Source organism: Salibaculum griseiflavum (genome assembly GCF_003129565.1).
In the GTDB taxonomy this organism is placed as follows: domain Bacteria; phylum Pseudomonadota; class Alphaproteobacteria; order Rhodobacterales; family Rhodobacteraceae; genus Salibaculum; species Salibaculum griseiflavum.
Map to the genome: position 1 here is coordinate 1 of NZ_QETF01000021.1, position 53,966 is coordinate 53,966.

Here is a 53,966-nt window from a genome sequence, read left to right on the forward strand (position 1 = left end):
ACTGGAGGATGTGGTAGTCGTCTTCATGGTGTTGCTTCCTTTTTGGTTTGATCACCCCGAGCCTACGGCTCAGGGGAAGCAACGCCACCCTTTTTCAAAGTTTCAACATCCGTCGGGACATCCCCCCCGGCGAAGAAATCTAAGACGGTGTCCCCGGGTTCCGAAAGATACCCAACGAGACGTTCGAGATCGGTATAGCTCTTTGGATTGTCAAAGGTCTTCTTGCCGCCAAAAATATCAGCGAATTGTGTCGCAGCGGTTTGGGCATAGCTAAAGGTAACGCTATGCATCACCTGCACGTCGGCATCGAACATGTTGCTGCGAACGCCCGGAACAGTCGTTTCATCCTTTCCGAATACGATCCTTCCTTCTCGGCAAACTTCGAGGAATCGACGGCGAGTTGGATATCGCCAACCACTTGTTGGCAACTTGACCGGCTTGCGTGTGACAGGGTGGGATATTCTGTAACGTGGCCCTCCGCCGCCCGGCCAATTTATGTTGCCGTCGTCCCTGTACGGGCCTCGTTCATCAACCTTTCGATACCGCGCTAAAGGTTTTCTAGGATCATCTTCTTCATAGGTTTCATAGAATGCCAGAATGTCTTCCCGTACCTTCGCCCAATCATCACCGTGCTTCTTGCGCGACTTCTCAAATAGGTCTCGGATTTCTTCTATTCCTTCCTTGGGCGCTCGAAGTATTATGTCGTTCTCTTTTAGCCATGCTCGATTTCGAGCATAGACGACCATGTATTCGTGACCGACTGAGAAGAGCTTTGCGTCATTCTTGCGATTTCTGTCGTAGACAAGAACGGCGGCGCGGTTCTCTTCGCCAAAGAGCTCGTCCATGAGCCGTATCAGGTTTGGCAATTCATCATCATCAATGCTGACGACGACGAAACCGTCTTCCCTGAGCAACTGACGCGCCAGCGACAACCTCGGATACATCATCGACAGCCAGCCGGAATGCAGCCGCCCCGCCGTTTCCGTCTTGCTGGTCGTGTCGTCCCCCTCCTCAGTGCGCTGGCCAGTCAGTTTCAGGTAGTGGTCCAAAGGGTCTGCGAAGTTGTCGGGATAGATGAAATCGTTGCCCGTGTTATAGGGCGGGTCGATGTAGATGAGCTTCACGCGGCCAAAGTAGGACCTGTAGAGCACCTTGAGCACTTCAAGGTTCTCGCCCTCGATGAAAACATGCTGCGCGTCATCGAAGTTGATGCTGTTGTCCGGGTCAGGGGCCAGCGTGGCAGAAGACGGCGCTTGCAGCATCGCCATCGCATCCCGCTTGCCCGCCCAAGTGAAGGTGAACCGCTCCGGCCCGTCCTCCACCTTGTCGCCCAACAGGGCTTGCAGGGCCTCGACATCCAGCTTCCCGTCCGAAAACGCCTCGGGCACGGAAGCCTTGAGGCGGTTCAACAGCTCATCGCGTTGACCCGGCGTTTCGTTGTCTACCTTTTCGATCTGGGTTCGGTCCGTCATTTTGTGCTCGTTTCGCTTGTCGTCCGTGGCGACATGGTTCCGCGCCATCATTTCATTTCTGCGCAAGTGTCACCAGTCGAAACCTGTGCTTCTTCAGTTCTCTAGTTCAGAAGTTTGCGGGATGGACTTCGAGAGGATGTCGCACGTGGACCTCGGTAGCCAGACTTCCGATACGAGCCGAGACACATCTTGCAAATTCCATTGTCATGCGGCTGAAGGTGCTGGGCCAGCGTGACCGCCTCTTCAAGCGTCTCACAGCCGTGCCACTTGCCGTACTTCGCACCGCCTCCACGACGACCGGTTCCATGATTGCAATTTACGCATTCCGCTGTGTGGACCTTCGCGGAGTTGTGCTGTTCGCTAGAATAGACCCAAAACGCCTCTGGTCCTTTTTCGACTTCTGGGCCGACCACCAGATCGGTCGACGTACAGCGGGCGCTGGCTCGAACGTCCGCTAGATAGGCATCCGTGAGTTCCAGCAAATCCGAGATTTCCCAAACACGATCTGTGAGGCCCATCTCCATCGCCGGTGTCGCACGCTTCTCCTGCAGCACCTCCCCCGTCTCTCTGCAAATCCTTGTTGTGGGGTAGGGAAGCCAGCAGTAATTGTAATACATGATGGTCAAGGCCAAAGCACGCTCGTGGTTTCGAAGCTTTTTCGAGAACGCGTTACTCTTCCTCGTATACCTCTTGTTGAACATCCTAAGAGTCAGGTTGAAGCGTTCGACGGCGTACGTAGTGATCGCCTTTTCTTCGATGTCGCCCGCCAGCACCCTACGCTCGGCACCTTGATAGCGACTTGCTGGTGTTGGTTCGCCTGCATCGTTGGTTTGGCTGTATTGCTTTATGAGCATCGCTCGGTCGGCCTCGTCCCCGAAAACGATCTCGCCTGCTTCGTCATACGCCATCAATCCATCAGTCAAAATCTCGAGCCTTTGCGTGAGTTCTCCGTCCTCATCGACTTCCAGCTTGTCTCTGATTGATTGATAGAATCCGCGGGCGTCTGCCAGCTTACGGTCGCCCAGCCGATAACCCACAATGAATTTGGTGTCTGAGCAGATGGCGAGGTAGGTCCATACCGTACCTGCGCCTACCTCCTGCACCTTCTGACGCATGACGTTCTTCTGCTTCACTTTCACGAACGCCCAAAGTTCATCCGCCTGTATCTGGCGTACGCGAAGGCCTTTGGTCTGCGCGATATGGCGGATGGCCATCTCTCCAACGTCGTTGGCGAGCTTTGCCACAGTCTTGTTGCTCACCTTGTAACGGCGCTCGCATGATCTCTGTGAAGCACACTCGACCAACGAATGAACGATACCCTCTCTAGTTTCTTGACTCAGCCGGTTCACCTTCCCTCCTCAAGCAGTCGCGCCCCCAAATCCATTTAATGCGAAAATAGTATCACTGCAACTATTTTCGTATCGACGATACGTTTTTAACCTGCTAAGCTGCTCTAGGATAAGCGTCGAAAAGCGGGAAGAGCCATGGGCCTGAGAGACAGTTGGAATGTCGAGTACCAAACGTTCGGCGCTAAAGAGGTCTTGGAGATCACGCGGCTTCCGCAGCCACTTCTGCGCCTGTGGCGGCAAAGAGGATACCTACCCGAGAAGGAGAAGGGACGTTGGGCCAAGCACGATGCCTACGAGATCGCAAGAGTCTACCTACTATCAGCCTTTTCAAAGCTGGGTATTGCTCCATCTGAGGCATCGGGCATCGTAGGCGATCTAGCCACCGACCTGCTCTTCTTCTCAATACTTTCTGGAGACGGGGCCTGCGAGTTTCTGGGTCCGCCCTCACAGGTCGAAGCCTTGCGCCGTCAGTTCGATGAATCCTTTGAGGTGGCGCGATCTGTTGTTCAGCCAAAGGATGAAAGGCGCTATGTGGTTTCTGTGCATGGCGGTGCTTACAAAAGGGTCTCTGACATCAACGACATGATCGATGCCGGAGCCAGCGAATACTTCTCATGTATCGATCTCGTGGCAGCGGGCGGCGGAATTGCGGTCCGTGCACAAAAGCCTCTGGTCGCTTTCAGATTTCGCGCGGCCCATTCTGACGAACCAAAGGTAAGAAGATTGTCGCATGGCCAAAGGTAAACCAACAGACTTCAGACTGGTGACCGTCGGCTCTTTGTCAGAATCCGTGACAAGCAAGTTTCCATAGCATTGAGGAGTGAAACTACCTCACGACCCAAACGGGGTGGCTTGCGCCACGCAGGATCGCCTCGCCGTCGCCTTCGGCGCCGCCTGCGGGCCAGGGGCGCTGCCCCTCTTGGCCTGCGGCCAATTCACCCCGGGATATTTCGGGGTCCGAAGAAAGGGCAGCGTGCTGCGACCTCTCGTCGGGACGTCACCAAGCAAGCGAGCTGGCAGAGCTACTCTTCGTTCGGCTGAATCCTTACGGCGGTTCCAGACGCGACCAATAACACCATGTTGCCAGCGCCGGACAACTCTACATAGTCAAGATCAATGGCCACGACGGCATTTGCACCAATGCGGTTCGCTTCCTTCTTCAATTCGAACAAGGCGGTGCGCCGCGACTCTCTCAAGGTTTCTTGCACAGCTTCGGAACGACCGCCGACGATATCACGAATGCCCGCGAAGAGGTCCTTGAAGACATTCATGCCGAAAGCGCATTCGGCCGTCACAACTTCGAGGCGTTCGATGATGTCCAGGCCCCTGGGGCAGGTTTCTGTCGTCAGTAGAATCCGTTCGATCTCAGCAAGCCTTTCCGCGGCAGCGTCTTCGCGTTCCGCAGTAGTGCCACCTTTCTTGCGCGCTATGAAGCAATCCTTGCAGACCCCGCCTTCGCGCACCTGGCTCCAGCTAAGGCGTTTGCCGCAATCAGCGCAAACAGTCATTTCGGAACTCCTCCTGGTGATGGTCCTTAAGATGGTCCGAAGAAAGTCAGGGTTCGATCACGCCCTGTTCCGTCACGATCAGGTCGAGCGGCTGGTCGGTGGGTTCCAGGGGCAAGTCGGGCAGTTCCTGGGCGGCATAGGCGAAACCGATGGCGAGCGTGGACCGTTTCGCGCGCAAGCCTTCGAGGGTGCGATCGTAGAAGCCGCCGCCGTAGCCGAGCCGCCCGCCCTGGCGCGAGAAGGCGACGAGAGGCACGATCAGGATTTCCGGGTCGATCCAGGCGCCGGTTTCGGGGATCTGCGCCCCGAATTCACCGGGAATCATTTTGCAACCTGGCGCCCATTCGCGGAATTTCAGCGGCTGGCCCTTGCCGATGATGACCGGCACGCAGACCGGCCCGTGGGCGGCGGCTTCCTCCATGGCGGGGGTCGGGTCGATCTCGGTGCGCATGGCCATGTAACCCGCCAGCGGCACGCCGCGATAGCCCGCCAGCACCTGGCTGAGGTGGCCGGCATGGCCCACGCCGCTGTCATGGGCCCGTTTGCGGGCAGCGAAGGCGGCCTTGCGCGCCGCGGCCTTGCGGTCGTCGGGGGTCATAGGAGCATCACCGCGGCCAGTCCCAGGAAGGCGAAGAAGCCGACCACATCGGTGACGGTCGTCACGAAGGCGCCCGAGGCCAGGGCCGGGTCGATCCCGAGCTTCTCGAGCGCGACGGGAATCACCGTGCCCGCGAGCCCCGCCACCACGAGGTTGATCACCATGGCGATGGCGATCACCACGCCCAGCATGGGCTCGCTGAACCAGGCCCAGCCGATCAGCCCCATGACCACCGCGAAGATCAGGCCATTCACAAGGCCGACCAGCACCTCGCGCCGGATGACCCGCCAGACATTGGCGCCGGTGAGGTCCTTGGTGGCAATGGCGCGCACCGCCACGGTCAGCGACTGGGTGCCCGCATTGCCGCCCATGGAGGCGACGATCGGCATCAGCACCGCCAGCGCCACAAGTCCGGCGATCACGTCCTCGAAGAGAGCGATCACCAGCGAGGCGAGGATCGACGTGACGAGGTTGACGGCCAGCCAGGGAAAGCGGCGCTTGGTCGTGCCGATCACCCGGTCGGCCAGGCTGCCTTCACCGACACCGGCCAGGCGCAGGATGTCCTCCTCGTGTTCCTCGTCCAGCACGGCCATGGCGTCGTCGATGGTGATCACGCCGACCAGGCGGTCATCCTCGTCCACGACCGGGGCCGAAATCAGGTGATACTGGTTGAAGGCATAGGCCACGTCGCCCTCGTCCTGGTCAACGCGGAAGGTGCGGAAACTGTCTTCGGTCAGGTCCGCCATCTTCGTGGCGCGCGGTGATCCCAGCAAGCGGCCCAGCGTGACGTAGCCCTCGGGCTTCATGCGCGGATCGACCAGGACCACGTGATAGAACTGTTCGGGCAGGTCGTCATGGCTGCGCAGGTAGTCGATGGTCTCGCCCACGGTCCAATGGACCGGCGCACGCACCACCTCGACCTGCATGAGGCGGCCAGCGGATTCCTCGGGGTAACTGAGCGCGGTTTCGACGGCGACCCGGTCGGGAGCTTCCAGCGCATCGAGCACCGCCTCCTGCTGGTCGCTGTCCATGTCCTCGACCAGATCGACGACGTCGTCCGATTCCAGGTCACGCACGGCAACGGCCAGCGCCTCGGCGGGAAGGGCGGCAATGACATCGTCGCGCAGGGCCTCGTCCAGTTCCGACAGCACGTCGCCGTCGATCCCGTGGGGCCACAGGCGGATCAGGTCCTTGCGGTCGCGGTCGTCGATCTGCTCCAGAAGGTCGGCGATATCGGCGGGGTGCAGCGGCGCCAGAATCTCTTCCAGTGCGACGGTGTCGCGCCCCTCCACCGCGTCGAGGATCATGGCCACGATGCGGTCGGTCAGCTGGTCGCGTTCACCCTCTACGATATCGGTGAGTTCTGGCATCGCACCCCCTTGCACTGCACCGCAGCATAGAGAAAGCCAAGCCGCTCTCAAGGCCGGAAGCGCCCCAGTTTCGCGCAAAACCGAAAGCTGTCTCTGGCCGGAAGGCGATGGACCTCGAAAGCGGCCGGTTCTAGTCTGCCCGGATGACGGATATTCTACTGCTCGGACAGGTTCTTTGGTTTGACGGCGATCCCCTTGCCGAAGCGTGGCAAAGGGTGTGTCGGCATAGCTCACGCGGCGGGGTTCTGCTGCGCGAGGGCCGGATCTTGGCCACGGGCGAGGCCGATGCGTTGCGCCGGGACCATCCGCAAGCCGAGGTGACGGATTACGGCGACGCGCTGATCCTGCCGGGCTTCGTCGATGCCCATATGCACTATCCCCAGACCGGCATGATCGCCAGCTGGGGCAAGAGGCTGATCGACTGGCTCAACAGCTATACCTTTCCGGAAGAAATGCGTTTTGGCGATCCGGCCTATGCGCGGGCGCAGGCGGATGTGACGCTCGAGCTGGCGCTGGCGAATGGCACCACGACGCTTGCCAGTTTCTGCACCATCCACCCCGAAAGCGTGACCGCCTTTTTCGAGGCCGCCGAAGCGCGGGGCATGGGCGTGGTCGCGGGCAAGACCTGCATGGACCGGAACGCGCCCGAGGGGCTGCGCGACACGCCGCAATCGGCCCACGACGCCAGCAAGGCCCTGCTGGAGGCCTGGCATCGCAGGGGCCGCGCGACCTATGCGATCACGCCGCGCTTCTCGCCCACCTCGACGCCCGAGCAGCTGGAGGCGATGGGCGCGCTCTGGGCGGCGCATCCCGACTGCCTTATGCAGACTCATCTGAGCGAGCAGACCGATGAAATCGCCTGGGTGCGCGACCTGTTCCCTTCAGCACGCGATTACCTGGATACGTATGAGCAACACGGGCTGCTGGGGGAACGCGGCCTATACGGCCACGCCATCCACCTTGAACCGCGCGAGATTGACCGACTGGCCGAAACCGGCGCGGCGGTCGTCCACTGCCCGACCTCGAACACCTTCATCGGCTCGGGGCTGTTCGACATGGAAGGGCTGAAGGCGCGGGGGATACCTGTGGGGCTGGCAACCGATACCGGGGGCGGGTCCAGTTTCTCGATGCTGCGGACCATGGCGGCGGCCTACGAGATCGGCCAGCTGCGCGGCACCCCGTTGCACCCGTCGCAGCTGCTGTGGCTGGCGACCGAGGGCTCGGCCCGCGCGCTGCACATGGGCGGACAGATCGGCACGCTGACCCCCGGCGCCCATGCAGACCTGTGCATCCTCGACCTGGCCTCGACCCCCGCTATCGCCCAGCGCAGCACCCGGGCCGAGGACATCTGGGAAGCGGTTTTCCCGACCATCATGATGGGCGACGATCGCGCGGTGCGGGAGGTCTGGCTGTCGGGACAGCGGGTTTCCCGCGCCTAGCAGCCCGTCCCCAGCATCAGGACCATCTTGTCGCCGGCGCGGCCATAGCCGAACTCGCGCGCGTCGCTCAAAAGGATGTTGCGGCGATGGCCGGGCGACGTCATCCAGTTTGCGACCACCTGGGCATCGGTCATCGGGCCGTAGGCGATGTTTTCGGCCCGCGCGCAGCCATAGCCCGCCGCGCGGGCGCGGTCGGCAAAGCTGCTGCCGTCGGGGCCGTCATGCGAGAAATGACCCGTGCGTGCCATGAGATCGGCATAGGACCGGGCCGCCGCGGACAAACGGGGGCTTTCGACCATGGCGGGGCGGCCATTTTCGGTGCGCGCCCGGTTCAGGACGCCCGCGACATCCACTTGCGCGACGGTTCCGGCACCTTGTTCGACGCGGGCCGCGGCCGGAGGTGGCGCTTCGGCCATGGTCACGGTGGTGTTCGGCGCCGGAGCGCTTTGCATGCAAGCCGCCAGAAGGGCAGCGGCAGGAGCGGCAAAAATGGGTCTCATCGGGGACCTGTCGGGGTTACGGATCACAGGGCCAAGTCTTGCACCAACCGCGCTTGACGGGCAATGGCCGCGTCGAGATCGAAACTGGTCACGCGGCCATCGGCCACGATCCGGCGGCCTTCGACGATCAGATCCCGCACCCGCGTCGGGCCGGCCAGCAAAACCGCGGCCTTGTCCCAGCTGCCCGCCGCCTCGATCCCCGACACATCCCATATGGCGATATCCGCGCGTTTCCCGGGTGCGATACGGCCACACTCGGGCCGGCCCAGGACATCGGCGCCGCCGCGCGTGGCGATTTCCAGCGCCTCGCGCGCGCTCATGGCGTCGGCGCCATTGACCACCCGCTGCAGCAACATGGCCTGACGCGCCTCCGCCACAAGGTTGCCCGCATCGTTGCTGGCCGACCCGTCGACCCCCAGCCCCACGGGCACACCTGCATCGCGCATCGCCCGCACCGGCGCGATACCCGACCCAAGCCGGCAATTCGAGCAGGGGCAATGGGCCACGCCGGTCCGCGATCGGGCAAAAAGGTCGATTTCCCGACCGTCCAGCTTCACGCAATGGGCATGCCACACATCCGGCCCGGTCCAGCCCAGATCCTCGGCATATTGGCCGGGGCGGCAACCGAAATTGGCCTCGCTATAAGCGATATCCTCGTCATTCTCGGCCAGGTGGGTGTGCAGCATCACACCCTTGTCGCGGGCCAGGAGGGCGGCCTCGCGCATAAGGTCGCGGCTGACGGAAAACGGCGAACAGGGCGCGACGCCGACGCGGCACATGGACCCTTCGGCGGCATCGTGATGGGCGTCGATGACGCGGATGCAATCCTTCAGGATCGCGGCTTCGTCCTCGACAAGCGCATCGGGCGGCAGGCCGCCATTGCTTTCGCCGATGCTCATGGCGCCGCGCGTGGGGTGAAAGCGCATTCCGACCTCGCGGGCGGCGGCAATGGTGTCATCCAGCCGGGACCCGTTGGGGTAAAGATACAAGTGGTCCGAGGTCAGCGTGCAGCCCGACAAGGCCAGTTCCGCCAGCCCGATCTGGGCCGAGACGAACATCTCTTCGGGGCCGAACCGCGCCCAGATCGGATAAAGCGTCTTGAGCCAGCCGAAAAGCAGCGCATCCTGCCCGCCCGGCACCGCGCGGGTCAGGGTCTGGTAGAGGTGGTGATGGGTGTTCACCAGGCCAGGCGTGACAACGCAGCCGCGCGCCTCGATCACCTGCGCACCGGGGGCGGCGATCCCCTGCCCCACAGCGGCGATCACCCCGCCCCGCACGAGGATATCCGCCCCGGTCAGTTCGCGGCGATCATCATCCATTGTCAGGATGGTCTGGGCCTCGCGGATCAGAATATCGACCATGGCGCGTCCTTTCGTCATCATTCAGCCACCCCCTTCGGTGGATGAGATGAGCGCCGCCAGAAGGGGGAAGGACGCGGGCGCATTCCGCTTATAACGGGCCCATGGCGAAGCGCCAAGCCCGCCTTTGTCGGGGAGAGGCGTATGGCGATCCTGCCCGGAGATCCCCTCGATTGATCCCTGCCATGCCCGAGGACGCCCAACGCGGAGCGCTGAGCCGGACGCCTGTGCCAAAGCCTTGACCGTCAGGCGTCCGACAGGATCTCCATTGCCGCCGCGTGCAGCTCTGGCGTGGCCGCGGCCAGCGCGTTGCCGCCCTCATGCACCTTGCCGCCCTGCCAATCGGTGACGATGCCGCCAGCGGCTTCAATCACAGCGATGGGGGCCGAGATGTCGTAGGACGACAAGCCGGCTTCGATCACCAGGTCCACCTGCCCCGCCGCCAAAAGCGCATAGGCGTAGCAATCCATGCCATATCGGGTCAGCTTGCAGCGGCTCGCAACCGCGTGAAAGGCGGCCCCTTCGGCGGTGCTGCCGACCTCGGGAAAGGTGGTGAAGATCGTGGCGTCGGCAAGGTCACGCGTTGCCTTGACCTTGAGCGGCGCGGTCCCCAGCGGCCCGGTCATCGCCGCCAGCCCGGCGCCGCCCTCGAATCGTTCGCCGATATAGGGCTGGTCGATCAGCCCCATGATCGGACCCTCCTCCGAATTGACCGAGATCAGCACCCCCCAGGTTGGCGTGCCCGAGATATAGGCCCGCGTGCCGTCGATCGGGTCCAGCACCCATGTCAGGCCGGTGATGCCGGGCTGCGCGCCGTATTCCTCGCCAAGGATCGCATCCTCGGGGCGACGCTCGGCCAGCACCGCACGCATCGCGCGCTCGGCGGCCCGGTCGCCCTCGGTCACCGGGTCGAACCCCTCGGCCAGCTTGTTGTCGCTGGCGACGCCGACGCGGAAGTGGCGCAAGGTCTCGACCCGCGCGGCATCGGCCATCGCGCGCGCACAGGCCCAAAGGTCATTGATATCGGCTGTATCGAGTTGCATGCGATCCCCGCCAGGCTGACTTGAATGCGGCCTAGCGGGGTCACACCGGCCCGGTCAAGTCAAACCCGCCGGGCCCTTCCCCAGACGCGACCGGTCAGGCCGCGTCGCTGAGCACCCGCGCCAGGTCGAACAGTCGGCGGCGCTGGTTTTCCGGAATGGCGTAGTAGGAGCGCAGCAGGTCGAGCGCCTCCTTGTCGGCAAGGATGTCGCCGGGCAGGCCCACGGCATCCGCCATGTCGTTCATGTCCCCGTCATAGCCTTCAAAGAAGAAGGCGATATCGACGCCCAGCGCATGGGCAATATCCCAAAGGCGCGATGCGCTGACCCGGTTCATGCCGGTTTCGTATTTCTGGATCTGCTGGAACTTGATCCCGACCTTCTCGGCCAGTTGTTGCTGGGTCGTGCCCGTCATCCAGCGGCGATGCCGGATGCGCTTGCCCACATGCACGTCGACAGGGTGCTTCATTTCTTTATCCTTGTTACCTTTTTCGCGGTCCGAATACGACGATACCACCCGTCGAGACCCACGGGGTGTCGTCTGTCTCACCCGGTTTCCGCAAGTAATGTGAAACAAGAAGCGCGGAGCGCCTCGAACACGCAAGGGTTGCATGCACCAACCTGCCCTTTAAGACAGGGTCACCGGCCGCCTAACCTATACTAAAGTACAGTCCCTTGTTTTGCTGATGGCATTTCGGACCGCAGCATTGGCCCCCACGACCCGACAGGCTAGGCTTCAATCATTGCGATTCTATCCTGAGAGCCCCACCATGCACGCATTCCGAGTGACCGGATTCGACACGCCGCCCGGCCTTGAACGGCTTGATGTGCCAAAGCCGGGGCCGGGCCAGGTGCTTCTGGACATTGCCGCCTGCGGATTGAACTTCGCCGACATGCTGATGGCAGAGGGCAAATATCAAGAGACGCCCCAACCGCCCTTTACCCTGGGCATGGAGGTGTGCGGCACGGTGCGCGCCCACGGACCGGGCGTCAGCGCGCCGGCCATCGGAACGCGTGTCGCCGTTTTCGGCGGCCAGGGCGGCTTGGCCGAACAGGGTGTATTCTCTGCCGCGCTATGCCAGCCCGTGCCCGACGGCATGCCGTCGGAACAGGCGGCAGGCTTCCAGGTGGCCTATGGAACGTCGCACCTGGTCCTGACGCGCCGGGCACGATTGCAGCCCGGTGAAACGCTTCTGGTTCTGGGTGCCGCCGGTGGCGTCGGCCTGACCGCTGTAGAGATTGGCAAGGCCATGGGGGCAACGGTGATCGCCGTGGCCCGTGGCCCCGAGAAGCTGCAGGTCGCCCGCGCCGCCGGGGCCGACCACCTTATAGATGCCGGTGCCGACCTGACGGCCGAGGTCAAGGCCCTTGGCGGGGCGGACGTGGTCTACGACGCTGTCGGCGGGGATGCCTTCACCGCCGCCCTGAAGGCGACAAATCGCGAGGGGCGGATCGTCACCATCGGGTTCGCCAGCGGCAACGTGCCACAAATCCCCGCCAATCACCTTCTGGTCAAGAATATCGACGTGATCGGGTTCTACTGGGGCGGCTACCTGAAATTCGCCCCCGAGGCGCTGACCGACAGCCTGGCCGAGCTCTTGGACTGGTATGCGGCTGGGCGCCTGCACCCCCATGTAAGCCACGTCCTGTCGCTGGAGCGCGCGGGCGAGGCGCTGGAGCTTATCCGATCGCGGCAATCGACCGGGAAGGTCGTTGTTGTGCCGGGGCCTGCATGAGCGCGCCATAGGCCTCGCGCAGGTAGCCGGCCAATGCCTCTTCCACCTCGCCCAGCCCGGTCGGACCGCGATAGAGATTGATGCAATAGGTCTTGAGGTCGGGCAGCGCGCCGCCATGATCGACCGGCTCGGTGCCCTGCACCCAGAACCCCGACAGCATGGCGTGAATGGCCAGGTCGGCGCTGACCGTGGCCTCGACGGTGCGGGTCGATCCGGTTTCCACCCGCATGGTCCAGGGGATGCCCGCCGCGTCCAGCCGACGCTGCACGCTGGGCCGAAAGATGCACTGGGTCTCGAAGGCGATAGGCAGCGGGCGGTCCTTCCAGGCGCGGCCCCCAGGCGCCCCGACCCAGACCAGCGGCACCTCGGCGAGGGTCTCGCCGCCGGGGCTGACACCTTCTTCGGTGGTGACGATCATGTCCACCTCGCCCCGGTCGAACTGGCCCAGAAGCGCCCGCGTGTTGGAGGACAGGAAATTCACTCGCATGCGCGGAAAATCCGCCGCGAACCGCTTGAGGACCTTGGGGATGTAGAACGGCACGATGTCATGGGGGACACCGAGCGTGATCTCGCCCTCGTAATCCGAGGCCGTTAGCCGCCCCACCGCCTCGTCATTCAGCGCCAGCATACGCCGGGCGTAGCTGAGCAGCTGTTCTCCCTCGCCGGTCAGGGCGATCTGGCGGGCGGAGCGGTCCAGCAGGCTGAGACCGAGCCCCTCTTCCAGCCGCTTGAGCTGCATTGAAACGGCCGATTGCGTGAGGTGCAGCAGCCCGGCGGCACGGGTGACGCCACCGGCATCGGCAACGGTCACGAAGGAGCGCAGGGCCGTCAGGTCCAGGTTTCGAGGCATATCACATTCCGTTATGCATTAACCATCAATCATTCATTTTCATAATGAAGCGACTCGCTCCATATATCAAGCATCCTGATTCATTATCCACAATCCATCACGAAAGGACGCGTCATGGCGACCCTAACTGCCACCTCTTCCCGCCCCCTCACCGCCCCGCGCGGTCCGGGCCAGTCCCTTGCCAAAATCTTCGCCGTCTGGAGGCAACGCCGTGATCTGGCCGCGCTTGATCGCAGCCGGCTGTCAGATCTCGGGCTGACCGAGGCGCAGGCGCTGCGCGAATCCGCACGTCCCGCCTGGGATCTGCCCCGCTAAGACGGCCCGCGCACGAAACCGGACCGCAGCACCAAGAAACAGCGTGTTGGGGGACCGGTTTCACTTGAAAAGCAGCCTGCCAGCGACAATATTTCTTTCGAAGGCCCGCGCCATCATGGTGACCGGGCTCTCGGCTTGAACCGTTGGAGGAAACGAATGGCTGACTATCAGACTGTCCGCGCCGGTGTCTCGGGTGTCCGGACGGCAGAGATCGATGCGGGCCTGCGCGCCCATATGAACAAGGTCTACGGCACGATGTCCGTGGGCATGCTCATTACCTTTGCCGCAGCCTGGGCCCTGTCGGGTCTGGCGGTGACAACTGAACCGACGCAATACCAGATCGGACAGGGCGAATACCTGACCGGGCTGGGCTACGCGCTCTATGCGTCCCCCCTGAAATGGGTGGTCATGTTCGCGCCGCTGGTCTTCGTGTTCGGCTTCTCTGCGATGATCAACCGGATGTCGGCGGCCACGGCACAGGTCGTGTTCTACGCCTTCGCCCTGACCATGGGCGTGTCGATCAGCTCGATCTTCCTGGTCTTCACCGGCTACTCGATCGCTCAGGTTTTCCTGATCACCTCGATCGCCTTCGCCGGCCTCAGCCTCTGGGGCTACACCACCAAGAAGGACATCTCTGGCTGGGGCTCGTTCCTGATCATGGGTGTGATCGGCCTGATCGTGGCGATGATCGTCAACATCTTCCTGCAATCGCCGATGGTGATGTATGCCATCTCGATGATCGGGGTGCTGATCTTCGCCGGGCTGACAGCGTATGACACGCAGAACATCAAGAACACCTATATCGCCCATGCCGCGCATGGCGATCAGGAATGGCTGGGCAAGGCCGCCATCATGGGCGCGCTGAACCTTTACCTGGACTTCATCAACATGTTCATGTTCCTGCTGCAGCTTCTCGGCAGCCGCGAATAATCCTGACGCTGACGCAACGTATCGGGGCCGTCCTTCGGGGCGGCCCTTTTCTTTTCGGCCTGATCCGCCCTAGCCTGCCCGGATGACCGACCTGCCCATCACCTCTGTCGCGGCGCTTGTGAATGGCGCGCTCATGCTGGCGCTGACCGCGCGGGTCATCTTCTACCGCCGCCGGGACAAGGTTGTGCTGGGCGACAATGGCGACAAGGAGCTGGCCAAGGCGATCCGGGGCCAGGCCAACGCGGCCGAGCAGATTCCCATCGCCCTGATCCTCTGCGCCCTGGCCGAATTGCAGGGCGCGCCCGCCACGGCCCTTTGGCTCACGGTGGGGCTGTTCACGCTGGGCCGCTACATGCACGGCGCCTATTTCGCGGTGCACGGGTTGCATTGGCGGCTGCGCTTCTGGGGCATGCTGGCCACGCTGATCGCGCAGGCGCTGTTCCTGTTCTGGCTTCTGGTTGCTGCCCTCTAGCCGGCAAGCGTCACGCGAAACGCGCCGCGCCGTTCCTGCGCCCGCCCCGACCAGAGCCCTTCGGGCGGCCGGTCGCCATCATCGCGGGGCCCTCGGCCCGCAACGACGCCCCGCGCCGGGTCGCGCGCAATCCAGCCGTGGTCCGCATCCCAGAAAATCGCCACCTCCCGCGCATCGGTGAACCGATAGATCGGGCGCCCGTTGCAGGTGCCTGCCGGGCGGAAATGATATTGCCGCCCGTCGTCGAGCCGCTCAAGCGTCAGATGGGTCATCTTACCCTCCCTGGGAAACGGATTGCAGAAACGAAAAAGGCCGCGCTCTTGCGGCGCGGCCCCTGTCGGTTCGGATATGGAAGATCGCTTACTTGATCTTGCCTTCCTTGTATTCGACATGCTTGCGCGCAACCGGGTCATACTTACGCACGACCATCTTTTCGGTCATGGTGCGGGCGTTCTTCTTGGTCACGTAGAAATGCCCGGTCCCCGCGGTGGAGTTCAGGCGGATCTTGATGGTGGTCGGCTTCGCCATTGTCACATCTCCTGGTCCGCGGGCGCAAAGGGCCGCGCGTGAATTCGTATGAAGCCCGCCTTCTACCCGCTTTGGCCCCCGAGTCAACAGGCAAAGGCGGCGGAAATTCCTCCTGAGGATCCCATGACCTGAATCAAGGCGCGGGCCGAGATTGCCCGCCAAGGTCACAGCCATAACGCGACAGGAGGGCGACATGGCCGACAACGTGATCTGGTTCGAACATCTGCGCCGCGGCGACGTGGCCAAGGTGGGCGGCAAGAATTCCTCGCTTGGGGAAATGGTGCAGGAACTGGGCGGGCGCGGCATCGCCGTGCCGGGCGGGTTCGCCACCACCTCGGACGCCTATCGCGCCTATATCGACCACAACGACCTGCATGACCGCATCGCCGCCGAGATGCAGGCGCTTACCGATCACAAGATCACCCTGGCCGAGGCCGGCACCCGCATCCGCGCCATGATCGTGGGCGGCGATTGGCCCTCGGACGTGCTGGAGGACATCCGCACCGCCTATGTGGAGATGGCAAAGCGCACCGGACAGGACGACCCCTCGGTGGCCGTGCGATCCTCGGCCACCGCCGAGGACCTGCCGGATGCCTCTTTCGCCGGGCAGCAGGAGACCTTTCTGAATGTCGAGGGCGAGGCCGCGCTTCTGGCCGCCTGCAAGCGTTGCTACGCATCGCTTTTCACCGACCGGGCCATCACCTACCGGACCGTGCAGGGCTTCGACCATATGCAGGTGGCACTGTCGATCGGGGTTCAGCAGATGGTGCGCTCGGATATCGGCGGCTCGGGCGTGATGTTCTCGCTCGATACCGAGTCGGGCTTCGACAAGGTGGTGCTGATCAACGCGGCCTGGGGCCTGGGCGAAAACGTCGTGCAGGGCGCGGTGACGCCGGACGAATACATGGTCTACAAGCCGCACCTGTCGAACCCCGACCTGGTGCCCATCGTCGAACGCAGCCTCGGCGCGAAAGAGATCAAGATGATCTATGCCGAGGGCGGCCAGGCGGTGAAGAACGTCAAGACCTCCAAGGCCGAGCGCGGCCAGTTCGTGCTGTCCGAGGCCGAGACCGTCGAACTGGCCCGCATGGCCGCGACGATCGAGGATCACTACGAATGCCCGATGGACATGGAATGGGCCCGCGACGGCAACACGGGCGAACTGTATATCGTGCAGGCCCGTCCGGAAACGGTGCAAAGCCGCGCCGGCGCGGGGGCGCTCAAATCCTACGAGATCGACGAGAAGGGCCCGGTCCTGACAACCGGCCTTTCCGTGGGGGGCGCCATCGCCAGCGGCCCGGTCTGCCTGATCGAAAGCGCCGCCGATATCGACAATTTCATCGACGGGGCGATCCTTGTCACCGGGACCACGGACCCGGACTGGGTGCCGATCATGAAACGGGCCAGCGCCATCATCACCGACCACGGCGGGCGGACATCACACGCCGCCATCGTCAGCCGGGAGCTGGGCCTGCCGGCCATCGTCGGCACCGGCGATGCGACCCATGTGCTGCATGACGAACAGCTTGTCACCGTATCCTGCGCGGAAGGCGAAGAGGGCTATGTCTACGAGGGGCGCGCTGAATTCCATGTCGAGGAAATCGACCTGGGCGAGTTGCCCGACACGAAAACCAAGGTCATGTTCAACATGGCCAACCCTTCGGCCGCGTCGCGCTGGTGGCGGCTGCCTGCGGACGGGGTCGGCCTCGCCCGCATGGAATTCGTGGTGAACAACGCGATCAAGGTCCACCCGCTGGCCCTGACCCGCTTCGAGCAGGTCACGGACGAGGCAGCCCGCGAAGAGATCGAGGCGCTAACCGCCGCCTACCCCGACAAGCCGTCCTATTTCGTGGACCAGCTTGCAACGGGCCTCAGCCGCATTGCCGCCGTCCATTACCCCAACCCGGTCATCGTTCGGATGTCGGATTTCAAGACCAACGAATACGCCGCGCTGCTGGGCGGGGCGGGCTTCGAGCCGGACGAGGAAAACCCGATGATCGGCTGGCGCGGGGCCTCGCGCTACTATTCCGAGGGCTACAAGGACGGCTTCGCGCTGGAATGCCAGGCCATCGCCAAGGCGCGGGGCGTCAAGGGATTCGACAACATCATCATGATGATCCCCTTCTGCCGATCCCCCGAAGAGGCCGACCGCGTGCTGGAGGTCATGGCCGAGAACGGGCTGGAACGCGGCAAGGACGGGCTTCAGGTCTATGTCATGTGCGAGATCCCCGCCAACGTGATCCTGGCCGAGGAGTTTGCGAAACGCTTCGACGGGTTCTCCATCGGGTCCAACGACCTGACCCAGCTGACACTTGGCGTGGACCGCGACAACGAGAACCTCGCCCATGTGTTCCGCGAACGCGACCCGGCAGTGCAATGGATGATCGAACAGGTGATCACCCGCGCCCATGCGGTCGGGGCCAAGGTGGGGTTCTGCGGGCAGGCCCCGTCGAACGACCCGGAGTTTGCGGAATTGCTGGTGGGCTACGGGATCGACTCGATTTCCGTGACGCCGGATGCATTCCGGGCGGTGAAGGCGAACGTGGCCAAGGCCGAGGGCTAGGCGCGGAACAGGATGGCCGCTGCGCAGGACGACGCGGTCATTCTGTAGCGCGGACCGAATAGCACCGAAGGTGCCGGCCTGTCGCCAGACCGCCAACGGGGCTGGCGATAAGCCTTCCGACAAACGTCGGAGATGGGCTCGAACAGGCCCTTCACGACCCCGGCCAATACCCGAACCGGCTGAATCGCGCCTCTGTCGCCAGACCCGACGTATCCATCGCGAACATCCCCACGAAGGCCCCGGTGAAGCTGGCATGTTCGCCGCGCCCGCCCTCGTCCGAGATGATCGAGGCATCCAGCGCCCCGCCGATGGGCTGCCAATCGCCGCCCTGCCGCCATAGGAACCGTTGCGCGGCATGGTCGACCTCGACCCGCAACTCCACCGGCCCCTCGGCCAGCGGCACGGGGTCGCCGCACCATGTCAGCGCACTGTCCGGGTAGTCCCCAAGGCAGGAAACCACCCGCAGGCACCGGCCGATCCCGGGTTCATCGGTGGCGATGACCATGTGGAACTTGTGCCGGTTGTAATAGGTCGCCAGCCCCGCCGCCTGCTGATAGGTTTCGGGCGCAAAATCGGCCAGCGTGGTTTCGGCGGCGTAGACGTGATGCTCCTGCCGGCGGGCGACAAGCGCCTGTTCGAACCAGCTGCCCATGCTTTCACGCCCGATCAGGGTCAGCCCGCCGCCGACCCGGAAGATCCGGTCTCGATCGGGCGTGCGCAGCCACTGGAACTCTAGCGGCAGATCCGGTCCGGCGAAGTCATGCACCGCAGGCGCGGCCGGGCGCGGGCCGACCTCGGCGAGCCCCGGCAATTCCTCCCGCGGGACAAGCCCGCCCGGTTCGAGGAACAGCCAGTCGTCGCGCCAGACCACGCGCTCGATCCCGGTTTCACGGCCCAGCGGGCAGAACCGCTCCCGCCCATCCGGGCCGGGAATGGGCCGCCCCATCAGGAACGTGTGGTAGTGCTGCCCGTCATGGGTTGCCACGTATTGCCCGTGCCCCGTGCGCTGGATCGGGCTGTCTGTGCCGGCAGTGCAGATCAGGTGCTTGTCGGGATGCCCCTCGTAGGGGCCGGCGATGTCCCGCGCCCGCGCCATGGACACCGCGTGGTCATAGCCGGTGCCGCCCTCGGCCACGGTCAGGTAGTAATACCCGTTCCTCTTGAACAGATGCGGTGCCTCGGTCAGGCCCTTGTCGGTGCCATGCCAGAGTTCCATAATCGGCCCGGTCAGCCCGCCCGCCTCGGACCATTCCTGTGCCACGATCCCGTCGAAACTGTCATGGGCCGGGTTGCCGCCCGTGCCGGGGCCGCGATGGTTCCAGACCAGATTGATGAAGTACTTCCGGCCGTCATCGTCATGGAAAAGCGAGGCGTCGAACCCCTTGGAATTGACACGGATCGGGTCCGACCAGTCGCCGTCCACCCTCTCGCAGGTGGTGACGTAGTTATGCGCGTCCTTGAAGGCACCATCGAGCCGTTTCACATCCGTGTAGACCAGCCAGAACCGCCCGTCCGCATGGCTCAGGCAGGGCGCCCAGATGCCACCTGAGTCCGGGTTGCCGCGCATGTCCAGAAGCGCAGCCCGGTTCAGCGGCCGCGCCACCAGGTCCCAGTTCACCAGGTCGTGCGAATGAAAGATCTGCACGCCCGGATACCATTCGAAGGTCGAGGTCGCGATATAGTAATCCTCGCCCACGCGCACGAAACTCGGGTCGGGGTTGAAGCCCGGCAGGATCGGGTTGCGGATCATGGCCTGGTCTCCTTCATGCCCTGGCTTCTTTGGGTCGAAAATACCGCGGGGGAGTCGGCCGGCGGCCGGCGGGGGCAGCGCCCCCTAGTCCAGTTCGGCCGATTGCGCCCAGAGGTTGATCTGTTCCTCGTCGGCATATTTGTCGATCTCGGCCAGCTCCGCATCGGTGAAGTCGAGGTTCTCGACCGCGCCCACGCATTCGACCACCTGTTCGGGTTTCGACGCCCCGATCAGCGCCGTGGTGATCCCCCCGCCGCGCAACACCCAGGCAATGGCCATCTGCGCCAGGGTCTGGCCACGACCTTCCGCGATTTCATTGAGCTTTCGCAGGTTGCCGATGGCTCGCTCGGACAGCATCGCGGGATCGAGGCTCTTGTCCTGCGTCGCGCGGCTGCCCTCGGGGATGCCGCCAAGGTATTTCTTCGTCAACATGCCCTGGGCCAGCGGCGTAAAGGCAATGGACCCGACGCCCAGCTCGTTCAGGGTCTCTTTCAGCCCGTCCTGCTCGACCCAGCGGTTGAGCATGTTGTAGGCGGGCTGGTGGATCACGCAGGGCGTGCCGAGATCGTTCAGGATCGCCACCGCCTCGCGCGTGCGTTCGCTGTTATAGCTGGAAATCCCGGCATAGAGCGCCCGGCCCGACCGCACGATATGATCCAGCGCACCCATGGTTTCCTCCAGCGGCGTGTCCGGATCGAAGCGGTGGGAATAGAAGATGTCGACGTAATCCAGCCCCATGCGTTTCAGCGACTGGTCACAGGACGCGATCAGGTATTTGCGGCTGCCCCATTCGCCGTAGGGGCCATCCCACATCAGGTAGCCGGCCTTGGAGGAAATGATCAGCTCATCACGATAGGGACCCAGATCCTCGGCCAGTATCGACCCGAACGCATGTTCGGCGCTGCCCGGCGGAGGCCCGTAATTGTTGGCCAGGTCGAAATGGGTGATGCCCAAATCGAAGGCCGTATGGACGATATCGCGCTTGGTCTGGTGCGGCGTGTCATGGCCGAAATTGTGCCACAGTCCGAGCGAGATGGCGGGGAGTTTCAGACCGGACCGCCCACAGCGGCGATAGGGCATGCGATCATAGCGGGTGTCTGCTGCGGTGTAGGTCATTGGGGCCTCCTTTAGCGGTAACAGAAATCGCCACCACGAGAGTGTCAACGAAAATAGCCGAAACTTTTTCGGCCGGTATGCACCCAGCACGGCCACCGGGTGCCGCGGGCAATTGGCTGCGCCAACCACCCCAGCGCCACCTTTCATCTCTCCAGCGGAGAGATGAACATACGCGAAGGACCTGTAAGCCGGATTCTGTTCCCCGGGTTGCCCCGGTTCGATGACCATTCCTCTGGGGGCACCGTTGCCGATACCCTCTAGCTGCCAACCCGGATCCCCGGGGCCAAGGCGGCCCCTGCGGCGGTATGCCTTGCGGCACCGGTCCCGCGGCGGGATCCCTATTCGGCATTGCTCCCGGTGGGGCTTGCCATACCGGCGATGTTGCCATCCCCGTGGTGGGCTCTTACCCCACCTTTTCACCCTTGCCGCGCATGCGCGGCGGTCTGTTCTCTGTGGCGCTTTCCGTCGGGACCGGCGGCATGCCGACCCCGCCCGGGCGTTACCCGGCACCGTGCCTTGATGGAGTCCGGACTTTCCTGGAACGGGCCGAAACCCGCCCCCGGCCATCCGGCCCCTCGCGCGGGACGGACTTAGGGACTGGGCGCGCCCGGGTCAACGCCAAAGCGTTGGGCAAGGTCGGCCGCGAGGGCGCAATCGGCGGACCGAAGCGGCCCCGTGGCCCCCGGACGGTGCCGCAGGCGAAAGGCGGCGAGCAAGGTTTCACCGGGCACCCCGGCGCTGTAGCCGATGCGATGCAGATCGCGCAGGAAGGCCGCCGCATCGTTGCGCGCGCCCGGAACCGGGCTGGCCTGCACGGCCAGCCCCGATCGGGCCAGCCGCGCCCAGTCAAAGCGCGGGCCGGGGTCGATCTTGCGGCCGGGTGCACAATCCGAATGGCCGATCACGCCCTGCGGCGGAATATCCCAACGACCGAGGATAGCGGGCAAAAGCTGTTCCAGGGCATCCATCTGGGCAGCGGCAAAGGGCGTGGCGCCTGTATTCGACAACTCGATCCCGATGGAATGGGAATTCACGTCGGTGATCGCGCCCCAGGCCCCGGCCCCCGCGTGCCAAGCCCGCTTGTCCTCGGGGACGAGCCCATGCACATCGCCCGTCTCGGAGATCAGGTAATGCGCCGACACCTCGGCGTCCGGATTGCACAACCAGTCGCGGGCAGCGTCGCAATCCTCCATCGCCGTGTAGTGGATCACCACAAGCGACGGCAGCACGCCGCCGCGTCGTTCACCGAAATTGGGAGAGGCGGCCAAGGCCCCGCTCAGTTGCCGCCCGCCAGCTGACGGAAGGGGGTCGGATCCCAGCCACAGGCGAAGCCGTCTCCGTCCGGGTCGATGCCCAGCCGGTCGCGTTGCGGCCCGCCACGCGACAGGAAATCGCGCTGCGCATCGTCAGGCGTGTTGTACTTGGCGCAATTGCGCTGGAATCGCGCCTCGCCGGACAGGCCGCCTCGGCTGTAGATCGCCTGGCCCCGGTCATTGGGGGCGTTGATGGCGTATTGCACGATATTGGGCCCGGTCGCGCCCGGACGCTGCGGCAGCGCAGTCGGTTCAATTACCGTGTAGGCCGCAGCCTGGCGTTCCAGCCGCTCGGCATCGCTCTCGATCGTTTCGCGGGCGGCGACGGCCTCGAAATCCTGTTCGTCGGAAATGCCGGGATTGGCCGCGAGCGGCCCCCCATCCGCCGGGGCGGGCTGTTGTGGCGCGGACGCATCCGCCTGTGTGCCGATCCCCACGGCGGCAAGGTCGGTTTCGGTGATCGCCGCATCGGTGCTGCTGGGCATGGCCGCCTCGGCCCGTGCCTCGCCGCGCAGGGCGGCCTCACGACGGGCGCGGTCCAGCTCATACTGGGTGTAATCGGAGAACCCGACGCCCGCGCCGCTATCGGGCACCTCGGTCGTGCAGCCTGCCAAAGCGATCAGCGCCGCAGCCACCGGTAGATTTCTGCTCAGACTCATGTCACGCCCCGCCTTTCCCTACGGACCGGCCTTTTACCACCACTTTTTCGGCTTGGCCACGAATCCCGCCGCCTGTTCAAGCGCATAGGCGGTATTCAGCAGATCGCCTTCTTCCCACGGACGCCCGATCAGTTGCAGCCCCAGCGGCAGCCCTTGCTTGTCCAGCCCCGCCGGAACACTGATCCCGGGAAGCCCGGCCAGGTTCACCGTGACCGTGAACACGTCGTTGAGATACATCGCCACCGGGTCGGCATCCGTCATCTCGCCGAGGCCGAAAGCGGCAGAGGGCGTCGCGGGTGTCAGGATCGCATCGACCCCTTGCGCGAAGACGTCCTCGAAATCCTTCTTGATCAGGGCGCGCACCTTGCGGGCGCGGTTGTAATAGGCGTCGTAGAACCCGGCCGACAGCACGTAGGTGCCGACCATCACGCGGCGCTTGACCTCCTGGCCAAACCCTTCGGCCCGGGTCTTTTCGTACATCTCGGTGATGCCATCGCCCTGCCCCAGCTTGGCGCGGTGGCCGAAGCGCACCCCGTCGTAGCGCGCCAGGTTGGAGGACGCCTCGGCCGGCGCGATCACGTAATAGGTGGGCAGCGCATACTTGGTGTGCGGCAGACTAATATCGACCAGCTTGGCCCCGGCATCGGTCAGCATCTTGCGGCCCTCGGCCCAAAGCGCCTCGATCTCATCGGGCATGCCGTCCATGTGGTATTCGCGGGGGATACCGATGGTCTTGCCCTTGATGTCGCCGGTCAGCATGGCCTCGAAGTCGGGGACCGGAAGGTCGGCGCTGGTGCTGTCCTTTGGGTCATGCCCGCACATGGCCTGCAACATGATGGCCGCGTCGCGCACGTCCTTGGTCATCGGTCCGGCCTGGTCCAGCGACGAGGCAAACGCGACGATCCCCCAGCGAGAGCAACGCCCATAGGTGGGCTTTATACCCGTAATGCCGGTAAAGGCGGCGGGCTGACGGATGGACCCGCCCGTATCGGTGCCGGTCGCGCCAAGGCACAGATCGGCGGCGACGGCGGCGGCGGACCCGCCCGAAGACCCGCCCGGGGTCAGCTTGCGGTCGTCCACCTTCCAGGGGTTTACGGCATCGCCATAAACGCTGGTCTCATTGGACGAGCCCATGGCGAATTCGTCCATGTTCAGCTTGCCCAGCATCACCGCCCCGGCATCCAGAAGGTTCTGGCTGACGGTGCTTTCATACTCGGGCTTGAACCCGTCGAGGATTTTCGAGGCCGCCTGGCTGGCAACCCCCTTGGTACAAAACAGGTCCTTGATACCCAGCGGAATGCCGTTGAGGCTGCCGGCATCCTTGCGGGCATCCGCCGCTTTGGCCTGTTCCAGCGCCAGGTCAGGGGTGTTGTGCACAAAGGCGTTCAACGCGCCGGCGGCGTCGATTTCCGCCAAACAGGCTTCGGTCAGCTCGACGCTGGTCACGTCGCCCTTCTTCAGGGCGTCGCGGGCCTCGGCGATTTTCAGTTTGCTCAGTTCGCTCATCACTCGACCACCTTCGGCACGGCAAAGAAGCCCTCTCGGGCATCGGGGGCATTGGCCAGAACCTTGTCCTGCTGGTCGCCATCGGTCACGACATCGTCGCGTCGCTTCAGCCGTTGCGGGGTGACGGAGGTCATCGGTTCGACGCCCTCGACATCGACCTCTTGCAGCTGTTCGATGAAGCCAAGGATGGCGTTGAATTCCCCCGCCAGCGCGGGCAGCTCGTCTTCCTCGACCTTGATGCGGGCCAGGTGGGCCACCTTGCGGGCGGTATCCGTGTCGATCGACATGGGGCGCGCTCTCCCTTTTGCGTGTTCCGGGCCGCTTTAGCGCCCCGCCGCGCCGCCTTCAAGCATGTGTCGGCGGTATATCTCGATCATCCAGCCCAGCATCACGGCATTGAGAAGATGCCAGAACAGGTGGGTGCCAACGGGGAAGGTGGCGCAAAGGGGTTCGTCAAGGCTGCGCGCCGTGATCGACAGGGACAGAATCCCGGCACCGATCAGGAAGCCGCGCATCAAAACGGGAAAGCGCCGCCACAGCATCGCGCCATAGATCACCAGCAGGATCGGCACGGTCCAGTAGAAGGACGACACGCCGAAAAACGGCACATCTTGCAAAAGAACCGTGACCCCGGCGGCATAGGGCAGGAACCCGGCCGTCGCCAAGACTGCCGCCCAAGCGGGCCAGCCCAGCACATCGCGGTGCACGGCGAAGAGATACAGCAGGATGAAGGCCAGGATCGGAAGCGTATCGGCCATTGCCGCCCAGACCGTGGCCAAAGTGTGGAACAGGAAACTGCCGATGCCGATGGCAAACAGAATGGCCGCCAGCGCGCGGGCCAGGGGCACCCCGGCGCTGCGCCGCCACATGATCAACGCCGCCACGATGAAGGCAAGGTTCGTCACCGCATTCACCGGCTCGGCCCAGAAGGTGAAATCCACCCGTTCGCAATAGCCGTCGATCCGTTCGGTCAGGTTCATCCGCCACGCCCTGTCTGGTCAGCCCTCCGATCCGTGTTACCCTCGTCCAAAGGACAAACCAAGGGAGAGCGTCATGAAGATCATCTGGCTAGGCCATAGCGGCTTTCGCATCGAGATCGGCGGCAAGGTGCTGTTGGTCGATCCCTGGCTGGCAGGCAACCCCGTCTTTCCCGAGGGGCGCGAGGCCGAGGCGACCGAAGGGGCGACACATATCTGCCTGACCCACGGCCATGGCGACCATGCCTCGAACACGCTGTCCATTGCTCGCGAGCGGGGCATTCCTGTCCTGTGCATCCACGAGATCGCCGAGATCTGGAGCGGCGAGGACGGGGTCGAAGTCATGGGCTTCGGCAAGGGCGGCACGATCGACCTCGACGGGGTCAGCGTGACCATGACCCATGCGATCCACTCCTCATCGCTCGATTTCACCGGCGAGGGGTTGCAATACGCGGGCGACCCGGCCGGGTTCGTCATCCGTGGCGAGGGCCATTCGATCTATGTCAGCGGCGACACCGACGTGATGGCCGACATGGAAGTCATCGCCGATCGCTACAAGCCCGATATCGGTATCCTCTGCGCGGGCGGACATTTCACGATGGACATGGAAGGCGCGGCCTACGCGGCCAATCGCTATTTCGACTTCAAGATCGTGATCCCCTGCCACTACAAGACCTTCCCGCTTCTGGCCCAGGATGCCGAGCCGCTGCGCGCCCGCCTGCCCGTGGGCACCCGCCTGATCGAACCCGAGGTGCTGGAGCCGATCACCATCTGACGACAGGATCGGCCCGGTGCTATCCGTCGCGCCGGTCCGCGAAGAAATCCTTCAGCAGACGTTCCGCGGCCTCCCCGCCAATCCCGTCATAGACCTCGGGGGCGTGGTGACATTGGGGGTGCTCGAAGACCCGCGCGCCATGCGCCACGCCGCCGGATTTGGGGTCCGTGGCACCGTAATAGAGCCGACCGATCCGCGCGAAGGAGATCGCCGCCGCGCACATCGGGCACGGTTCCAGCGTCACGTAGAGATCGCAGCCCGGCAGCCGTTCCTGCCCCTGCGCTGCACAGGCGGCCCGGATCGCCAGAACCTCGGCATGGGCGGTGGGGTCATTGAGTTCCCGCGTCCGGTTGCCGGCGCGGGCCAGCACCTCTCCGTCCCGCACGACCACCGCCCCCACCGGCACTTCGCCGCGCGTCGCGGCGGCGCGGGCCTCGGCAAGGGCGGTTTCCATGTAGCTGCGAAAGGTCATGCCCCTAGAAACCCGGTCGGGCACGGCTTGGCAAGGGGGCGGGCAACGGCTAAGGCTCGGCCCCATGAGCCAGACACCAAGAGAGGGCGACCGTATCGCCAAGGTCCTGTCCCGCGCCGGCATCGCCTCGCGCCGGGAGGCCGAACGCATGATCGAGGCGGGACGCGTCGCGGTGAACGGCAAGCGCATCGACAGCCCTGCGCTGAATGTCACCGGGGCCGACAGGATCACGGTGGACGGCAAACCGGTATCCGAGCCGGAGCCGCCGCGCGTCTGGCTCTACCACAAGCCGGCGGGGCTGGTGACGACCGCACGGGATGAAAAGGGCCGCGAAACGGTGTTCGACGCCCTGCCCGAGGACATGCCCCGGGTGATGAGCGTGGGCCGGCTGGACCTGAATTCCGAAGGCCTGTTGCTGCTCACCAATGATGGCGAGATCAAGCGCCGGATGGAACTGCCCAGCACCGGCTGGCAGCGCCGCTACCGGGTGCGCGTCAATGGCAGCCCCGACGAAGCGGCACTGGACAAGTTGCGCGCCGGTATCACCGTGGACGGCGTCCATTACCAACCCATGACCATCACGCTGGACCGCAGCCAGGGCGCCAATGCCTGGCTGACCGTGTCCATCCGCGAGGGCAAGAACCGCGAGATCCGCCGCGCGATGGAAGCCATCGGTCTGACCGTGAACCGCCTGATCCGGCTGAGCTATGGCCCGTTCCAGCTGGGCAATCTGAAACCCGGCGAGGTGGACGAACTGCGCCCAAGGGTTGTGCGCGACCAGTTGGGGCTGGATGCGGAAAAGAAGCCGCAACGGCGCCGAAAGCCCCAGGCGAAACGGCCAGGCACGGGGAAATCCCGCCGCGATTGACCCTTGCCGACCCGGCGCGGGTGTGCATCCTTTCCCGCGGAAACGGAAATTGGGGGCATCCGACAGGGCCATTGCGATCCGGGCGCGCGGCGCCCCCTCGTAACTTGGCTGTCATTTGCCTATCTTAACAAGGGTTCGACACGTGGAGCACGATGGCACGACTGATCCTCATCCTGGCCCTTGTGGCGGCGGTATTGCTGGCCGCGGGGATCGTGGCGCGGCTTCTGGCCCCGCTGGAAGAGGTGGCGCCACGACCGATCGCGCGCAGAGGGGGAAATCGCTTGCCTGACTCCATCAAGAACGTGGCATACGGGTTGCTGATCGTCCTGATGTTCGGCGTGGTGACCGGCTGGCTGGGAGGTCTGTGACGATGGCCCGGCGCTATGGCGGAAAACACAGTCCGGGCGGGGCCTCGGACCAACCCCGCGAAGAAATCCTGCACGAAGACCGCAAGGTCGATGCCGCCGGTGCGCGGGCCAATATCCTGTTCGTCCCGGGCGTCGTGCTGGCCTTCACGTCGCTCAACGAGGGGGCGACCGGGCTTATCCTGGGGCTGGCCGGTGCCGCAGTTCTGACCCTGGCCGCGTGGCTGACCCGTGACGGCTTGCGCGCCCATGCGGCTTACGACGCACGCAAGGTGGCGCGCCGCCCCGCCCTGCCCCGCAAGATCTTCGGCGCTGTCCTGACCGGCGTAGGGATCGGGATCGCGGCCTATGCCAATGGCGACGGGCTGCTGGCCAGCGGGCTGTTCGCCCTTGCCGCGGGCGGATTGCATATCGCCGCCTTCGGCCCCGACCCGCTGCGCGACAAGCGCATGGAAGGGATCGACAGCTTTCAGCAGGATCGCGTGGCCCGCGTGGTCGATGAGGCCGAAGCCTATCTGACCGCCATGCGCGACCATATCGCCACGCTGAAGGACCGGCGCCTCGAGGGCCGCGTGATGCAGTTCCAGGCCACGGCCCGCCAGATGATCCGCACGGTCGAGGAAGACCCCCGCGACCTGACCGGCGCGCGCAAGTTCCTTGGCGTCTACCTGATGGGCGCCCGCGATGCCTCTGCGAAATTCGCCGAGCATTACAGGCGGACCGGCGATGCCGATGCCCGCGCCCATTACGAGGCCCTGCTAAGCGACCTGGAGCAGAATTTCGCCGCCAGGACCGAAAAGATGTTGCTCGATGACCGCAGCGACATGGATGTTGAAATCAAGGTGCTGCGCGACCGATTGCAGCGCGAAGGGCTATAGGGCCCGTTTCCAAGGGGGACAGTTTACATGTCAGAAAGAACAGCCGAGAACATGCAGAAAGCACAAGCCGCCCTGGCCGAGATCGAGAAGGTCTCTGCCGTGGTCCTGCCCGAGCCCAGCACCGAGATCGTCCCGGTCGAAAAGGCCGACAAGCCCACCGCCGCCGAGATCAACAAGCGCATGGCCGAACTGGACATGAGCGATACCAACTCGATCATCTCCTTCGGGTCGGCCAGCCAGGCGGAATTGCAGGAAATCAGCCAGTCCATGCTGCAGGGCGTTCGCAACAAGGATGTCGGCCCCGCCGGCGACAGCCTGCGCGACATCGTGACCACCATTCGCGGCTTCAATGTCAGCGAACTGGACGTGCGCCGCAAAAGGTCCTGGTGGGAAAAACTTCTGGGCCGGGCCGCACCCGCCGCGAAATTCGCCGCCCGGTTCGAAAGCGTTCAGGGCCAGATCGACAAGATCACCGATGACCTTCTCAAGCATGAACATGTCCTGCTCAAGGATATCGAAAGCCTCGATGTGCTCTATGAAAAGACACTGGCCTTCTATGACGAGCTGGCGCTCTACATCGCCGCCGGCGAGGCCAAGCTGAAAGAGCTGGACGAGACCACCATTCCCGCCAAGGAAAAAGAGGTCGAGGCCGCGCCCGAGGAAGACGGCGTGATGAAGGCGCAGGAACTGCGTGACCTGCGCGCGGCGCGTGACGACCTCGAACGCCGTGTCCACGACCTGAAGCTGACGCGCCAGGTGACGATGCAGTCGCTGCCCTCGATCCGGCTGGTGCAGGAGAACGACAAGTCGCTTGTCACCAAGATCAACTCCACCCTGATCAACACCGTGCCGCTCTGGGAAACCCAACTGGCCCAGGCCGTCACCATCCAGCGCTCCTCCGAGGCGGCCGCCGCCGTGCGCGATGCCAATGACCTGACGAACGAGCTGCTGACCGCCAATGCAGAGAACCTGCGCAGCGCCAACAAGACGATCCGCGAGGAAATGGAGCGCGGCGTCTTCGACATCGAGGCCGTGAAAAAGGCCAATGCGGACCTGATCGGCACCATCGAGGAAAGCCTGCAGATCGCCGACGAAGGCAAGCGCCGCCGCGCCGAGGCCGAGAAGGAGCTGCAGCAAATGGAAGCCGAGCTGAAATCGACGCTGGCCGCGGCCAAGGCCCAAAAGACCGGACTGGGTGACACGGTCGCCACATCTGCCGGCGCCGAGTGACCCGGGTGGCCGGGCGCGGTGGTTTTCCGGTTTTGGCGGCAGGCCTGGTGGGCCTGCTGCTGACCGGGTGCGAGGCTGTGATGGCTCCGCCCAGCACCCCCGCACCGCCACCGGACGCCCCGCCACAACGCCCCGAAACGCCCGCACTCTCGCCGGAAAGCGAGGCCTTGCGCACCCATTACCAGAGGGTTCAGAACGACCTGTTGGTGCAAGGCCTTTTGCGAACGGACGGCGGCGGGCCGGATGCACAATTCACCGACACGATGCTGGCGCGCAATTTCGTCCGCATCGCGCTGTTCAGTGAATATGTCGACACCGGGCGTGAATTGCGCGCCCGCGAAAACCCCAGCCGCCTGCGCCGCTGGGACGACCCGGTGCGCATGGAAGTCGAGTTCGGCGACACGATTCCGCCCGCCCAGCGCCGCGAGGACCGGGCCGCGATCCGCGACTACGTCGCGCGGCTCTCGCGGGTCACGGGGCTGGACATGTCACTGACCACCGCAAACCCGAATTTCCACGTGCTTGTCCTGAACGAGGATGACCGGGCGGGCTACGAGCCGCGCCTGCGGCAGCTTCTGCCCGGCATTTCCGACAGCGCGCTGCGGGCCGTGATGGACCTGCCGCGCGATACCTTTTGCCTGGTGCTGGCCAATTCCGCGCCGGGCCGGCCGAGCTATGGCCGCGCCGTTGCCCTGATCCGGGGCGAGCACCCGGACCTGATGCGCATGGCCTGCATCCACGAGGAGATTGCGCAGGGGCTGGGCCTGGCCAATGACAGCCCCCAGGCCCGACCCTCGATCTTCAACGATGACGAGGAATTCGGCCTGCTGACCTATCACGACGAACTATTGCTGAAAATCCTCTACGATGACCGGCTTGAAACCGGCATGACCGCCGCCGAGGCCGCCCCCATCGCCCGCCAGATCGCGCGCGAATTGATGGGCGGACCCGCCTGATACGAAAGGACCTGCAGTTATGGGCATTCTCGATTTTCTCACCGGTGAATTCATCGATGTCATCCACTGGACGGATGACACGCGCGACACCATGGTCTGGCGGTTCCAGCGCGAGGGCCACGAAATCAAGTACGGCGCCAAGCTGACCGTCCGCGAGGGGCAGGCCGCGGTCTTTGTCCATGAAGGGCAATTGGCCGATGTCTTCACCCCCGGTCTCTACATGCTGGAGACCAACAACATGCCGATCATGACGACGCTGCAGCACTGGGATCACGGTTTCAAGTCGCCCTTCAAATCCGAGATATACTTCGTCAACACGACCCGTTTCACCGACCTGAAATGGGGCACGAAGAACCCGATCATGCTGCGCGATCCGGAATTCGGCCCGACCCGGATCCGGGCCTATGGCACCTACACGGTGAAAGTAAGCGATCCGGCCAGGTTCATGTCCGAGATCGTCGGCACCGATGGCGAATTCACCATGGACGAGATCGGGTTCCAGCTGCGCAACATCATCGTGCAGGAGTTTTCCCGCGTGATCGCCGCCAGCGGAATCCCGGTTCTGGACATGGCCGCCAACACCGCCGACCTGGGCAAGCTGGTGGCCGGGGCGATTGCCGAGACGGTGGCGCAATACGGCATTGTCATCCCCGAATTCTACATCGAGAACATCTCGCTTCCGCCGGCGGTGGAAAAGGCGCTCGACACCCGCACCAGCCGCGGCCTGACCGGCGACCTGGACGCACATATGAAATATGCCGCCGCCGAGGCCCTGCGCCAGGGCGGAGAGGCCTCGGGCGCCATGGGGGCCGGTATGGGCGCCGGCATGGGCATGGCGATGGCACAGCAAATGGCCAACCCGTGGGCACGGCAGACCGCCCCGGCCGCTGCCGCGCCACCCCCGCCGCCGCCGGTCGAACATGTCTGGCATATCGCCGAGGGCGGTCAAACCAAGGGGCCGTTTTCCAAGGCCGATATGGGCAAGATGGCCCAGTCGGGGGAATTGACCCGCGAGACCCATGTCTGGACACCGGGCCAGGATGGCTGGTTGCGGGCCGAGGACGTGGCCGAGCTGGCCCAGCTTTTCACCATCCTGCCGCCGCCCCCGCCGGGGGCCTGAGACCCGCGCGGCGAGGGGCCCGCAGCAGGGCCCCTTTGAAACTTTTTGCAGGCGGCTATCGTATATAGGGTATGGCCGCCCTGCCCCACATATCCCTGCCGCGCCTGCGCTGGCCCGCAAGACGGGTGTATCTCAAGGCGCTGCATGGCGTGATGATCCCGCTGACCTTCTGGTTCATGATCGCCACGCCGGATTTCGTCCGCTCGGTCTTCGGCGCAAAGGGCGCTGCCATCAACTCGGACATCGCGCTGGTCTTCGTCACGCTCGCCCTGATCTGGTCGGTGGATTATTTCTGGCGCGGGCTGGCCGGGCGTCCGGGGCCGAAACTGTCGCCACGGCTGCGCCTGTTTCACCGGATCCTGCACCGCACGCTGATCATCGGCCTGTTCCTGGTGCCCGTTGGCGGGTTCCTGTTGGGGCTGACGTCACATCGGCTGCTCAAGGCCGGGGGCTGGCTGCCGATTGCGCCACCGCTGGACATGAGACACGCCAATGAGATCGTCGGCACCCTCCATATCATCGAATTCTATACGCTGGGCGGACTGATCGTGATCCATGCCAGCTTTCATATCTGGCGACATCTCCGCTTGCGCGACAACGCGCTGCGGATCATGGCGCCGAAAATCCTGCATCGCTTCCTGTAAAGGGCCATTCCATGTGGCCAGACGGCGCGGCGATTGCTAATCAATTGCCATGAACACTGCAGATCCTGACACCACGAGCGCGCCTGTAGAAAAACATCACTTCCCCTGCGACCAGTGCGGGGCGGATATGCGGTTCGACCCCGGCAACGACCGACTGATCTGCGACCATTGCGGCGCCACCGAAGCACTCGCCGACGATTTCGAGGGCGGAACCATCCGCGAGCTGGACTTTCGCGCCGCCGTCTCGGGCGATCTGAGCGCGGAAGAGATCGAGGAAACCCGGGTCATCGCCTGCCCCAATTGCGGGGCACAGACTGAATTCGACAGCGACATTCACGCCGCGGAATGCCCGTTCTGCGCCACGCCCGTCGTCACCGGCACCGGGACGCACCGCCATATCAAACCGAAGGGCCTGCTGCCTTTCGCCTTGGAAGAGCGCGAGGCGCACAGCGCGATGACGGACTGGCTGGGCCGGCTGTGGTTCGCCCCCAACGGGTTGAAGGACTACGCCCGCAAGGGCCGGAAGATGCAGGGGATCTACGTGCCCTACTGGACCTTCGATGCCGATACCAAGTCCAGTTATCGCGGCCAGCGCGGCACGCATTACTACGAAAGCCGCACGGTCATGCGCGACGGCAAGCGCAAAACGGTGCGCGTGCGCAAGACCCGCTGGCGCAGTGTATCGGGCCGCGTTGCGCGGTTCTTCGATGACGTTCTGGTTCTGGCCTCGAAGTCGCTGCCGCATAAATACACCGACGCGCTGGAACCCTGGGACCTGTCCGAGATGGAACCCTATCGCCCGGATTTCCTGGCCGGGTTCCGCGCCGAGGGCTATCAGGTGGATCTCGAAGACGCATTCACCGAGGCACGATCCAAGATGGACAAGGTGATCCGCCGCGACGTCAAGTTCGATATCGGCGGCGACGCCCAGCGCATCAGCCAGGTAGACACCCAGATCGGCACGCTGACCTTCAAGCACGTTCTGCTGCCGGTCTGGCTCGCCGCCTACAAGTATCGCGGCAAGACCTACCGGTTCGTCGTCAACGGCCGCACAGGCCGGGTGCAGGGCGAACGACCCTGGTCGGCGATCAAGATCGCCATTGCCGTCGTGCTGGGGCTGCTGGTGGCCGGGTCCATCGGCTATGCCGTGGCCCTCAGCGAGGGGCGTATCTAGCCCTTTTTCACCTGCACCTTGCGCGCCTGCCGCTCCGGCTCGGTGCGTCTTGGAACAGTGACCACCAGAACGCCATCCTTCAGATCGGCACTGGCCTTGTCGGCATCCGCGTCACCGGGCAACCGGAAAGACCGGCGGAAACTGCCGAATTGGCGTTCGCTGAAATACCAGGTGTCGCCCTTGTCTTCGCGTTCCACCCGCTTTTCGCCGGTGACGGTCACCACGCCCTCGTCCACGGTCAGTTCGATGTCATCCTCCGACACGCCGGGCAATTCCATCGTGATCCGATAGCCCGCTTCGTCGGTGGACGCGTCCGAGGCCGGAGAAACCCATTCCGCCAGGCGCGAACCGAAATTCCGAAAAGGTTCATAGAGCGACGGCCACAGGCCGCCCGTTTGCGGTGAATCAACCATGGTTAACCTCCTCTTCTCTGGTCATCGACCACGGCGTGATTCTATGGCGCGGGAGGCGACATGACCTTGACCCGGCTCAAACCCGAGGGGTAAACGGGCGATGTTGGCGCTAACACGGGAAAGTGAAAATGATCCTCTGCTGCGGCGAAGCCCTGATCGACATGCTGCCCCGGCAGTCCACCCTGGGCGAAGACGCATTCGCCCCCCATGCGGGCGGTGCAGTCTTCAACACGGCCATCGCTCTCGGGCGTTTGGGGGCGCAAACGCAATTCCTTTGCGGCCTGTCCACGGATTTCCTTGGTGACATCCTCCGTGACAAGCTGGTCGAAGCCGGTGTTGACGCCGCCCCCTCGCCCGCACTGGATGCGCCTTGCACGGTGGCCTTCGTCAAGCTTGTGGATGGCCAGGCAACCTACGCCTTTTACGACGAAAACTCGGCCATGCGGTCCCTGACGGCAGGCGACCTGCCCGATATTACGGCCAATGCATTGTTTTTCGGGGGTATTTCCCTTGTCGGCGATGGCTGTGGGCAGGTTTACGAGGACCTGATGCTGGAACAGTCCAAGTCCCGCATCACGATGATCGACCCGAATATCCGCCCCGGCTTCATCCGCGACGAAGGCGCCTATCGCGACCGGATCGAGAGAATGATGGCAGCGGCCGACATCATCAAGCTGTCCGACGAGGACCTGGGCTGGCTGCGCGGCGACGGCGACCTTGCCGAGCTTGCCCGCGGCCTGCTGTCTGACCGGACCCGGCTGGTCTGTATCACCGAAGGCGCCAAGGGCGTCACCGGCTACATGCAGGGGGCCTCCGTTTTCGTCGCCGCCCCGAAGGCCGAGGTCGTGGATACCGTGGGCGCAGGCGATACCTTCAACGCCGGGGTGCTCGCCGGGCTTGACGAGGCCGGAGCGCTTACCAAGCCTGCTCTGGACGGGCTCGACGAGGAAACGCTGCGTTCTGCCCTGACCCTTGGCGCACAGGCCGCTGCCATCACCGTGTCGCGGGCAGGTGCCAACCCGCCGAAACGGGGCGAGCTATGAGAGCCCTGATCCAACGTGTTTCCGAGGCCGCTGTCAGGGTCGACGGCGCGGTGATCGGCCAGTGCGGCCACGGCCTGCTGATCCTGGTGTGCGCCATGCAGGGGGATACCGATGACCTGCCTGCGAAACTGGCCGCCAAGATTTCCAAGCTGCGCATTTTCAAGGATGACGAGGGGCGGATGAACCGCTCTGTTCAGGATATCGGTGGATCGGCACTTGTCGTCAGCCAGTTCACGCTGGCCGCCGATACGAGCCGGGGCAACCGGCCCGGCTTTTCCATGGCCGCCGCGCCCCAGGATGGCGAGCGGCTTTACGAAGCCTTCACGCAAGAGCTCGGCACGCTTGGTGTGCCGGTCGAAACCGGGCAATTCGGCGCGGACATGAAGGTCTCGCTGGTCAATGACGGGCCGGTGACCATCTGGATGGACACCGACGACTGATCACGCCCCGCAAGGCATCGCCACGACAAGGACCGCGATCGGACCGCTATTGGTGCCGTCCACGATGGCGACGCCGAATTCGCGCGCCTGCGGCACCAGCATGTTTGTGCGGTGGCCGGGCGATTGCATCCAGCCGCTCACGACTGTCTGCGGCTGCGGATACCCATAGGCCAGGTTCTCGGCGGTCAGGCAGGTGCGGTATCCAACGGATTTGACCCGCTGATGCGCGCCGCTGCCATCGGACCCGCGATGGTCAAAAAACGCGTTCTGCTGCATGTCGCAGGCATGGCGCATGGCCGCCCTGGACAGGCGGCGGTTGAAGTCCAGCGTATTCAACCCATTGGCGCGCCGGGTGGCGTTCAGGCCCTGGGCGATCTGGGTGGCGAACTCGTTGGCATTGTCAGGCACGGAACAACTGGCTTCGGCGCTGCCGGCGCTCAGCGCAAGACCGGCGGCGAGGGCCATGATCTTCAGGGAGGTCATCGGGTCGGGCTCCTCTTTGGCATCTTACAGATCAGAGATGGAACCAGAGGATTCCGGCCCGCAGCGGGCCGATTTACGGCAGTTTGGGGGCAATTTCAGCTCGACTCGAGTCGAATATCACTGGCCCCAGCCGCGCTGCAAACGTCCGCCCAGGCTCGCCAGGGCGAAAAAGCCGATCGCCACGCAGACGATCGACGGCCCCGCCGGCGTATCGAAGCGCAGCGCCATCCACAACCCGCCAATGGCCGACGCGATGCCAACCAGGGTGGCCAGCGCCGCCATGGCCTCGGGCCCACGGGCCCACCAGCGCGCCACGGCCGCCGGAATGATGAGCATGGCGGTGATCAGCAGCGCGCCCACGACCTTGATCGATACCGCCACCACTGCCGCCAGCAGCACGGTCAGGATCAGGCGTTCGCGCCGGGGCCGCAGGCCGGCCGCCCGGGCCAGATCGGGGGACAGGGTGGCCGTCAGAAGGGCCTGCCAGCGCCAGGCCAGCGCCGCCGTCACCAGGGCCGCGCCGGCCCAGATCACCGCAAGGTCACCGCGCGACACAAGAAGGATATCGCCGAACAGGTAGGATTCCAGGTCCACCCGCACACCCGGGATCAGCGACACCGCCACAAGGCCCAGCGCCAAGGCGCCATGCGACAGCACGCCCAGCGCCGTATCAACCGTAATGCCCCTTTCGCTCAATTCCGTGATCAGCAATGCCATCAACGCCGCCATCAGCAAGACACCGGCCACGATATGGATCTGGAAGCCCAGCGCGAGGGCGACGCCCAGAACGGCTGCATGGGCCGTCGCATCACCGAAATAGGCCATGCGCCGCCACACGACGAAACAGCCCAGCGCACCACAGGCCACGGCAACTCCGATCGCGGCCAAGAGGGCCCGCACGAGAAAATCGTCCAGCAGGGTCATTCCGCGGCCTCGTGCGCGTGGTCATGGGCGTGGTCGTGGTCATGGTTATGCTCATGGCGATAAAGCGCCAGCGCCCCGCCCGTGCCGGTGCCGAACAATTCGCGATAGGCGGGCGCGGCCTCGACCACTTCGGGCGTGCCCTCGCAGCAGATATGGCCGTTCAGGCAGATCACCCGGTCGCTGGCGCTCATGACCACGTGCAATTCGTGGCTGACCATCAGCACCGCACAGCCGATCGTGTTCCGCATATCCTCGATCAATTGGTAGAACGCCGCCGAGGCAGGTTGATCCAGCCCTTGCGTCGCCTCGTCCAGCATCAGCACCTGTGGCCCCGAGAGCAGCGCCCGCGCCAACAGGACACGCTGCAACTGGCCGCCCGACAAGGCGGCGATCTGGCGCTTTTCCAGCCCTTGCACCCCGGTCCAGGCCAGCGCCTGCTCGGCCTCGGCATCGCTGACCCGATTGGGCAGGTCGAGGAACCGCCGCACGCTCATGGGCAGCGTGGGGTCGATGTGCAGTTTCTGCGGCACATAGCCGATCTTGAGACCCGGCGCGCGTTTGACGAAGCCCCGGCTGGGCGCAACCGCCCCGATCAGGGCCCGCAGAAGTGTGGACTTGCCCGACCCGTTGGGCCCGACAATGGTCACGATCTCACCCGGCTCCAGGTCCAGCGACACATCATGCAGCGCCAGCGTTCCGCCGTGCCGCACTTCGAGGTTTTCGGCGTGGATCAACGTCATGTCGCCACCCTCCGGCAGCCCGGGCAGGTGCCTTCGGCCTCGATCACCGTCTTGGCGATTTCGAACCCGGCCTCCCGGGCGGATTTTCCAAAGGGGCCACCCTTCGCCTCGGCCTCGGCCACCTTGCCGCAGGCCGTGCAGATCATGAAGGCGGGGTCATGGGCGGCACCGGGATGGCTGCAGGCCACGAAAGCGTTGAGCCGTTCGATCCGATGGGCAAACCCGTTTTCCACCAGGAAGCCCAGGGCGCGATACGCAACAGGCGGCTTGTCGCCCAGCCCTTCGGCATCCAGCCGCGCCAGAACGTCATAGGCCCCCAGCGCGACGTGGCTTTCCAAAAGGATCTCAAGCACGCGGCGCCGCACCGGGGTCAGCCGCAAGCCGCGCTCGTCACAGGCCGCTTCGGCGGCGGCCAGCGCGGTGCTGATGCAACGGCTGTGATCATGGCTGTCGAAACCAGTGGGATGGGTCATGGGTGAGGTCGCGTCGATCGGGTATTGTTATGTTATAACATATCTAGTATATCGACGCCGTTCCTGATTCACAAGAGGTAGCCATGCGATCCCTTCTCCTTGCTTCGACCCTGATCCCTGGCACGGCCTTCGCCGATGAACTTGCCATCGTTACCGATATCCTGCCCGTGCAATCCCTGGTGGCGCAGGTCACCGAAGGGATCGCAACGCCCGGTGTTCTGGTGCCGCCCGGTGCGGATGCGCATTCGCTCACGCTGCGCCCCTCGGACGCTGCGGAACTGCAAGAGGCGGATGTCATCATATGGCTGGGCGAAGGGATGACACCCTGGTTGGCCGATCCGCTCGCCAGTTTTTCCGGCGGGGCCACATCCCTTGAATTGCTGGAGACCGAGGGCTGGGAGGCCCTGGCCCCGCGTGAGGATGCGCGTTTCGACAGCGGGCATGACCATGCCGCGCACGATGACCATGACGACCATGACGACCATGACGACCATGACGACCATGACGACCATGACGACCATGACGACCATGACGACCATGACGACCATGATCATGAGGCGCATGAACATGAGCAAGAAGAACACGATCACGATCATGCCGAACACGAAGCGCACGAACATGAGCATGACCACGGCGGCATGGACCCCCACGCCTGGACCGATCCCGAGGTCGCCTCGGTCTGGCTCGGCCATATCGCTGACACCCTCGCCGCCGCGGACCCCGCCAATGCCGACACCTACCGCGCCAATGCAGGGGCCGCTCAGGAACGGCTGGCGACGCTGAGCGCCGAGATCGAGGCGACGCTGGACCCGGTCCGGGGCCGTGCCTTCGTCGTGCCCCATGATGCGCTGCAATATTTCGAGATCGCCTTCGACATGCCGGCCGCCGGCGCCATCGCACTGAGCGACGCCAGCGCCCCCGGTCCCGCCCGCATCCGCGCCGTTCAGGATCAGATCGTCGAGCAGGGCATCACCTGTGTCCTGACCGATCCGCTGGTCTCGTCCGACTGGGTCACGCTGGTCACCGAGGGCACCGAGGCGCGCAGCGCCGTGGCCGACCCGATCGGGCAACCCGTGACCCCGGTTTCCGGACAATACGAGGCGATGATGCGGGCGCTGGCGACCGGGTTGGCCGACTGCCTGTCCGCCGGCTAAAGGAACCCTCGCCAGCCCAGCACGACAAGAAGCAGCGCCACCACGACGATCAGGTTGAAGGACACCACACCGGCGAGGCCCAGCAGCCTTTCCTTGCGCCGCTCGGCCGGGTCGATGTCGCGCAGATGGGCGGCGACCCGGTCGGCGGCGGCACGCAGGGCGGCTTCGTCAACAATGTGATGCAGCTTGGGGTGGCGGCGCATATCCTGCCACCGGTCGATCAAGCTCAGGTCGCGGCGGATCCGGCGCGGCAGCAACCGGCCGGCCCTGCGCGTCTGCTGGGCCAGGCTGCGGCCACGAATGCCCAGCCGCTCTTCCATCAGGCGCCCGAGATCGGCGTCAAGTCTGTCCAGGTCACGGCTCATGCCCGTCCATAGCCCGGCCGCGGGGGGCTTTCAATCGCCGCCCCCTGCGGCTAAGCCTGCGCCCATGCTGAACACGATCGAACATGGCACACCCGACCTACCCCCCCTTCTGATTGCACATGGGCTGTTCGGCTCGGGTCGCAATTGGGGCGTGATCGGCAAGCGGCTCTCGGACAGTTACCACGTCATCTGCCCCGATATGCGCAACCACGGTGACAGCCCATGGTTCGACAGCCATGGCTATCTGGACATGGCAGAGGATTTGGCGGACCTGCTGGACGGCCCCACGGACGTGGTCGGCCATTCCATGGGCGGCAAGGCGGCGATGATGCTGGCGCTGACCCGGCCCGAACTGGTCAAGCGGCTGGTCGTAGCGGATATCGCGCCGGTGGCCTACACCCACACCCAGTCACACAATATCGACGCCATGCGCGCGGTCGACCTGTCGGGCATCACCCGTCGGTCCGAAGCGGCGGACCTGCTGGATGTGGGCGATGACGTCAAATCCTTCCTGCTGCAATCCCTGGACGCAGGCGAAAGACGCTGGAAGCTGAACCTCGACGTGCTGGACCGCGAGATGGACAAGATCATCGGCTGGCCCGACGTGTCAGGTCGGTTCGACGGCCCCACCCTTTTCCTGTCCGGCGGGAAATCGGACTACGTCCAGCCCGACTACCGCGACCGGATCAAGACGCTGTTTCCGAATGCGCGGTTTGCCAAGATCCCCGATGCAGGGCATTGGCTGCATGCCGAAAAGCCCCGCGACTTCGAAAAGACCCTGCGCGTCTTTCTGGACTGATCAGATTTCGCGCGCGTTTGGATGCGGGAGAAAGTCGCTGTCCTTCTCACGCGTGTGGTCGAAACCGGGATCCTCGCGCTTGATGCGGCGGGACACGTAGCGGGATGCCGGCCAGGCCGACAACAACCCGACCAGAGCCGCGCCCAGGATAGCGGGCCACGTGTAATAGCCCAGCGACATCACGGCGATGACGAATGCACCGGACAGGGTCGGGAAAACGGCGGAGAACAGCAAAACGAGCTTCAGGCGATCCATGATGGGCCTCCTTTCACGGCTTGAAGCTATGCAGCCCCTGACCCGATCCAACCGACAGTCAAGACATCGTGAGGATCACCCGCCCAAGCCTCGCGCCACCAGAGCGGACACCGGCAACGCCACGACACCGCCTAACGCGGCCGCGCCCAGAAGCGGCCAAAGCCCCGTCACCCCGGCCACCAGCGCAACCACGACGCAGGTGCCCGCAAGGGTCGAGGCGATGACGCCGAACAGCGCCCGGGCCAGCCCGCTCATCCGCGGTTCACGATGGCCTTTGCGACCATGATCGACACCGGGATCGCCAGCAGAAAGCCCAGCGTCACCGCGATGATGATCGGGCGGGTGGTGTCATAGCCCATCACCAAGCCCGCGATCATGAAAGACCCGGCCAGCGAGGTGCCGATGACGAAGAAGAGAATAGCTGCAAGACGGCCCATGTGAGACTCCCCTTTGGGTGAATGCATGGGGAGTTTGGCATGTGTTGGGGGGTCGGGGCGTTGATTTGGGTCAAAGGGGGGGAGGATGAGTGATGGTCCGCAAACAGCCGATAGACTCAGAAACAAATGAGCAATACCCTTCAAGTTGTGCCCCGCATGAAAGTTGGCATGTTTGGGATAGCTGGAGACTAACGTGAAATCGGATACGAAAAACCCCTTTGATAGCTTGTGTGAATTGCTGACTATCGCTCACGATATTGAGCAGGATGAGATAAATGTCTTCTGCCAGTTGAATTTTTCCGACGAGGAAATTGAGCTTGACGAAGGGTTCTGCATCTCAGTCGGTATCCACAAGGCCGTTCTTCAAGCCCATCTCTTCGGGGCCCAAGCTGTTCTTGGAAGCCACCACAACAATCCACCAAAAGCCTTGGTTGAGAAATCCCGATCGCACCGGAAGCTCCGAACTGCTCAAGGTGCTGTCGCTGCAGGAACAAAGCTTGGGGTTTCGACGAGCACTCCTAAGGCGAAGGTCCAAGCGTCAGGCAATACAGAAATCTCAACAACCCATGAGACTGAAGAAATCAGTAACGAAAGCTGGACGGAAACTCCGGTAAGATACAAGTCAGGAAATCGTTGGAGTATCGAAGACGTATCCAGCGTCAGCGACTCAGTTCTATGCGGAAACTACATATCAAATGAGCGGCTTCTGGCAGTAACGAAGAGCTCAGGCGCGAATAGGACTGAGATTGAATGTAGTGTGATCGTAAAGAAGTCGGACTTTGAGGTTCAACCCGAAGGGAATCCTTTTCAGAGACGGTATAGGTCAGCCAAACACAAAGAAAAGTTTATGAAAGCAATTATTGGGAAAGCTATTATGAGGAACTCTGGGCAAGACAGCGCCTGGGTGACAGTCTCATCAGCCACGCTATTAGACGACGAATACGATGCTGAATAATATTGAAGAGATTCTCTCTGAGGAGGAGAAAATCTCCCTACTAAGAATCCAGAAAGCGGTTAATTGGAGCTTTTCTAATCTAGTAAAGATAAGTGGACTCGATCCTAAACTTGATTTTCAGAACCTTGACCTTAGAGAGCTAGACCTTCGCGGTGAGGATCTGAGAGGCTTCAACTTCAGGGGAAGTGACCTTAGAGGTTCTGTTCGAGATGACTCCACACTGATTGATAAGACCACAATCCTCGCCGATACACAAATCGATTGGATCGAGTCCGACAATCCTGATATTACTGAATTGATGTCAAAGATACAATCAGCCTCTTCCAAGACACAAAAGCAAGAATTGGTCGCTGAACTCTGTGACAACTACAATAGCCCAGATCACATCAGGCAGTTTCTACGAGGTCAAATAGAACGCACTGCATCAGTTGAGAACTTCGTGGTCCTAGTTGACCGCTTCGAGCCCAAGCACACAAACGATAAAATTGCTATTTTGCGATCTCTAAGAAAACTCGCGTTACAAAGCGCCAAGAAGAGACGGGCCAAAGGTAAGAGCCAATTTTCCGTGATTGGCTTTTCGTCGTTCATCAAACAACTAGAATCGAGTCGAAACAACGCTGTCCTCACAGTACTAGAAAACTACGTTGGTCAGTCATACAAGGCAGGAAGGGTTTCACTCGATCCAAAGGTCTTTGAGATATCTGATGATCTTACGCGGTTTCTAGAAGCTGTAGAAACCTCGGACAAGTCCTCCATCCAGCAATTGCTCTAGCTGTCCATCTTCAACGCGCTGATGAAGGCCTCCTGCGGAATATCCACCTTCCCGAACTGGCGCATCTTCTTCTTGCCCGCCTTCTGCTTGTCCAGCAGCTTGCGTTTCCGGGTGGCGTCGCCGCCGTAGCATTTCGCCGTCACGTCCTTGCGCAGCGCCGCCAGCGTCTCTCGCGCGATCACTTTGCCGCCGATGGCCGCCTGGATCGGGATCTTGAACATGTGGCGGGGGATGAGGTCTTTCAGTTTCTCGCACATGGCCCGGCCGCGCATTTCGGCCCGGTCGCGGTGGACCATCATGGACAGCGCGTCCACGGGTTCCTCGTTCACCAAAATCTGCATCTTGACGAGGTTGTCCTGCCGGTAGCCCGTCAGCTGGTAGTCGAAGCTGGCATAGCCCTTGGTCACCGATTTCAGCCGGTCGTAGAAATCGAACACCACCTCGTTGAGCGGCAGGTCATAGACCACCATCGCGCGGCTGCCGGCATAGGTCAGGTCCTCCTGGATGCCGCGCCGGTCCTGGCAGAGTTTCAGCACGTCGCCGAGGAACTCGTCGGGCACCAGGATCGTCGCCTTGATGCGCGGCTCTTCCACGTGGTCCACATGGGTCAGGTCGGGCATGTCGGCAGGGTTGTGCAGGTCGATCTTGGTCCCGTCCTTCATGAAGACGTGGTAGATCACCGACGGGGCCGTGGTGATCAACTCGATATCGTATTCCCGCTCGATCCGGTCGCGGATGACTTCGAGGTGCAACAGCCCGAGGAACCCGCAGCGAAAGCCGAAGCCCAGCGCCGCCGAGGTCTCCATCTCGTAGGAGAAGGAGGCGTCGTTCAGGGCCAGCTTGTCGATGGCGTCGCGCAGGTCCTCGAACTCGGCGCTGTCCACCGGGAACAGCCCGCAAAACACGACCGGCTGCGAGGGTTTGAAGCCCGGCAGCGGCCCGTCGCAGGGCTTTTTCTCGTGGGTGATCGTGTCGCCGACGCGGGTGTCACGCACCTGCTTGATCGAGGCGGTCAGGAACCCGATCTCGCCGGGGCCAAGATCATCGACCGTCTGCATCGAGGGTTTGAACACCCCGATCCGGTCCACCTGATGCACCGTGCCGTTCTGCATGAAGCGCACCCGGTCGCCCTTCTTCAGCACTCCGTCCTTGATCCGCACCAACACGATCACGCCCAGATAGGCATCGTACCAGCTGTCCACGAGCATCGCCTTGAGCGGCGCGTCGCGGTTGCCCTCGGGGGGCGGCAGGTTGGCGATGATGGATTCCAGCACGTCGCGGATCCCCTCGCCCGTCTTGGCCGAAACCGGGATGGCGCCCGAGGCGTCGATGCCGATCACGTCCTCCACCTGCTCGGCGACCCGGTCGATATCGCTGGCGGGCAGGTCGATCTTGTTGAAAACCGGGATAAGCTCGTGATCCGCGTCGATCGCCTGGTAGACATTGGCCAGCGTCTGCGCCTCGACCCCCTGGGTGGAGTCCACCACCAGCAACGAGCCTTCGACCGCGCGCATCGACCGGCTGACCTCGTAGGCGAAATCCACGTGGCCGGGCGTGTCGATCAGGTTGAGCACGTAATGCTGCCCGTCCAGCGCGTCATACTCGATGCGCACCGTGTTGGCCTTGATGGTGATGCCCCGCTCGCGCTCGATATCCATGGCGTCGAGCAGCTGTTCCTTCATGTCCCGGTCGGGCACCGTGTTGGTGGCCTGGATCAGCCGGTCGGCCAGGGTCGATTTCCCGTGGTCGATATGCGCCACGATCGAGAAATTGCGGATATGGGTCAGGTCGGTCATGCGGCCTGATATGTAGGGGTTTTGAAGGTTTGGCAATGGGTCAAAGCCCGCGCAGGCGGTGCGGCGTCCTGTTGGCCATGGATTGCCCGCCATCAAGCTGGAGAACGGCTTGGATGACGGATTTGGGCCTCGGGCCGCCATGACCTTGCCTATCGTCGCAGAGCCCTTCCAATCCGCGTGAGAGGAATCCGAACAGTGCCCTGGTCGGTCATGGCTTTCTTGGGTCAGCCGGCCGTTGCGAGGCGTTCCGCCTGATCCCGCAGGTCGATTTCCGCCTTGTTGGCCTCACAGACAGCCTCCACCCATTCCGTCGGCAAGGCGGACTCGCCGTGTAGCGCGCCCACAAGTGCCCCGACCAACGTGCCAGTGGTATCGCAGTCGCGACCCAGATTGACACAGACCGGAATGGCCGAAACCTCGCCCTTCGCATAGACAAAGGCTGCCATAGCCAGCGGAATCTGCTCGGCGAAGAAATATGTCGTGTAGGACACGTCGCTATCGTCAAGCGGCGGGTGAACCGGCGGCAGGGGCGCATCGTGGGCGGTTGGCGGATCGTCGGGAGTGATCTCCCAGATGTGGGCGGTCTCGCTGATCAGCACCTCGGAATAGAGCCGTTCGGCCAAGTCCCAGGTATCGGTCGCTGCACCTGCGATGCGGATTGCACGTTCCAGCAGTTTTCGCGCCAGCGGACCGCACTGGGTCAGCATTGCGTCGCGCACACTCTGCCATGTGGCGTCGTCCTTCAACGCCTCGGCGATCCCTGCCACTACGGCGGCGACGAAGTCGCGTTCCAGCGGCGCTTTCCAGATGGCCGAGAGTCGCCGGGCCTCTTCCGCCGCGGCCTCCGGGTTGCCCGCATGGACGATGCCAAAGGGGAACCACCAGCCGATGCCGCCGCCCTGTTTGGCGGTTTCGCCCGCGGTTGCCGCCTCGACCTCGCCATTGCGGATCCGCTCAAGCACGGGCAGCATGATCTGGGGCCACTGAGTGTCGAGTTCGGCGTTTTCCAGAAGCCAATTGGCCAGCATCTCCGGTGTCCGGTCGCCGGGATGCTCAATCACGAAATTGGCCATATCCTTACGGCAGAAGGTGTCGTCGGTAATGCTGCCCTGCTCTCCGTGCAATGCGTAGCCGGGGAAGAATGGCCCACCCTCGCGCTCAAGCCGTTCGCGAAGCATGTATGTCTCGTCGTAGGGCACAAGTCCCGTGATCTCGCCGCAATCCCGCTTGATGCGCTTGTAATGGCTGCTTTCTACCGGGCCGCCCATGGCGTCGCCGATCGCAGCGCCGATGTGGGAGCCGATACACTTGTCTTGGTTTCTTTTCATCTCTGTCTCTTCTTCAGACTGCGGCGGTTGCATTGGTTTGCAGGCGCTCGCCGCTGGCACGGTCAAACAGCAAGGCCTTGTTCATCTCCGGGGTCAGCGTGATCGGGTCGCCGGGGCTTACTTCCAATCGCTCACGCAGGCTGATCGTCAGAGAGGTCGCACCGAAGGTCGCGAATATCAGGGTTTCGGCTCCTGTCGGTTCAACCGTTAGCACCTCGGCATGAAGCCCGGTCTCGTGGTGACCCGGCTTTACATGCAGGTGCTCGGGGCGGATGCCGAACTCAATCTCGCCCGCATTGTCGGCCTTAGCGGCCAAAGCCAAAGATGTGCCGTCCTCAAAGACGGCGCTGCCTGTATCGGCGGCGATCCGCGCCGGGATGAGGTTGATCGACGGCGACCCAAGGAAACTGGCCACGAACCGGTTTTTCGGATTGTCATATAGCTCAAGCGGCGAGCCGACCTGTTCGATCCGTCCACCGTTGAGCACGACGATACGATCGGCCAGCGTCATGGCTTCGATCTGGTCATGGGTGACGTAAATCATCGTGGTGCCAAGGCGCTGGTGCAGGGCCTTGATCTCGGCCCGCATCTGGACGCGCAGCTTCGCGTCGAGATTGGAAAGCGGCTCGTCGAACAGAAACGCCTTTGGATCGCGGACGATGGCACGGCCCATAGCGACGCGTTGGCGTTGCCCACCTGAAAGCTGCCGCGGATAGCGGTCGAGATAGGGTTCCAGCCCCAGGATCGCGGCCGCGCTGCGCACGGCGGCATCGATCTCTGCCTTGGGACGGCCATCTATCTTCATCGCGAAACCCATGTTCTGGGCCACGGTTTTCTGCGGGTAGAGCGCATAGCTCTGAAAGACCATCGCGATGTCGCGGTTCTTCGGCGGAACCTTGTTCATGACCCGCCCGCCGATGCTGATGGTTCCTCCGGACGTGCCCTCGAGTCCGGCGATCATCCTCAAGAGCGTTGACTTTCCGCACCCTGAGGGGCCGACGAGGACCACGAATTCGCCGTCCTCGATGTCGACGGAGACACCATGGATGACCTCGACCGAGTCATAGCGTTTGCGGATGTCGGAGATGATTACTTCGGCCATGTGTCCCTACTTGCTGCTGCCGGCGACCAGCCCGCGCTGGAAATACCGGTTGGTTGCGAGGAAAAGAAGAATGGTCGGCAGCGAGGCGATGATCACCCCGGCGGCCAGGAGTTCGTATTGTTGCTGGCTCTGCGCATCGCGCAGGAACAGGAGCCCCAGCGTGAGCGGCCGCCGCGCGTCGTCCTGGATCAGGATCAGCGGCAGCAGGAACGCTTTCCACTGGTCGGTGAACAGGATCGTGGTGAGCGCCAGAACGCCCGGGCGTGCCAAGGGCAGCATCGCGTGCCAGAAGACGCCATATTCGGAACACCCGTCGATCCGCGCGGCATCGGCAATCTCGGCCTGGGCATTCACAAAGAACGACCGCATCAGGAAGATGCCAAAGGGCAGGTGCACGGCGATCAGCGCCGCGATCAGGCCCGGATACTCGTTGATGAGACCGAAGCGCGAGAAATTGTAGAAAAGCGGGATCATCAGCGCCTGGAACGGAACGGTCAGCCCGTATAGCAGCAGGAAGAAGGCCACCCCACCGCCGCGAAAGTTGAACCGCGCGAATGCGTATCCACCAAGCGTCGAAAGGGCGACACCGATGACTACTGCCGGAACCGTCATGATGATGGTGTTCATGGTGTAGCGGCTGAAACCCGCTTCGCCCCATGCCCGGCCGATATTCCCCCACCGCCATTCCGATGGCAGGCGGAACGGTGTCGTGAGGATCTCGGGCGTGGTTTTGAAAGCCGAGACAAACATCCAAAGAACCGGGCCAACGGCAAAGACCGCGAACAGGATCAGGACGGTCCACTTGAGAAAGGAATTGATCGTAGCCGGCATGTTACTGGTTCTCCGGTGCGGTGCGTTCGCGCCAGCGAAGCGCAACGGTCGCAAGGGTTGCGATGATCAGCGTCATCAGGCTGGCGATGGCGCTGGCATAGCCGACCTCGTGCTCGATGAAGGCTTCGCGATAAACGGCCGTGGCGATGACCTCGGTCTGATAGAATGGTCCACCCCCGGTCATGATGAAGATCAGGTCAAAGACGCGGAACGCTTCGATCGCGGTATAGAGCACGACAAAATTCAGCTCGTTGCGGATTCCGGGAATCGTGACGTGCCAGAATTGTGTCCAAGCGTTGGCCCCGTCGAGCTTGGCTGCGTCGTAGAGCGACGGATCGACATTCTGGATCGCGGCCAGAAGGATGATCAGGCAGAACCCGAAATAGGCCCATGAACTGACCAGGAAGACCGAATAGAGCGCGATTGAAGGATCACCGAGCCAGGGCTGTTCAAGGCCGGACAGCCCGATTGAGCCGAGGAAGGTATTCAGCGCGCCCCATGCGGGATTGTAAACCCATCCCCAGATGATCGCCGAAACCGCAAGGGCCAGAACCGCGGGCAGGTAATAGACCGTGCTGAAGAACAGCCGGACACCGGGCGGCAGATGCGTGGCCAACAGGACCGCCAGCAGCAGCGCCATAGAGACCGGCACGATGGTCGCCAGGACCGCCCAGATCAGGTTGTTGGCGATCGCAGTGCGGGTGATGGGGTCCGTGAAGATCTTGATGTAGTTATCCAGCCCGGCAAAGGTCATCGGGCCGGCACCGCTCCAATCGTAGAACCCAAGCAGGAAAGTATGACCCAGCGGCAGGATTACGAGGACGGCGTAGATCGCGAAGGCCGGCCCCGCGAACACGTAGGGAAGAATGCGGTCCGCGCGAGAGCGGGGGCCGGCTTGCGTTTCGACGATACCGTCGTCGCTTCTGTCCTGGATGGCCTGGTCGTTCATGATGACACGCTTTCAAGTGGGGATCGGCCCCGTTCCTTTCGGGGCGGGACCGATCGCTGGCTTATTGGCCGATGACTTCGCCGGCATCGATGGCCGCCTGCCAGGCATCCTGCTTGACGGCAACCAGTTCCTCGGGGGTCATCATGCCGGCCCACATCGCCTGGATGCCGTTCCAGGTCGCGTCGTTCACCTCGGCCGGGAGGACACCGTAGAGGTTGAAGGCGCTGAGCGGCTGGTTAACCACCTCGGTAACCCGTTGGTTCAGCGGCGAGAGGTTGGCAGCCTCGGCATCGACACCCTCGACCGGGGCGCGACTCAGCCCTTCGGCCAGCCAGATCTGGGCGGCTTCGGGCGTTGCCAGACAGTCAAGGAACTGCAGCGAGGCCTCGGTCTTGTCACTGTTGGCCGACATCATGAAGCCGCCGCCCGCCGCCTTGGGCGCCCGCTGTTCGACACCTTCGACCGGCGGGATTTCCATGTAGTCGACATTCAGGTCGGGGAAATTTCCGTCGATATTGGCGACGATCCAGCTGCCGGTCAGCACCATGGGCGAGGACTTGGTGTAGAACTCGGCCATCATGTCGTCATAGCTGTAGGCCAGCACGCCCGAGGGGACCAGATCGCGTTCATAAAGATCGGCGATACGCGCGATTGCATCGTGGTAGGCGGGGTTGTCCCAGCTTCCATGGTTCAGCACGATCTCTTCGAGGGTATCGACCGGGATCGTGGCGCCGAGCATGCTGCTTTCCAGCCACCCCAGCACAAAGGCCGGACGGGCCGCCGTCACGATCGGATCCTCGTAGCCGGCGTCCTGCAGCGCCTCTGCGGCGGCGATCAGATCGTCGTAGGTTTCCGGCATGTCGATACCGTGTTCTTCCAGGATATCGGCATGGTAGAAAATGCCCTGGATCTCGGCCTCGTAAGGCACGGCCCAGGCGCTGCCGTTGTAGGTCACGTAGTCCACCGCCCAGGGCTGCACACGGTCGCGCCAGCCGCGCGTGTCGTAGGCTTCGGTAAGATCGGCGACCGCGCCCGCCTGGATCAACGGCCCCACCGTGGACCAGCCGGGCGAGCTGTAGAAGACATCGGGCCCTTCTCCCGACTGGATGGCCGTGGTCAGAATCGTCTGCATCTGTTCCATCTGCATGGTCGTCCGATCGACGGTCAGGCCGGGGATTTGCGCTTCGCAATGTGCGACAATGTTTTCCATCGCGCCGCGCTGCGGTTCCGCACCGAATTCGTCCCAGACCGAAATCGTGGTCTCCTGGGCCAAGGCGGCCGCGGGCGCGGCGCCGATCGCCGCGATCACGGCAAGGTTGAGCATCTTCGTCATGGGTTTTCTCCTCCGTTGGTTGTCAGATCGTCATTTGCCAGACTGGGCGTCAGGGCAGCAGCGAGAGGGTCTCCGTTCTCACCCTTTCCCAGTGCTTCTGTGTGATCGTGCGGGCCAGTTCGGCGTCGCCATCGGCGATCGCGCGGCAGGCCGCTTCGTGTTCCTCCAGCGACGCGGCATTTCCTCCGAACGCGCGGGCCGTCAGGTGACGGACGCGGTGCACTTGTTCGCGCAGGCGCGCCAGGGCCTGGGCGAGATAGGCGTTGTCGGCCAGTTCGTGCAGGGCGGCATGGAATTCCGTATCGGCCTCGGTTCGGGCGACAACGTCACCGCGGTCGAATGCCTCGCGCATCGCCTGGGCCGCCTTCTGCAGGCGCTCCACGCCCCCCTCGGCGGCGACTTTGCGCGCAGCAAGCCACGCGGCCATGCCTTCAAGGCCTTCGGCGGTTTCGTAGATTTCGCGCACCTCTGTGCGGGAAAGCGCCTTTACGAACGCCCCCTTGTAGGGGATCACCTCGACAAGCCCATCGGCGTTCAGCCGGCGGATCGCCTCTCGGATCGGGGTGCGACTGACCTGCAGGTGGCTGGCAAGCTCCGTTTCCTGAAGCGCAGCACCGGGCTGCAGGTCGGATCGCAGTATTGCCCGGCGAAGCGCCTCATAGACACGCATCGACTGGGGCCCGTCGCCGCCACCTTCGAGAGAGATCGTTTCGAGTTTATTCATGCGGGAACCTCGGTTTTGCCAAATGAGCCTTCGTCTCTCGCGGCAGCAACCGTCGCGGAGAATGCCGCGATGCTACGGGAGGACCACTCAAGCTCAAGACACCGCGCCTCCTCATGGGTCGAGAACCGGTCTTTCGGCAGCCAATGCTCAACAATGGCGTCGACTTCGCGCCCGCAGGCTGCCAGCTCGGCCAGGACAAGGTCGATATCCATAAGGCCCTCGCCCAGCGGAACGCCGACGATGTGCATCCCGACCCCGTAGGGATCGAGGGCGATGTCGTAATCCTTGATATGCAGATTGCCCGCATGAGGCACGAGGGTCCGGATTGTCGTCTCGGGCCACTCCCGGTTCGCCACGGAGTTGGCAACGTCGAGACAGACGCGGACATTATCATGCGCGACACGCGTCACGAGGTCGGCAAGGTCCGAGGGCGCCAGCCGAAAGTGGTTTTCCAGCGTGATCAGGCACCCGACCTTGGCAAAGGCATCCCCCTCGTCACGCAGACGCTGAACCAGCGTTGCGTCATCGGCCATGTCGGCCGCGCCGGGGGCGATCCGGATCACCGGAGCCTTCAGAACGTCCGCCAGGGCGCGCTGACGCTCCAGGTGGGCGGCGTCCAGGGAATTCGTGCCAAGCTGGACCTCCACACCGGTTTCGAGCGATGCCTGTCTGAGATCGGATATGACAGCATCGCTGACGGTATCCAAAGGCAGGTTGTCCGCGAATTGCAGCACCTCCGCCCCGATACCGGCGGCGGTATGCAGCAGCTCCACCGGCCCCATCGGGGCTTCCGGGCGGTAGTCGCCGATCCCGATCGACCAGCGGAACGCGTAGCTGCCGATCCCGACCTTCATCGCGCGATCGCCCGCATCAGCGTCAGGAAGGCGGGGCCGGGTTCACCCTTGGCGATCATCGCGCCGAGATCGTCCATGCCGACCTTGTCGATCAGGGCTTCGAAGAGGTCCATAATCTCGAAGGTGGCCGTCAAGGCCTCGGCGGGATCGCCCTTGCGGGTGAACACGTCATAGGCAGCCCACCCCGACCAATCCAGGCGGCGCATGTAATAGAGCGTCTCCAGGGTTTCCCAGACGTTCACCGCGCCGGGCAGCGTGTCCCAATCCCATTGGCGATCATTGTCGTTGAAATGGACGTAGAACAGCCGGTTCTTGTGATGCGCAAGGCAAAGCTCGGCGGCCGGCGACTCGTTTGCAATCAGGGCATGGCCGGTATCCATCGTCACGCCGAGATTGGGCGCCCCCACCTCCTCGCACAGCAGCAAGGTTCGCGGCATCGTGCCAAGCGTGATCCGGTTACGGACCTCGAAGGGCTTGTATTCGATGCTGATACGAATGTCGTCGCGATGGCTGGCCGCTGCGCTCATCGCCTCGACGATCCAGTCCCATTGTTCCAGGTAGTTGACCTCGAAGGGGTGATCCCACCCGTCGATCAGCGGGCAGACACTGATCATTTCGGACCCGAGTTCGGCGGCCATGTCCATCCCGGTCCGGATATAGTCGAGGGCCTTTGCCCGGACGGCTTCATCAGGGCTGGTCAGCGCCCCGCGGCAGAACATGTCCTCACCCTTGATGTTCACGTTCACGGCCGATACCGGCAGCTTGCAGTCCGCGACGAGCCCGACATGCTCTCCCGAATGGCCAAGATCTTGCGGGTAGACCGGCTCCACACCGTGGGCACCGGCGATGCCCTCAGAGATTTGGAGGCGTTCTTCCAGAGATCTGTTGGGTTGATATGTGTGGAAGCGGTCCGAATATCGCCCAAGTGTTCCTAGCAAGATCGAATTTCTGATACCCATGTTGACAGCCTATTGCGTGTTTCATTTTGTGTCTCATCTTGTATACAATCTGAAATACGAAACGTCAAATGGTCAAAATATCTATTATATTCAGCTACTTTTGACCAACTTCGCACATCAGGAAAGCCACCAAGGATGCGAATGACTGCGCGATTCTTCGGCGCATCGAATCCGGAACGCGCATGTTCCGACCATCCGCACAGCCCCACCCGGCCCGAGACATGTCCGTATCGGCCCTGGGACCGCCCATTCGCTTCGCTGGCGGTGGTGGATCGCAGGTGTTGACCGGCTTTCGTCGCGCGGCAGCCAGGCGAGGCCGGGGGTTGAATTCAATGCTCTCAAAAACGCCCGATTCCCGCCCTGACATTTACGCGGGCGGGCGCTAGGCTCCGGCCAGGGCATAAGGTGGCGTGGCATGGGCGCGGGGCAGTTTTCCAAGATTTTCCTTGTCGGGTTCAACCGCAGCGGCGGCGAATGGTTTCGGGACGTGTTCCAGGCCGCCGGCCTGCGCTGGCGCCATGACCGCACGGGCGAGCTGGCGGCAAATATCGCCTGGCATGCGCTGGACGACAGCCGCCCGCTGGACCGCTGGCCGCGCCTGCAGGGGGTGTCGGGTCTGCAACGCTGGAACAGGCCCCACCTGCCCCGGATCGAGGCCTTTCGCCAGTTCGCCTTTCTGCGCGCGCAGTTTCCCGATGCGCTGTTCATCTACAACGACCGCGACCCGGCGGACTGGATCGCCAGCCGGTATTTCCATCGCGACGGGCGCTTCGCCGCCTGCGAGGCGCGGGCACGTGGCTGCGAACTCTCCGACCTGCCCGAGCTATGGCTGAAGGACCGCGCGGCGCACAAGCTGCGCGTGTTGCGGCATTTCGCGGACGACCCCCGGTTCCTGCATTTCGACGTCACGCAAGATGCCGATGAGAAGCTGATCGGCTGGGCCGCGCCTTGGGTGACGCTGTCCGATCTGCCCGCGGCGCGCGGCATCGAGAGCAGCGCCGACAGT

61 protein-coding genes and 1 other RNA gene (1 of these 62 running past the window's edge) are annotated in these 53,966 nt (G+C 63.4%); 23 read left to right on the forward strand and 39 right to left on the reverse strand.

The genetic code is table 11. The features are described from left to right. Nucleotides 1–62 precede the first annotated feature (62 nt). Nucleotides 63–1,472: a site-specific DNA-methyltransferase gene (locus tag DFK10_RS14440; RefSeq protein WP_217810169.1), complete on the reverse strand. Its 1,410-nt coding sequence runs from the start codon at nt 1,470–1,472 to the stop codon at nt 63–65. Between the two features lie 101 nt (nt 1,473–1,573). Beyond that, complete coding sequence (locus DFK10_RS14445) at nt 1,574–2,731, reverse strand: IS1 family transposase (RefSeq protein ID WP_146193278.1); 1,158 nt, start codon at nt 2,729–2,731, stop codon at nt 1,574–1,576. A 225-nt stretch (nt 2,732–2,956) separates the two neighbouring features. Here DFK10_RS14445 and DFK10_RS14450 point away from each other — a divergent pair, with 225 nt between their 5' ends. Then, the gene (locus DFK10_RS14450; RefSeq protein ID WP_109389742.1) at nt 2,957–3,565 is read left to right on the forward strand and encodes a hypothetical protein; all 609 of its coding nucleotides are present in this window, start codon (nt 2,957–2,959) and stop codon (nt 3,563–3,565) included. Between the two features lie 278 nt (nt 3,566–3,843). On the opposite strand, the gene DFK10_RS14455 is transcribed toward DFK10_RS14450, so the two are convergent. The 3 genes from DFK10_RS14455 to mgtE are packed head-to-tail and all read right to left on the reverse strand — an operon-like array spanning nt 3,844 to nt 6,297. After that, nucleotides 3,844–4,329, reverse strand: coding sequence for a YbjQ family protein (locus tag DFK10_RS14455; RefSeq protein ID WP_109389743.1), 486 nt, complete (start codon nt 4,327–4,329; stop codon nt 3,844–3,846). A 46-nt stretch (nt 4,330–4,375) separates the two neighbouring features. Continuing rightward, complete coding sequence (locus DFK10_RS14460) at nt 4,376–4,927, reverse strand: 5-formyltetrahydrofolate cyclo-ligase (RefSeq protein WP_109389744.1); 552 nt, start codon at nt 4,925–4,927, stop codon at nt 4,376–4,378. Continuing rightward, a complete protein-coding gene (gene mgtE / locus DFK10_RS14465) occupies nt 4,924–6,297 on the reverse strand; it encodes a magnesium transporter (RefSeq protein ID WP_109389745.1) in 1,374 nt (457 codons plus the stop codon). The genes DFK10_RS14460 and mgtE overlap by 4 nt, the downstream gene beginning before the upstream one ends. A gap of 143 nt (nt 6,298–6,440) precedes the next feature. On the opposite strand from mgtE, the gene guaD reads away from it, so the two are divergent. Continuing rightward, the gene (gene guaD, locus DFK10_RS14470; protein WP_109389746.1) at nt 6,441–7,736 is read left to right on the forward strand and encodes a guanine deaminase; all 1,296 of its coding nucleotides are present in this window, start codon (nt 6,441–6,443) and stop codon (nt 7,734–7,736) included. On the opposite strand, the gene DFK10_RS14475 is transcribed toward guaD, so the two are convergent. The 4 genes from DFK10_RS14475 to DFK10_RS14490 form a co-directional block, all read right to left on the reverse strand. Continuing rightward, nucleotides 7,733–8,188 carry a CAP domain-containing protein gene (locus DFK10_RS14475; protein WP_235866858.1) on the reverse strand — a complete coding sequence of 152 codons (456 nt, stop codon included), beginning with the start codon at nt 8,186–8,188 and terminating at the stop codon, nt 7,733–7,735. The genes guaD and DFK10_RS14475 overlap by 4 nt on opposite strands. Nucleotides 8,189–8,259: 71 nt before the next feature. After that, nucleotides 8,260–9,597 (reverse strand): 8-oxoguanine deaminase, encoded by a 1,338-nt coding sequence (locus DFK10_RS14480; protein ID WP_109389748.1) that lies wholly within the window; start codon nt 9,595–9,597, stop codon nt 8,260–8,262. Between the two features lie 242 nt (nt 9,598–9,839). Beyond that, nucleotides 9,840–10,637: an inositol monophosphatase family protein gene (locus DFK10_RS14485; RefSeq protein WP_235866859.1), complete on the reverse strand. Its 798-nt coding sequence runs from the start codon at nt 10,635–10,637 to the stop codon at nt 9,840–9,842. Between the two features lie 94 nt (nt 10,638–10,731). Next, complete coding sequence (locus tag DFK10_RS14490; protein ID WP_109389749.1) at nt 10,732–11,103, reverse strand: helix-turn-helix domain-containing protein; 372 nt, start codon at nt 11,101–11,103, stop codon at nt 10,732–10,734. 301 nt (nt 11,104–11,404) lie between these two features. Between DFK10_RS14490 and DFK10_RS14495 the strand changes: the two genes are divergently transcribed. Beyond that, entirely contained in the window at nt 11,405–12,370 is a 966-nt protein-coding gene (locus DFK10_RS14495; protein WP_109389750.1) for an NADPH:quinone oxidoreductase family protein, read from the forward strand. On the opposite strand, the gene DFK10_RS14500 is transcribed toward DFK10_RS14495, so the two are convergent. Beyond that, nucleotides 12,315–13,220, reverse strand: coding sequence for a LysR family transcriptional regulator (locus DFK10_RS14500; RefSeq protein WP_109389751.1), 906 nt, complete (start codon nt 13,218–13,220; stop codon nt 12,315–12,317). The two genes, DFK10_RS14495 and DFK10_RS14500, sit on opposite strands and share 56 nt — an antisense overlap. Nucleotides 13,221–13,334: 114 nt before the next feature. On the opposite strand from DFK10_RS14500, the gene DFK10_RS14505 reads away from it, so the two are divergent. From DFK10_RS14505 to DFK10_RS14515, 3 genes are all read left to right on the forward strand, one after another. Continuing rightward, the gene (locus DFK10_RS14505; RefSeq protein WP_109389752.1) at nt 13,335–13,535 is read left to right on the forward strand and encodes a DUF1127 domain-containing protein; all 201 of its coding nucleotides are present in this window, start codon (nt 13,335–13,337) and stop codon (nt 13,533–13,535) included. 156 nt (nt 13,536–13,691) lie between these two features. Next, nucleotides 13,692–14,465 carry a Bax inhibitor-1/YccA family protein gene (locus tag DFK10_RS14510; protein ID WP_109389753.1) on the forward strand — a complete coding sequence of 258 codons (774 nt, stop codon included), beginning with the start codon at nt 13,692–13,694 and terminating at the stop codon, nt 14,463–14,465. Between the two features lie 82 nt (nt 14,466–14,547). Continuing rightward, the gene (locus DFK10_RS14515; protein ID WP_109389754.1) at nt 14,548–14,937 is read left to right on the forward strand and encodes an MAPEG family protein; all 390 of its coding nucleotides are present in this window, start codon (nt 14,548–14,550) and stop codon (nt 14,935–14,937) included. Here DFK10_RS14515 and DFK10_RS16540 read toward each other — a convergent pair. Together DFK10_RS16540 and rpmG are read right to left on the reverse strand one after the other, a co-directional pair. Beyond that, a complete protein-coding gene (locus DFK10_RS16540) occupies nt 14,934–15,209 on the reverse strand; it encodes a hypothetical protein (RefSeq protein ID WP_217810170.1) in 276 nt (91 codons plus the stop codon). The genes DFK10_RS14515 and DFK10_RS16540 overlap by 4 nt on opposite strands. A gap of 88 nt (nt 15,210–15,297) precedes the next feature. Continuing rightward, nucleotides 15,298–15,465, reverse strand: a complete 168-nt coding sequence (gene rpmG / locus DFK10_RS14525) for a 50S ribosomal protein L33 (RefSeq protein WP_039682682.1) — start codon at nt 15,463–15,465, stop codon at nt 15,298–15,300. A gap of 193 nt (nt 15,466–15,658) precedes the next feature. Between rpmG and ppsA the strand changes: the two genes are divergently transcribed. Beyond that, entirely contained in the window at nt 15,659–18,028 is a 2,370-nt protein-coding gene (gene ppsA / locus DFK10_RS14530; protein WP_109389756.1) for a phosphoenolpyruvate synthase, read from the forward strand. A 151-nt stretch (nt 18,029–18,179) separates the two neighbouring features. On the opposite strand, the gene DFK10_RS14535 is transcribed toward ppsA, so the two are convergent. From DFK10_RS14535 to DFK10_RS14570, 8 genes are all read right to left on the reverse strand, one after another. After that, nucleotides 18,180–19,778: a glycoside hydrolase family 43 protein gene (locus DFK10_RS14535; RefSeq protein ID WP_109389757.1), complete on the reverse strand. Its 1,599-nt coding sequence runs from the start codon at nt 19,776–19,778 to the stop codon at nt 18,180–18,182. An 84-nt stretch (nt 19,779–19,862) separates the two neighbouring features. Then, entirely contained in the window at nt 19,863–20,894 is a 1,032-nt protein-coding gene (mgrA, locus tag DFK10_RS14540) for an L-glyceraldehyde 3-phosphate reductase (protein ID WP_109389758.1), read from the reverse strand. 168 nt (nt 20,895–21,062) lie between these two features. Then, an RNA gene (gene rnpB / locus DFK10_RS14545) (RNase P RNA component class A) lies at nt 21,063–21,473 on the reverse strand. A gap of 11 nt (nt 21,474–21,484) precedes the next feature. Continuing rightward, a complete protein-coding gene (locus tag DFK10_RS14550; RefSeq protein ID WP_109389759.1) occupies nt 21,485–22,162 on the reverse strand; it encodes an N-acetylmuramoyl-L-alanine amidase in 678 nt (225 codons plus the stop codon). An 8-nt stretch (nt 22,163–22,170) separates the two neighbouring features. Continuing rightward, entirely contained in the window at nt 22,171–22,866 is a 696-nt protein-coding gene (locus DFK10_RS14555) for a hypothetical protein (RefSeq protein WP_109389760.1), read from the reverse strand. Nucleotides 22,867–22,899: 33 nt separating this feature from the next. Beyond that, nucleotides 22,900–24,372, reverse strand: a complete 1,473-nt coding sequence (gene gatA, locus DFK10_RS14560; protein WP_109389761.1) for an Asp-tRNA(Asn)/Glu-tRNA(Gln) amidotransferase subunit GatA — start codon at nt 24,370–24,372, stop codon at nt 22,900–22,902. Further along, on the reverse strand, nt 24,372–24,659 hold the full coding sequence (gene gatC / locus DFK10_RS14565) for an Asp-tRNA(Asn)/Glu-tRNA(Gln) amidotransferase subunit GatC (protein WP_109389762.1): 288 nt from the start codon (nt 24,657–24,659) through the stop codon (nt 24,372–24,374). Before gatC ends, gatA begins: the two co-directional genes overlap by 1 nt. Nucleotides 24,660–24,695: 36 nt before the next feature. Then, a complete protein-coding gene (locus DFK10_RS14570) occupies nt 24,696–25,352 on the reverse strand; it encodes a ceramidase domain-containing protein (protein ID WP_109389763.1) in 657 nt (218 codons plus the stop codon). 73 nt (nt 25,353–25,425) lie between these two features. Here DFK10_RS14570 and DFK10_RS14575 point away from each other — a divergent pair, with 73 nt between their 5' ends. Then, nucleotides 25,426–26,124, forward strand: a complete 699-nt coding sequence (locus DFK10_RS14575) for a metal-dependent hydrolase (protein WP_109389764.1) — start codon at nt 25,426–25,428, stop codon at nt 26,122–26,124. A 19-nt stretch (nt 26,125–26,143) separates the two neighbouring features. Here the strand turns inward: DFK10_RS14575 and DFK10_RS14580 are convergent, their stop codons facing one another. Continuing rightward, nucleotides 26,144–26,596, reverse strand: a complete 453-nt coding sequence (locus tag DFK10_RS14580) for a nucleoside deaminase (protein WP_109389765.1) — start codon at nt 26,594–26,596, stop codon at nt 26,144–26,146. 64 nt (nt 26,597–26,660) lie between these two features. Between DFK10_RS14580 and DFK10_RS14585 the strand changes: the two genes are divergently transcribed. The 8 genes from DFK10_RS14585 (at nt 26,661) to DFK10_RS14620 (ending at nt 33,831) form a co-directional block, all read left to right on the forward strand. After that, nucleotides 26,661–27,464, forward strand: a complete 804-nt coding sequence (locus DFK10_RS14585) for a pseudouridine synthase (protein ID WP_109389766.1) — start codon at nt 26,661–26,663, stop codon at nt 27,462–27,464. A 152-nt stretch (nt 27,465–27,616) separates the two neighbouring features. Further along, nucleotides 27,617–27,832, forward strand: coding sequence for a hypothetical protein (locus DFK10_RS14590; protein WP_109389767.1), 216 nt, complete (start codon nt 27,617–27,619; stop codon nt 27,830–27,832). A gap of 2 nt (nt 27,833–27,834) precedes the next feature. Continuing rightward, entirely contained in the window at nt 27,835–28,707 is an 873-nt protein-coding gene (locus DFK10_RS14595; protein WP_109389768.1) for a 5-bromo-4-chloroindolyl phosphate hydrolysis family protein, read from the forward strand. A 27-nt stretch (nt 28,708–28,734) separates the two neighbouring features. Next, nucleotides 28,735–29,937 carry a toxic anion resistance protein gene (locus DFK10_RS14600; protein ID WP_109389769.1) on the forward strand — a complete coding sequence of 401 codons (1,203 nt, stop codon included), beginning with the start codon at nt 28,735–28,737 and terminating at the stop codon, nt 29,935–29,937. Nucleotides 29,938–30,017: 80 nt separating this feature from the next. Then, nucleotides 30,018–30,893 (forward strand): DUF2927 domain-containing protein, encoded by an 876-nt coding sequence (locus tag DFK10_RS14605; RefSeq protein WP_109389803.1) that lies wholly within the window; start codon nt 30,018–30,020, stop codon nt 30,891–30,893. Nucleotides 30,894–30,912: 19 nt separating this feature from the next. Continuing rightward, complete coding sequence (locus DFK10_RS14610) at nt 30,913–32,013, forward strand: SPFH domain-containing protein (RefSeq protein WP_109389770.1); 1,101 nt, start codon at nt 30,913–30,915, stop codon at nt 32,011–32,013. Between the two features lie 71 nt (nt 32,014–32,084). Then, nucleotides 32,085–32,657 (forward strand): cytochrome B, encoded by a 573-nt coding sequence (locus DFK10_RS14615; protein WP_109389771.1) that lies wholly within the window; start codon nt 32,085–32,087, stop codon nt 32,655–32,657. Between the two features lie 49 nt (nt 32,658–32,706). Further along, nucleotides 32,707–33,831, forward strand: coding sequence for a TFIIB-type zinc finger domain-containing protein (locus DFK10_RS14620; RefSeq protein WP_109389772.1), 1,125 nt, complete (start codon nt 32,707–32,709; stop codon nt 33,829–33,831). On the opposite strand, the gene DFK10_RS14625 is transcribed toward DFK10_RS14620, so the two are convergent. After that, nucleotides 33,828–34,244, reverse strand: a complete 417-nt coding sequence (locus DFK10_RS14625; protein ID WP_109389773.1) for an Hsp20/alpha crystallin family protein — start codon at nt 34,242–34,244, stop codon at nt 33,828–33,830. The two genes, DFK10_RS14620 and DFK10_RS14625, sit on opposite strands and share 4 nt — an antisense overlap. A gap of 128 nt (nt 34,245–34,372) precedes the next feature. Here DFK10_RS14625 and DFK10_RS14630 point away from each other — a divergent pair, with 128 nt between their 5' ends. Together DFK10_RS14630 and dtd are read left to right on the forward strand one after the other, a co-directional pair. Continuing rightward, entirely contained in the window at nt 34,373–35,287 is a 915-nt protein-coding gene (locus DFK10_RS14630) for a carbohydrate kinase family protein (RefSeq protein WP_109389774.1), read from the forward strand. Next, on the forward strand, nt 35,284–35,727 hold the full coding sequence (gene dtd / locus DFK10_RS14635) for a D-aminoacyl-tRNA deacylase (protein WP_109389775.1): 444 nt from the start codon (nt 35,284–35,286) through the stop codon (nt 35,725–35,727). The genes DFK10_RS14630 and dtd overlap by 4 nt, the downstream gene beginning before the upstream one ends. On the opposite strand, the gene DFK10_RS14640 is transcribed toward dtd, so the two are convergent. The 4 genes from DFK10_RS14640 to DFK10_RS14655 form a co-directional block, all read right to left on the reverse strand. Continuing rightward, nucleotides 35,728–36,210 (reverse strand): CAP domain-containing protein, encoded by a 483-nt coding sequence (locus DFK10_RS14640; RefSeq protein ID WP_109389776.1) that lies wholly within the window; start codon nt 36,208–36,210, stop codon nt 35,728–35,730. Nucleotides 36,211–36,327: 117 nt separating this feature from the next. Further along, nucleotides 36,328–37,134 carry a metal ABC transporter permease gene (locus DFK10_RS14645; RefSeq protein ID WP_109389777.1) on the reverse strand — a complete coding sequence of 269 codons (807 nt, stop codon included), beginning with the start codon at nt 37,132–37,134 and terminating at the stop codon, nt 36,328–36,330. Next, nucleotides 37,131–37,874 (reverse strand): metal ABC transporter ATP-binding protein, encoded by a 744-nt coding sequence (locus tag DFK10_RS14650; protein ID WP_109389778.1) that lies wholly within the window; start codon nt 37,872–37,874, stop codon nt 37,131–37,133. The genes DFK10_RS14645 and DFK10_RS14650 overlap by 4 nt, the downstream gene beginning before the upstream one ends. Next, nucleotides 37,871–38,347 carry a transcriptional repressor gene (locus tag DFK10_RS14655; protein WP_109389779.1) on the reverse strand — a complete coding sequence of 159 codons (477 nt, stop codon included), beginning with the start codon at nt 38,345–38,347 and terminating at the stop codon, nt 37,871–37,873. The genes DFK10_RS14650 and DFK10_RS14655 overlap by 4 nt, the downstream gene beginning before the upstream one ends. An 83-nt stretch (nt 38,348–38,430) precedes the next feature. Here DFK10_RS14655 and DFK10_RS14660 point away from each other — a divergent pair, with 83 nt between their 5' ends. Continuing rightward, nucleotides 38,431–39,501 carry a zinc ABC transporter substrate-binding protein gene (locus DFK10_RS14660; protein ID WP_109389780.1) on the forward strand — a complete coding sequence of 357 codons (1,071 nt, stop codon included), beginning with the start codon at nt 38,431–38,433 and terminating at the stop codon, nt 39,499–39,501. Here the strand turns inward: DFK10_RS14660 and DFK10_RS14665 are convergent. Beyond that, nucleotides 39,498–39,866, reverse strand: a complete 369-nt coding sequence (locus tag DFK10_RS14665) for a hypothetical protein (protein ID WP_109389781.1) — start codon at nt 39,864–39,866, stop codon at nt 39,498–39,500. The two genes, DFK10_RS14660 and DFK10_RS14665, sit on opposite strands and share 4 nt — an antisense overlap. Before the next feature lie 64 nt (nt 39,867–39,930). On the opposite strand from DFK10_RS14665, the gene DFK10_RS14670 reads away from it, so the two are divergent. After that, nucleotides 39,931–40,665: an alpha/beta fold hydrolase gene (locus tag DFK10_RS14670; RefSeq protein WP_109389782.1), complete on the forward strand. Its 735-nt coding sequence runs from the start codon at nt 39,931–39,933 to the stop codon at nt 40,663–40,665. On the opposite strand, the gene DFK10_RS14675 is transcribed toward DFK10_RS14670, so the two are convergent. The 3 genes from DFK10_RS14675 to DFK10_RS14685 form a co-directional block, all read right to left on the reverse strand. After that, nucleotides 40,666–40,920, reverse strand: a complete 255-nt coding sequence (locus DFK10_RS14675) for a hypothetical protein (protein WP_109389783.1) — start codon at nt 40,918–40,920, stop codon at nt 40,666–40,668. A gap of 75 nt (nt 40,921–40,995) precedes the next feature. Continuing rightward, nucleotides 40,996–41,175, reverse strand: a complete 180-nt coding sequence (locus tag DFK10_RS14680) for a CTP synthetase (protein WP_109389784.1) — start codon at nt 41,173–41,175, stop codon at nt 40,996–40,998. Further along, nucleotides 41,172–41,357 carry a CTP synthetase gene (locus DFK10_RS14685; RefSeq protein ID WP_109389785.1) on the reverse strand — a complete coding sequence of 62 codons (186 nt, stop codon included), beginning with the start codon at nt 41,355–41,357 and terminating at the stop codon, nt 41,172–41,174. Before DFK10_RS14685 ends, DFK10_RS14680 begins: the two co-directional genes overlap by 4 nt. Nucleotides 41,358–41,550: 193 nt before the next feature. Between DFK10_RS14685 and DFK10_RS16335 the strand changes: the two genes are divergently transcribed. Beyond that, nucleotides 41,551–42,312, forward strand: a complete 762-nt coding sequence (locus tag DFK10_RS16335) for a hypothetical protein (protein ID WP_146193279.1) — start codon at nt 41,551–41,553, stop codon at nt 42,310–42,312. Beyond that, nucleotides 42,302–43,084, forward strand: a complete 783-nt coding sequence (locus DFK10_RS14690) for a pentapeptide repeat-containing protein (protein WP_109389786.1) — start codon at nt 42,302–42,304, stop codon at nt 43,082–43,084. Before DFK10_RS16335 ends, DFK10_RS14690 begins: the two co-directional genes overlap by 11 nt. Here DFK10_RS14690 and lepA read toward each other — a convergent pair. From lepA to DFK10_RS14735, 9 genes are all read right to left on the reverse strand, one after another. Beyond that, nucleotides 43,081–44,880: a translation elongation factor 4 gene (gene lepA, locus DFK10_RS14695; RefSeq protein ID WP_109389787.1), complete on the reverse strand. Its 1,800-nt coding sequence runs from the start codon at nt 44,878–44,880 to the stop codon at nt 43,081–43,083. The genes DFK10_RS14690 and lepA overlap by 4 nt on opposite strands. Nucleotides 44,881–45,104: 224 nt before the next feature. Further along, nucleotides 45,105–46,208: an ADP-ribosylglycohydrolase family protein gene (locus DFK10_RS14700; RefSeq protein WP_217810171.1), complete on the reverse strand. Its 1,104-nt coding sequence runs from the start codon at nt 46,206–46,208 to the stop codon at nt 45,105–45,107. A gap of 13 nt (nt 46,209–46,221) precedes the next feature. Beyond that, the gene (locus DFK10_RS14705) at nt 46,222–47,310 is read right to left on the reverse strand and encodes an ABC transporter ATP-binding protein (RefSeq protein WP_109389789.1); all 1,089 of its coding nucleotides are present in this window, start codon (nt 47,308–47,310) and stop codon (nt 46,222–46,224) included. Between the two features lie 6 nt (nt 47,311–47,316). Continuing rightward, nucleotides 47,317–48,141, reverse strand: a complete 825-nt coding sequence (locus DFK10_RS14710; protein WP_109389790.1) for a carbohydrate ABC transporter permease — start codon at nt 48,139–48,141, stop codon at nt 47,317–47,319. Nucleotide 48,142: 1 nt separating this feature from the next. Continuing rightward, a complete protein-coding gene (locus DFK10_RS14715; RefSeq protein WP_109389791.1) occupies nt 48,143–49,090 on the reverse strand; it encodes a carbohydrate ABC transporter permease in 948 nt (315 codons plus the stop codon). 61 nt (nt 49,091–49,151) lie between these two features. Beyond that, nucleotides 49,152–50,423, reverse strand: a complete 1,272-nt coding sequence (locus DFK10_RS14720) for an ABC transporter substrate-binding protein (protein WP_109389792.1) — start codon at nt 50,421–50,423, stop codon at nt 49,152–49,154. 49 nt (nt 50,424–50,472) lie between these two features. Then, nucleotides 50,473–51,147, reverse strand: coding sequence for a GntR family transcriptional regulator (locus DFK10_RS14725; protein ID WP_109389793.1), 675 nt, complete (start codon nt 51,145–51,147; stop codon nt 50,473–50,475). Next, nucleotides 51,144–52,001 carry a sugar phosphate isomerase/epimerase family protein gene (locus DFK10_RS14730; protein WP_109389794.1) on the reverse strand — a complete coding sequence of 286 codons (858 nt, stop codon included), beginning with the start codon at nt 51,999–52,001 and terminating at the stop codon, nt 51,144–51,146. The genes DFK10_RS14725 and DFK10_RS14730 overlap by 4 nt, the downstream gene beginning before the upstream one ends. Beyond that, nucleotides 51,998–52,960, reverse strand: a complete 963-nt coding sequence (locus DFK10_RS14735; protein WP_109389795.1) for a sugar phosphate isomerase/epimerase family protein — start codon at nt 52,958–52,960, stop codon at nt 51,998–52,000. Before DFK10_RS14735 ends, DFK10_RS14730 begins: the two co-directional genes overlap by 4 nt. A gap of 415 nt (nt 52,961–53,375) precedes the next feature. On the opposite strand from DFK10_RS14735, the gene DFK10_RS14740 reads away from it, so the two are divergent. Further along, on the forward strand, nt 53,376–53,966 hold the 5' end (the start) of the coding sequence (locus DFK10_RS14740; protein ID WP_109389796.1) for a glycosyl transferase family 90. It continues 1,152 nt past the right edge of the window; 591 of the gene's 1,743 nt are visible here — the first part of the coding sequence; its start codon is at nt 53,376–53,378; its stop codon lies beyond the right edge, outside the window.

Excerpts from the sequence above, each read along its gene's own strand:
- DFK10_RS14720 (WP_109389792.1), bottom strand. The coding sequence starts at position 50,423 with ATGACGAAGATGCTCAACCTTGCCGTGATCGCGGCGATCGGCGCCGCG.
- DFK10_RS14505 (WP_109389752.1), top strand. The coding sequence starts at position 13,335 with ATGGCGACCCTAACTGCCACCTCTTCCCGCCCCCTCACCGCCCCGCGC.
- DFK10_RS14675 (WP_109389783.1), bottom strand. The coding sequence starts at position 40,920 with ATGGATCGCCTGAAGCTCGTTTTGCTGTTCTCCGCCGTTTTCCCGACC.
- DFK10_RS14580 (WP_109389765.1), bottom strand. The coding sequence starts at position 26,596 with ATGACCTTTCGCAGCTACATGGAAACCGCCCTTGCCGAGGCCCGCGCC.
- DFK10_RS14460 (WP_109389744.1), bottom strand. The coding sequence starts at position 4,927 with ATGACCCCCGACGACCGCAAGGCCGCGGCGCGCAAGGCCGCCTTCGCT.
- guaD (WP_109389746.1), top strand. The coding sequence starts at position 6,441 with ATGACGGATATTCTACTGCTCGGACAGGTTCTTTGGTTTGACGGCGAT.
- DFK10_RS14600 (WP_109389769.1), top strand. The coding sequence starts at position 28,735 with ATGTCAGAAAGAACAGCCGAGAACATGCAGAAAGCACAAGCCGCCCTG.
- mgrA (WP_109389758.1), bottom strand. The coding sequence starts at position 20,894 with ATGACCTACACCGCAGCAGACACCCGCTATGATCGCATGCCCTATCGC.
- DFK10_RS14585 (WP_109389766.1), top strand. The coding sequence starts at position 26,661 with ATGAGCCAGACACCAAGAGAGGGCGACCGTATCGCCAAGGTCCTGTCC.
- DFK10_RS14490 (WP_109389749.1), bottom strand. The coding sequence starts at position 11,103 with ATGAAGCACCCTGTCGACGTGCATGTGGGCAAGCGCATCCGGCATCGC.
- DFK10_RS14590 (WP_109389767.1), top strand. The coding sequence starts at position 27,617 with ATGGCACGACTGATCCTCATCCTGGCCCTTGTGGCGGCGGTATTGCTG.
- DFK10_RS14645 (WP_109389777.1), bottom strand. The coding sequence starts at position 37,134 with ATGACCCTGCTGGACGATTTTCTCGTGCGGGCCCTCTTGGCCGCGATC.
- DFK10_RS14640 (WP_109389776.1), bottom strand. The coding sequence starts at position 36,210 with ATGACCTCCCTGAAGATCATGGCCCTCGCCGCCGGTCTTGCGCTGAGC.
- DFK10_RS14535 (WP_109389757.1), bottom strand. The coding sequence starts at position 19,778 with ATGATCCGCAACCCGATCCTGCCGGGCTTCAACCCCGACCCGAGTTTC.
- DFK10_RS14625 (WP_109389773.1), bottom strand. The coding sequence starts at position 34,244 with ATGGTTGATTCACCGCAAACGGGCGGCCTGTGGCCGTCGCTCTATGAA.
- DFK10_RS14575 (WP_109389764.1), top strand. The coding sequence starts at position 25,426 with ATGAAGATCATCTGGCTAGGCCATAGCGGCTTTCGCATCGAGATCGGC.
- DFK10_RS14440 (WP_217810169.1), bottom strand. The coding sequence starts at position 1,472 with ATGACGGACCGAACCCAGATCGAAAAGGTAGACAACGAAACGCCGGGT.
- DFK10_RS14660 (WP_109389780.1), top strand. The coding sequence starts at position 38,431 with ATGCGATCCCTTCTCCTTGCTTCGACCCTGATCCCTGGCACGGCCTTC.
- DFK10_RS14515 (WP_109389754.1), top strand. The coding sequence starts at position 14,548 with ATGACCGACCTGCCCATCACCTCTGTCGCGGCGCTTGTGAATGGCGCG.
- DFK10_RS14655 (WP_109389779.1), bottom strand. The coding sequence starts at position 38,347 with ATGACCCATCCCACTGGTTTCGACAGCCATGATCACAGCCGTTGCATC.
- lepA (WP_109389787.1), bottom strand. The coding sequence starts at position 44,880 with ATGACCGACCTGACCCATATCCGCAATTTCTCGATCGTGGCGCATATC.
- DFK10_RS16540 (WP_217810170.1), bottom strand. The coding sequence starts at position 15,209 with ATGACCCATCTGACGCTTGAGCGGCTCGACGACGGGCGGCAATATCAT.
- mgtE (WP_109389745.1), bottom strand. The coding sequence starts at position 6,297 with ATGCCAGAACTCACCGATATCGTAGAGGGTGAACGCGACCAGCTGACC.
- DFK10_RS14475 (WP_235866858.1), bottom strand. The coding sequence starts at position 8,188 with ATGCAAAGCGCTCCGGCGCCGAACACCACCGTGACCATGGCCGAAGCG.
- DFK10_RS14730 (WP_109389794.1), bottom strand. The coding sequence starts at position 52,001 with ATGAAGGTCGGGATCGGCAGCTACGCGTTCCGCTGGTCGATCGGGATC.
- DFK10_RS14510 (WP_109389753.1), top strand. The coding sequence starts at position 13,692 with ATGGCTGACTATCAGACTGTCCGCGCCGGTGTCTCGGGTGTCCGGACG.
- DFK10_RS14630 (WP_109389774.1), top strand. The coding sequence starts at position 34,373 with ATGATCCTCTGCTGCGGCGAAGCCCTGATCGACATGCTGCCCCGGCAG.
- DFK10_RS14450 (WP_109389742.1), top strand. The coding sequence starts at position 2,957 with ATGGGCCTGAGAGACAGTTGGAATGTCGAGTACCAAACGTTCGGCGCT.
- DFK10_RS14570 (WP_109389763.1), bottom strand. The coding sequence starts at position 25,352 with ATGAACCTGACCGAACGGATCGACGGCTATTGCGAACGGGTGGATTTC.
- DFK10_RS14670 (WP_109389782.1), top strand. The coding sequence starts at position 39,931 with ATGCTGAACACGATCGAACATGGCACACCCGACCTACCCCCCCTTCTG.
- DFK10_RS14735 (WP_109389795.1), bottom strand. The coding sequence starts at position 52,960 with ATGGGTATCAGAAATTCGATCTTGCTAGGAACACTTGGGCGATATTCG.
- DFK10_RS14500 (WP_109389751.1), bottom strand. The coding sequence starts at position 13,220 with ATGCCTCGAAACCTGGACCTGACGGCCCTGCGCTCCTTCGTGACCGTT.
- ppsA (WP_109389756.1), top strand. The coding sequence starts at position 15,659 with ATGGCCGACAACGTGATCTGGTTCGAACATCTGCGCCGCGGCGACGTG.
- DFK10_RS14665 (WP_109389781.1), bottom strand. The coding sequence starts at position 39,866 with ATGAGCCGTGACCTGGACAGACTTGACGCCGATCTCGGGCGCCTGATG.
- DFK10_RS14690 (WP_109389786.1), top strand. The coding sequence starts at position 42,302 with ATGCTGAATAATATTGAAGAGATTCTCTCTGAGGAGGAGAAAATCTCC.
- DFK10_RS14700 (WP_217810171.1), bottom strand. The coding sequence starts at position 46,208 with ATGAAAAGAAACCAAGACAAGTGTATCGGCTCCCACATCGGCGCTGCG.
- DFK10_RS14485 (WP_235866859.1), bottom strand. The coding sequence starts at position 10,637 with ATGCAACTCGATACAGCCGATATCAATGACCTTTGGGCCTGTGCGCGC.
- rpmG (WP_039682682.1), bottom strand. The coding sequence starts at position 15,465 with ATGGCGAAGCCGACCACCATCAAGATCCGCCTGAACTCCACCGCGGGG.
- DFK10_RS14620 (WP_109389772.1), top strand. The coding sequence starts at position 32,707 with ATGAACACTGCAGATCCTGACACCACGAGCGCGCCTGTAGAAAAACAT.
- DFK10_RS14555 (WP_109389760.1), bottom strand. The coding sequence starts at position 22,866 with ATGAGTCTGAGCAGAAATCTACCGGTGGCTGCGGCGCTGATCGCTTTG.
- DFK10_RS14685 (WP_109389785.1), bottom strand. The coding sequence starts at position 41,357 with ATGGGCCGTCTTGCAGCTATTCTCTTCTTCGTCATCGGCACCTCGCTG.
- DFK10_RS14605 (WP_109389803.1), top strand. The coding sequence starts at position 30,018 with ATGGCTCCGCCCAGCACCCCCGCACCGCCACCGGACGCCCCGCCACAA.
- DFK10_RS14495 (WP_109389750.1), top strand. The coding sequence starts at position 11,405 with ATGCACGCATTCCGAGTGACCGGATTCGACACGCCGCCCGGCCTTGAA.
- DFK10_RS14480 (WP_109389748.1), bottom strand. The coding sequence starts at position 9,597 with ATGGTCGATATTCTGATCCGCGAGGCCCAGACCATCCTGACAATGGAT.
- gatA (WP_109389761.1), bottom strand. The coding sequence starts at position 24,372 with ATGAGCGAACTGAGCAAACTGAAAATCGCCGAGGCCCGCGACGCCCTG.
- gatC (WP_109389762.1), bottom strand. The coding sequence starts at position 24,659 with ATGTCGATCGACACGGATACCGCCCGCAAGGTGGCCCACCTGGCCCGC.
- DFK10_RS14595 (WP_109389768.1), top strand. The coding sequence starts at position 27,835 with ATGGCCCGGCGCTATGGCGGAAAACACAGTCCGGGCGGGGCCTCGGAC.
- dtd (WP_109389775.1), top strand. The coding sequence starts at position 35,284 with ATGAGAGCCCTGATCCAACGTGTTTCCGAGGCCGCTGTCAGGGTCGAC.
- DFK10_RS14725 (WP_109389793.1), bottom strand. The coding sequence starts at position 51,147 with ATGAATAAACTCGAAACGATCTCTCTCGAAGGTGGCGGCGACGGGCCC.
- DFK10_RS14610 (WP_109389770.1), top strand. The coding sequence starts at position 30,913 with ATGGGCATTCTCGATTTTCTCACCGGTGAATTCATCGATGTCATCCAC.
- DFK10_RS14715 (WP_109389791.1), bottom strand. The coding sequence starts at position 49,090 with ATGAACGACCAGGCCATCCAGGACAGAAGCGACGACGGTATCGTCGAA.
- DFK10_RS14705 (WP_109389789.1), bottom strand. The coding sequence starts at position 47,310 with ATGGCCGAAGTAATCATCTCCGACATCCGCAAACGCTATGACTCGGTC.
- DFK10_RS14710 (WP_109389790.1), bottom strand. The coding sequence starts at position 48,141 with ATGCCGGCTACGATCAATTCCTTTCTCAAGTGGACCGTCCTGATCCTG.
- DFK10_RS14615 (WP_109389771.1), top strand. The coding sequence starts at position 32,085 with ATGGCCGCCCTGCCCCACATATCCCTGCCGCGCCTGCGCTGGCCCGCA.
- DFK10_RS14680 (WP_109389784.1), bottom strand. The coding sequence starts at position 41,175 with ATGAGCGGGCTGGCCCGGGCGCTGTTCGGCGTCATCGCCTCGACCCTT.
- DFK10_RS14455 (WP_109389743.1), bottom strand. The coding sequence starts at position 4,329 with ATGACTGTTTGCGCTGATTGCGGCAAACGCCTTAGCTGGAGCCAGGTG.
- DFK10_RS14650 (WP_109389778.1), bottom strand. The coding sequence starts at position 37,874 with ATGACGTTGATCCACGCCGAAAACCTCGAAGTGCGGCACGGCGGAACG.